This window comes from Actinomyces sp. SKVG-SVH-4(1) (assembly GCF_048514265.1).
GTDB classification, from domain to species: Bacteria; Actinomycetota; Actinomycetes; order Actinomycetales; family Actinomycetaceae; genus Actinomyces; species Actinomyces oris.
This window is the reverse complement of record NZ_JBGEVE010000016.1, coordinates 1-57092: the sequence shown is the minus strand read 5'-3', so window position 1 is coordinate 57092 and position 57092 is coordinate 1. Positions and strand designations below refer to the sequence as shown.

At 69.4% G+C, this 57092-nt stretch carries 49 protein-coding genes and 1 pseudogene (1 of these 50 running past the window's edge); 30 read left to right on the top strand and 20 right to left on the bottom strand.

Going from position 1 to position 57092, the window contains the following annotated elements:
• From truA to AB7V09_RS11420, 7 genes are all read left to right on the top strand, one after another.
• Positions 1 to 755, top strand: partial view of a tRNA pseudouridine(38-40) synthase TruA gene (truA, locus tag AB7V09_RS11450; RefSeq protein ID WP_009747538.1) — the 3' portion only. The gene continues 145 nt to the left of window position 1, outside the view; 755 of the gene's 900 nt are visible here — the last part of the coding sequence; its start codon lies off the left edge, out of view; its stop codon occupies positions 753 to 755.
• A gap of 257 nt (positions 756 to 1012) precedes the next feature.
• Positions 1013 to 1456 (top strand): 50S ribosomal protein L13, encoded by a 444-nt coding sequence (rplM, locus tag AB7V09_RS11445; RefSeq protein WP_003789346.1) that lies wholly within the window; start codon positions 1013 to 1015, stop codon positions 1454 to 1456.
• A 43-nt stretch (positions 1457 to 1499) separates the two neighbouring features.
• Positions 1500 to 1994, top strand: coding sequence for a 30S ribosomal protein S9 (gene rpsI / locus AB7V09_RS11440; RefSeq protein ID WP_003789348.1), 495 nt, complete (start codon positions 1500 to 1502; stop codon positions 1992 to 1994).
• Positions 1995 to 2303: 309 nt separating this feature from the next.
• The gene (gene glmM, locus AB7V09_RS11435; protein ID WP_010614548.1) at positions 2304 to 3665 is read left to right on the top strand and encodes a phosphoglucosamine mutase; all 1362 of its coding nucleotides are present in this window, start codon (positions 2304 to 2306) and stop codon (positions 3663 to 3665) included.
• Between the two features lie 225 nt (positions 3666 to 3890).
• Entirely contained in the window at positions 3891 to 4277 is a 387-nt protein-coding gene (locus AB7V09_RS11430; RefSeq protein WP_043537569.1) for a DUF7718 family protein, read from the top strand.
• The gene (locus AB7V09_RS11425; RefSeq protein ID WP_075375118.1) at positions 4274 to 4735 is read left to right on the top strand and encodes a hypothetical protein; all 462 of its coding nucleotides are present in this window, start codon (positions 4274 to 4276) and stop codon (positions 4733 to 4735) included. Before AB7V09_RS11430 ends, AB7V09_RS11425 begins: the two co-directional genes overlap by 4 nt.
• 98 nt (positions 4736 to 4833) lie before the next feature.
• The gene (locus AB7V09_RS11420) at positions 4834 to 8031 is read left to right on the top strand and encodes a BTAD domain-containing putative transcriptional regulator (protein WP_419143834.1); all 3198 of its coding nucleotides are present in this window, start codon (positions 4834 to 4836) and stop codon (positions 8029 to 8031) included.
• Positions 8032 to 8047: 16 nt separating this feature from the next.
• On the opposite strand, the gene AB7V09_RS11415 is transcribed toward AB7V09_RS11420, so the two are convergent.
• Genes AB7V09_RS11415 through AB7V09_RS11405 form a run of 3 tightly spaced genes read right to left on the bottom strand, consistent with a single transcriptional unit; the run spans position 8048 to position 11038 of the window.
• The gene (locus AB7V09_RS11415) at positions 8048 to 8875 is read right to left on the bottom strand and encodes an ABC transporter permease (protein ID WP_419143833.1); all 828 of its coding nucleotides are present in this window, start codon (positions 8873 to 8875) and stop codon (positions 8048 to 8050) included.
• Entirely contained in the window at positions 8872 to 9942 is a 1071-nt protein-coding gene (locus AB7V09_RS11410) for an ATP-binding cassette domain-containing protein (protein ID WP_419143832.1), read from the bottom strand. Before AB7V09_RS11410 ends, AB7V09_RS11415 begins: the two co-directional genes overlap by 4 nt.
• Positions 9943 to 10000: 58 nt before the next feature.
• Positions 10001 to 11038, bottom strand: coding sequence for a ketopantoate reductase family protein (locus AB7V09_RS11405; protein ID WP_419143831.1), 1038 nt, complete (start codon positions 11036 to 11038; stop codon positions 10001 to 10003).
• 214 nt (positions 11039 to 11252) lie between these two features.
• Between AB7V09_RS11405 and AB7V09_RS11400 the strand changes: the two genes are divergently transcribed.
• Both AB7V09_RS11400 and AB7V09_RS11395 read left to right on the top strand, forming a co-directional pair.
• The gene (locus AB7V09_RS11400; protein WP_419143830.1) at positions 11253 to 11759 is read left to right on the top strand and encodes a helix-turn-helix domain-containing protein; all 507 of its coding nucleotides are present in this window, start codon (positions 11253 to 11255) and stop codon (positions 11757 to 11759) included.
• 28 nt (positions 11760 to 11787) lie between these two features.
• Positions 11788 to 12852, top strand: a complete 1065-nt coding sequence (locus AB7V09_RS11395) for an alpha/beta fold hydrolase (RefSeq protein ID WP_419143839.1) — start codon at positions 11788 to 11790, stop codon at positions 12850 to 12852.
• A 532-nt stretch (positions 12853 to 13384) separates the two neighbouring features.
• On the opposite strand, the gene coaA is transcribed toward AB7V09_RS11395, so the two are convergent.
• Positions 13385 to 14368 (bottom strand): type I pantothenate kinase, encoded by a 984-nt coding sequence (coaA, locus tag AB7V09_RS11390; RefSeq protein ID WP_075414883.1) that lies wholly within the window; start codon positions 14366 to 14368, stop codon positions 13385 to 13387.
• Positions 14369 to 14540: 172 nt separating this feature from the next.
• Between coaA and glmS the strand changes: the two genes are divergently transcribed.
• Positions 14541 to 16445: a glutamine--fructose-6-phosphate transaminase (isomerizing) gene (glmS, locus tag AB7V09_RS11385; RefSeq protein ID WP_075414884.1), complete on the top strand. Its 1905-nt coding sequence runs from the start codon at positions 14541 to 14543 to the stop codon at positions 16443 to 16445.
• Between the two features lie 69 nt (positions 16446 to 16514).
• Here glmS and AB7V09_RS11380 read toward each other — a convergent pair whose 3' ends face one another.
• Positions 16515 to 16994: a holo-ACP synthase gene (locus AB7V09_RS11380; protein ID WP_009747565.1), complete on the bottom strand. Its 480-nt coding sequence runs from the start codon at positions 16992 to 16994 to the stop codon at positions 16515 to 16517.
• A 197-nt stretch (positions 16995 to 17191) separates the two neighbouring features.
• Here AB7V09_RS11380 and AB7V09_RS11375 point away from each other — a divergent pair, with 197 nt between their 5' ends.
• From AB7V09_RS11375 to AB7V09_RS11335, 9 genes are all read left to right on the top strand, one after another.
• Positions 17192 to 19102 carry a bifunctional ADP-dependent NAD(P)H-hydrate dehydratase/NAD(P)H-hydrate epimerase gene (locus AB7V09_RS11375; RefSeq protein WP_419143829.1) on the top strand — a complete coding sequence of 637 codons (1911 nt, stop codon included), beginning with the start codon at positions 17192 to 17194 and terminating at the stop codon, positions 19100 to 19102.
• A 121-nt stretch (positions 19103 to 19223) separates the two neighbouring features.
• On the top strand, positions 19224 to 20540 hold the full coding sequence (gene alr, locus AB7V09_RS11370; protein ID WP_419143838.1) for an alanine racemase: 1317 nt from the start codon (positions 19224 to 19226) through the stop codon (positions 20538 to 20540).
• Positions 20541 to 20620: 80 nt separating this feature from the next.
• The gene (gene tsaE / locus AB7V09_RS11365) at positions 20621 to 21241 is read left to right on the top strand and encodes a tRNA (adenosine(37)-N6)-threonylcarbamoyltransferase complex ATPase subunit type 1 TsaE (RefSeq protein ID WP_314157007.1); all 621 of its coding nucleotides are present in this window, start codon (positions 20621 to 20623) and stop codon (positions 21239 to 21241) included.
• On the top strand, positions 21238 to 22287 hold the full coding sequence (locus tag AB7V09_RS11360) for a hypothetical protein (protein ID WP_419143828.1): 1050 nt from the start codon (positions 21238 to 21240) through the stop codon (positions 22285 to 22287). The genes tsaE and AB7V09_RS11360 overlap by 4 nt, the downstream gene beginning before the upstream one ends.
• 9 nt (positions 22288 to 22296) lie before the next feature.
• The gene (tsaB, locus tag AB7V09_RS11355; protein WP_419143827.1) at positions 22297 to 23055 is read left to right on the top strand and encodes a tRNA (adenosine(37)-N6)-threonylcarbamoyltransferase complex dimerization subunit type 1 TsaB; all 759 of its coding nucleotides are present in this window, start codon (positions 22297 to 22299) and stop codon (positions 23053 to 23055) included.
• Positions 23056 to 23080: 25 nt separating this feature from the next.
• Positions 23081 to 23686, top strand: a complete 606-nt coding sequence (locus AB7V09_RS11350; RefSeq protein WP_419143826.1) for a GNAT family N-acetyltransferase — start codon at positions 23081 to 23083, stop codon at positions 23684 to 23686.
• 388 nt (positions 23687 to 24074) lie between these two features.
• Positions 24075 to 24827: a succinate dehydrogenase cytochrome b subunit gene (locus tag AB7V09_RS11345; protein ID WP_201445058.1), complete on the top strand. Its 753-nt coding sequence runs from the start codon at positions 24075 to 24077 to the stop codon at positions 24825 to 24827.
• Positions 24828 to 24839: 12 nt separating this feature from the next.
• Positions 24840 to 26840 carry a fumarate reductase/succinate dehydrogenase flavoprotein subunit gene (locus tag AB7V09_RS11340; protein ID WP_419143825.1) on the top strand — a complete coding sequence of 667 codons (2001 nt, stop codon included), beginning with the start codon at positions 24840 to 24842 and terminating at the stop codon, positions 26838 to 26840.
• On the top strand, positions 26837 to 27607 hold the full coding sequence (locus AB7V09_RS11335) for a succinate dehydrogenase/fumarate reductase iron-sulfur subunit (RefSeq protein ID WP_003785183.1): 771 nt from the start codon (positions 26837 to 26839) through the stop codon (positions 27605 to 27607). The genes AB7V09_RS11340 and AB7V09_RS11335 overlap by 4 nt, the downstream gene beginning before the upstream one ends.
• Positions 27608 to 27899: 292 nt before the next feature.
• Here AB7V09_RS11335 and AB7V09_RS11330 read toward each other — a convergent pair whose 3' ends face one another.
• Positions 27900 to 28586, bottom strand: a complete 687-nt coding sequence (locus AB7V09_RS11330; protein ID WP_419143824.1) for an HAD-IA family hydrolase — start codon at positions 28584 to 28586, stop codon at positions 27900 to 27902.
• Between the two features lie 150 nt (positions 28587 to 28736).
• Here AB7V09_RS11330 and tsaD point away from each other — a divergent pair, with 150 nt between their 5' ends.
• Positions 28737 to 29783, top strand: a complete 1047-nt coding sequence (gene tsaD / locus AB7V09_RS11325; protein ID WP_314920280.1) for a tRNA (adenosine(37)-N6)-threonylcarbamoyltransferase complex transferase subunit TsaD — start codon at positions 28737 to 28739, stop codon at positions 29781 to 29783.
• Here the strand turns inward: tsaD and AB7V09_RS11320 are convergent.
• A complete protein-coding gene (locus AB7V09_RS11320; RefSeq protein WP_419143823.1) occupies positions 29767 to 30489 on the bottom strand; it encodes a TetR/AcrR family transcriptional regulator in 723 nt (240 codons plus the stop codon). The two genes, tsaD and AB7V09_RS11320, sit on opposite strands and share 17 nt — an antisense overlap.
• A gap of 120 nt (positions 30490 to 30609) precedes the next feature.
• On the opposite strand from AB7V09_RS11320, the gene AB7V09_RS11315 reads away from it, so the two are divergent.
• On the top strand, positions 30610 to 34422 hold the full coding sequence (locus AB7V09_RS11315; protein WP_419143822.1) for an ABC transporter ATP-binding protein: 3813 nt from the start codon (positions 30610 to 30612) through the stop codon (positions 34420 to 34422).
• 383 nt (positions 34423 to 34805) lie between these two features.
• On the top strand, positions 34806 to 35102 hold the full coding sequence (locus AB7V09_RS11310) for a hypothetical protein (protein ID WP_419143821.1): 297 nt from the start codon (positions 34806 to 34808) through the stop codon (positions 35100 to 35102).
• Positions 35103 to 35150: 48 nt separating this feature from the next.
• On the opposite strand, the gene AB7V09_RS11305 is transcribed toward AB7V09_RS11310, so the two are convergent.
• Positions 35151 to 36383, bottom strand: a complete 1233-nt coding sequence (locus AB7V09_RS11305; RefSeq protein WP_178388701.1) for a glutamate--cysteine ligase — start codon at positions 36381 to 36383, stop codon at positions 35151 to 35153.
• Positions 36384 to 36456: 73 nt separating this feature from the next.
• Positions 36457 to 37725, bottom strand: a complete 1269-nt coding sequence (locus tag AB7V09_RS11300) for a class I SAM-dependent methyltransferase (RefSeq protein ID WP_010614577.1) — start codon at positions 37723 to 37725, stop codon at positions 36457 to 36459.
• Between the two features lie 363 nt (positions 37726 to 38088).
• Here AB7V09_RS11300 and AB7V09_RS11295 point away from each other — a divergent pair, with 363 nt between their 5' ends.
• Both AB7V09_RS11295 and groES read left to right on the top strand, forming a co-directional pair.
• Positions 38089 to 38748, top strand: a complete 660-nt coding sequence (locus AB7V09_RS11295; protein WP_419143820.1) for a SanA/YdcF family protein — start codon at positions 38089 to 38091, stop codon at positions 38746 to 38748.
• Between the two features lie 250 nt (positions 38749 to 38998).
• Positions 38999 to 39295, top strand: a complete 297-nt coding sequence (groES, locus tag AB7V09_RS11290; protein ID WP_003789398.1) for a co-chaperone GroES — start codon at positions 38999 to 39001, stop codon at positions 39293 to 39295.
• 177 nt (positions 39296 to 39472) lie between these two features.
• Here groES and AB7V09_RS11285 read toward each other — a convergent pair whose 3' ends face one another.
• Positions 39473 to 39775, bottom strand: coding sequence for a WhiB family transcriptional regulator (locus tag AB7V09_RS11285; protein ID WP_010614579.1), 303 nt, complete (start codon positions 39773 to 39775; stop codon positions 39473 to 39475).
• 378 nt (positions 39776 to 40153) lie between these two features.
• Here AB7V09_RS11285 and guaB point away from each other — a divergent pair, with 378 nt between their 5' ends.
• Positions 40154 to 41716, top strand: a complete 1563-nt coding sequence (gene guaB / locus AB7V09_RS11280) for an IMP dehydrogenase (protein WP_236750203.1) — start codon at positions 40154 to 40156, stop codon at positions 41714 to 41716.
• Between the two features lie 131 nt (positions 41717 to 41847).
• On the opposite strand, the gene AB7V09_RS11275 is transcribed toward guaB, so the two are convergent.
• Positions 41848 to 42630, bottom strand: coding sequence for an exonuclease domain-containing protein (locus AB7V09_RS11275; protein ID WP_060956635.1), 783 nt, complete (start codon positions 42628 to 42630; stop codon positions 41848 to 41850).
• A gap of 138 nt (positions 42631 to 42768) precedes the next feature.
• Here AB7V09_RS11275 and AB7V09_RS11270 point away from each other — a divergent pair, with 138 nt between their 5' ends.
• The 3 genes from AB7V09_RS11270 (at position 42769) to AB7V09_RS11260 (ending at position 45320) form a co-directional block, all read left to right on the top strand.
• Positions 42769 to 43893 carry a GuaB3 family IMP dehydrogenase-related protein gene (locus AB7V09_RS11270; protein ID WP_060956634.1) on the top strand — a complete coding sequence of 375 codons (1125 nt, stop codon included), beginning with the start codon at positions 42769 to 42771 and terminating at the stop codon, positions 43891 to 43893.
• A 166-nt stretch (positions 43894 to 44059) separates the two neighbouring features.
• Positions 44060 to 44326 (top strand): HPr family phosphocarrier protein, encoded by a 267-nt coding sequence (locus AB7V09_RS11265; protein WP_010614584.1) that lies wholly within the window; start codon positions 44060 to 44062, stop codon positions 44324 to 44326.
• A gap of 100 nt (positions 44327 to 44426) precedes the next feature.
• Complete coding sequence (locus tag AB7V09_RS11260) at positions 44427 to 45320, top strand: GRP family sugar transporter (RefSeq protein ID WP_279012241.1); 894 nt, start codon at positions 44427 to 44429, stop codon at positions 45318 to 45320.
• 44 nt (positions 45321 to 45364) lie between these two features.
• On the opposite strand, the pseudogene AB7V09_RS11255 reads toward AB7V09_RS11260, so the two are convergent.
• From AB7V09_RS11255 to AB7V09_RS11245, 3 genes and pseudogenes are all read right to left on the bottom strand, one after another.
• A pseudogene (locus AB7V09_RS11255) lies at positions 45365 to 46932 on the bottom strand (IS1634 family transposase).
• A 241-nt stretch (positions 46933 to 47173) separates the two neighbouring features.
• On the bottom strand, positions 47174 to 47404 hold the full coding sequence (locus AB7V09_RS11250) for a hypothetical protein (protein WP_075254226.1): 231 nt from the start codon (positions 47402 to 47404) through the stop codon (positions 47174 to 47176).
• 30 nt (positions 47405 to 47434) lie between these two features.
• Positions 47435 to 49177 (bottom strand): sodium:solute symporter family protein, encoded by a 1743-nt coding sequence (locus tag AB7V09_RS11245; protein WP_075254225.1) that lies wholly within the window; start codon positions 49175 to 49177, stop codon positions 47435 to 47437.
• Positions 49178 to 49407: 230 nt separating this feature from the next.
• On the opposite strand from AB7V09_RS11245, the gene AB7V09_RS11240 reads away from it, so the two are divergent.
• Entirely contained in the window at positions 49408 to 49974 is a 567-nt protein-coding gene (locus AB7V09_RS11240; protein ID WP_419143819.1) for a ribonuclease H family protein, read from the top strand.
• 121 nt (positions 49975 to 50095) lie between these two features.
• The gene (locus AB7V09_RS11235) at positions 50096 to 50566 is read left to right on the top strand and encodes a GtrA family protein (protein WP_419143818.1); all 471 of its coding nucleotides are present in this window, start codon (positions 50096 to 50098) and stop codon (positions 50564 to 50566) included.
• Positions 50567 to 50584: 18 nt separating this feature from the next.
• Here AB7V09_RS11235 and AB7V09_RS11230 read toward each other — a convergent pair whose 3' ends face one another.
• From AB7V09_RS11230 to AB7V09_RS11205, 6 genes are all read right to left on the bottom strand, one after another.
• A complete protein-coding gene (locus AB7V09_RS11230; protein WP_419143817.1) occupies positions 50585 to 51310 on the bottom strand; it encodes a response regulator transcription factor in 726 nt (241 codons plus the stop codon).
• Positions 51307 to 52629 (bottom strand): sensor histidine kinase, encoded by a 1323-nt coding sequence (locus AB7V09_RS11225; RefSeq protein ID WP_419143816.1) that lies wholly within the window; start codon positions 52627 to 52629, stop codon positions 51307 to 51309. The genes AB7V09_RS11230 and AB7V09_RS11225 overlap by 4 nt, the downstream gene beginning before the upstream one ends.
• Positions 52626 to 53360 carry an ABC transporter permease gene (locus AB7V09_RS11220; RefSeq protein ID WP_311372834.1) on the bottom strand — a complete coding sequence of 245 codons (735 nt, stop codon included), beginning with the start codon at positions 53358 to 53360 and terminating at the stop codon, positions 52626 to 52628. The genes AB7V09_RS11225 and AB7V09_RS11220 overlap by 4 nt, the downstream gene beginning before the upstream one ends.
• Positions 53361 to 53515: 155 nt before the next feature.
• Positions 53516 to 54427 carry an ABC transporter permease gene (locus tag AB7V09_RS11215; protein ID WP_314176499.1) on the bottom strand — a complete coding sequence of 304 codons (912 nt, stop codon included), beginning with the start codon at positions 54425 to 54427 and terminating at the stop codon, positions 53516 to 53518.
• Positions 54424 to 55476: an ABC transporter ATP-binding protein gene (locus AB7V09_RS11210; protein WP_419143837.1), complete on the bottom strand. Its 1053-nt coding sequence runs from the start codon at positions 55474 to 55476 to the stop codon at positions 54424 to 54426. Before AB7V09_RS11210 ends, AB7V09_RS11215 begins: the two co-directional genes overlap by 4 nt.
• 250 nt (positions 55477 to 55726) lie before the next feature.
• Positions 55727 to 56911: an acetate/propionate family kinase gene (locus AB7V09_RS11205; RefSeq protein WP_419143815.1), complete on the bottom strand. Its 1185-nt coding sequence runs from the start codon at positions 56909 to 56911 to the stop codon at positions 55727 to 55729.
• Between the last annotated feature and the right edge of the window lie 181 nt (positions 56912 to 57092).

Here is a 57092-nt window from a genome sequence, read left to right as displayed (position 1 = left end):
GACGCACCGACGCCGGCGTCCACGCCGCCGCCCAGGTGGCCCACCTCGACGTGAGTCCTGAGGCCTGGGCCGCACTGCCCGGACGCTCCGAGCGCCTCCCCGAGGCCGCCCTGCTCACCCGGGTGGCGGGCGTCCTTGCCCGTGAGGCCCAGCAGAGCCTGGCGCGCACGCCGCGCGGGGCCAGCGACGTCGTCGTCACCGGGGCACGCACCGTGCCGGAGGCCTTCGACGCCCGCTTCGGCGCCCTGAGCCGCCGCTACACCTACCGGATCGCCGACGCCGCCGCCCCGCGCGACCCCGCCCGGCGCGCCACCGTCCTATGGCTGCCCGAGGTGCTCGACGTCGAGGCCATGGACGCCTGTGCCCGGCCCCTGCTCGGCGAGCACGACTTCCTGTCCTACTGCAAGCCCCGCGAGGGTGCCACGACCATCCGCACCCTGCGTACCCTGCAGTGGCGCCGGGCCGAGGCCGGGCCGGACGCAGGGCCGGACGCCGGGCTCGTGACCCTGAGCGTCGTCGCCGACGCCTTCTGCCACTCCATGGTCCGCTCCCTGGTGGGGGCGGGCCTGGCCGTCGGGCAGGGACGCAAGCCGGTCACCTGGCCGCGCGAGCTCCTGGACGCCCGCACGCGCCAGAGCGCCGCCCCCGTCGCCCCGCCGCACGGACTGACCCTGGAGGAGGTCACCTACCCGGCCGACGACGAGCTCGCCGCCCAGGCCGAGCGGGCCCGCACCACCCGGCGTCTGAGCTGCTGATCGGCGGTCAGGGGCTCGCCTGGCCGCGTGGTGCGATTCACGGAACTGGGAAGCCGCACCTTTTGACCCTTCCGCGGGGCGCCCGGTACTGTTGGCAATCGTCGTGCAGCACACGTGTGCGTGTCCGCGGTGCCGTCCCACTCGCCCCGGATCGCCTGTGCTCCGACCACTCACCTGACCATGGTGGTCTCGCCGAACGCGAACGCTTCACCGCGCTTCGGCGTGCCCACTCGCCAAGAGAAACGAAGGCAACGCCCGTGCGCACGTACACACCGAAGCCCGGCGACGTCGAGAAGAACTGGTACGTCATTGACGCCACCGACGTCGTCCTGGGTCGACTCGCGGCCCAGGCCGCCACCCTGCTCCGTGGGAAGCACAAGCCCCAGTTCGCCCCCAACGAGGACTGCGGCGACTACGTCGTCATCATCAATGCCGACAAGGTGGCTCTCACCAACGGCAAGGCTGACAAGAAGTTCGCCTACCGCCACTCCGGCCACCCGGGTGGTCTGACCGCCGTCTCCTACCGCGAGCTGCTGGCCACCCGCCCTGAGCGCGCCGTCGAGAAGGCCATCAAGGGCATGGTTCCCCACACCAAGCTCGGTCGCGCCCAGCTCAAGAAGCTCAAGGTCTACGCGGGTGCTGAGCACCCGCACGCCTCCCAGAGCCCGAAGACGTTCGAGATCACCCAGGTCGCCCAGTAAGCGCTCCAGCGCTCGGCACCCCGCGACAAGCAAAGGACATATCGTGGCTGAGACCACTGTCGACATTGACGCGCTGGACGAGGAGAACGCCCCCTCCAGCTACACCACCGAGACCGAGGAGTCCGCTCCGGGTCGCGGCCAGTCCATCACCGCCCCCGGCTCCGGCCTGGGTCGCCGCAAGGAGGCCGTCGCTCGCGTGCGCCTCGTTCCCGGCACCGGCCAGTGGACGCTGAACGGCCGCTCCCTGGAGGACTACTTCCCCAACAAGCTGCACCAGCAGCTCGTGCGCGCCCCCTTCACCATCCTGGACCTCGAGGGCCGCTTCGACGTCGTCGCCCGCATCAACGGCGGTGGCGTCTCCGGCCAGGCCGGCGCCCTGCGCCTGGGCATCGCCCGCGCGCTCAACGAGATCGACCGTGAGGCCAACCGCGCCACCCTGAAGAAGGCCGGTTTCCTCACTCGCGACTCGCGCATCGTGGAGCGCAAGAAGGCCGGTCTGCACAAGGCCCGCCGCGCCCCTCAGTACTCCAAGCGCTGATCGGGTCAGGTCCTGGCCGAGCCGGCCGGGCCTCCCCTCCGCTACGACGGCGGTCGTCCCCTTCCTGGGGCGGCCGCTGTCGTCATGTGTCAGGGGTGGCGGGGAGCCTCCCGGGCGGCACCGCTTCAGTCGATACGCGGCCGGCAGGCAGCCGATGCGCCCAGGTGGGGGGCGCGATCTCGGGCGCGAGCCGCCGGGCCGGGGTCGGCGCAGGACATCAGACCTTGTGCGCTGGCCGAAGGTTGGGCCCCGATGTTCGGCGCCCCGTGGCAGGATGGTGCTGTTTCGTCACCCTTCAGGAGGATTTCCATGGCTCGTCTCTTCGGAACCGACGGCGTACGCGGCCTGGCCAACGACCTGCTCACGCCCACCCTGGCCGTACAGCTCGGTGAGGCCGCAGCCCGCGTCCTGACCAAGGACACGTCCGCCGCACGGAGCTCACGCAGCGGCCGCCCCCGCGCGATCGTGGGCCGCGACACCCGCGCCTCCGGAGAGTTCCTCGACCACGCCATCAGCGCGGGCCTGGCCTCCTCCGGCATCGACGTCACCCGCGTGGGCGTCCTGCCCACCCCGGCGATCGCCCACCTGACGGCCACCCAGGACATCGAGCTGGGCGTCATGATCTCCGCCTCCCACAACCCCTTCCCGGACAACGGCATCAAGTTCATCGCCCGCGGCGGCTACAAGCTCGCCGACGCCGTCGAGGACGAGATCGAGGCCCTCCTGGGCAAGGTCAACGACCGCCCCACCGGCGCCGACGTCGGCCGCGTCATCAAGGGGGAGACCGTCGCGGATCAGAACTACATCAACCACCTCGTCGACTCCGTCGCCACTGACCTGTCCGGCCTGCGCATCGTCGTCGACGCCTCCAACGGCGCCGCCTCCGTCGTCGGCCCGGCCGCGCTGCGGGCCGCCGGCGCCGAGGTCATCGTCATCAACGCCTCTCCGGATGGTCTCAACATCAACGACAACTGCGGCTCCACCCACCCCGAGCAGCTGCAGAACTACGTCACGGCGGTCGGGGCGGACATGGGTGTGGCCTACGACGGCGACGCCGACCGCTGCCTGGCCGTGGACGCCGACGGCAAGCTCGTCGACGGTGACCAGATCATGGGCATGCTCGCCATCGGCATGAAGGCCGACGGCACTCTCGGCTCCGACACGCTCGTCGTGACCGTCATGAGCAACCTCGGCCTCATCCTGGCCATGCGTGAGCACGGCATCCGCACCGTCCAGACCGGCGTGGGCGACCGCTACGTGCTCGAGCGGATGCTCCAGGGCGGCTACACCCTGGGCGGCGAGCAGTCCGGGCACGTCATCGACACCGTCCACGCCACCACCGGTGACGGCGTGCTCACCTCCCTGCACGTGGCTGCGCGCGTCAAGCGCACCGGCAAGACGCTGGCCGAGCTCGCCAGCGTCGTCACCCGCCTGCCCCAGACCCTCATCAACGTCAAGAATGTCGACAAGGGCGCCGCCAGCACCAACAAGGCCGTGCAGGACGCCGTGGCCTCCGCGGAGAAGGACCTGGGCGAGACCGGCCGGGTCCTGCTGCGCCCCTCGGGCACCGAGCCGCTCGTGCGCGTCATGGTCGAGGCCGCCACCCAGGAGGAGGCCGACCGCGTGGCCCGTTCCCTGGCCGACACCGTCAAGAACAACCTCAGCCTGTGAGCTGACGGCGGTTTCCTCCCCTGCCTTCAAAAGGCATCATGCCCGATCTATGTGCCCCGCCCAGAACCTATGGGCGGGGCACAGGCCATTGAAGGTTCTGGAACTGCAGGTGCACGGCGTGGCCGTGTAGTGGGTGACGTCTATGCCTCAGCCCCAATGTTATTGCCGATCTACTTCTGATATAACCGTTGGGATACAGCGTCTAACAAATCGAGCGGAGCGAGCATGGACCTGCCCGACGGCGGATACCGTCCTCCGCCGATCCACGTATGTGAGGACGAGACCTACCCAATCGATGTCGGCCCGATCGCCGGGCCAGGGCGCCACCGGATAGTCATACGGTTGAGGACCTACAGGGGGCGCGTGGTCGACTATGCGCTCCAGCATGAGTGGCGATCTAGCCCTGATGACGGCTGGCAGCCCGTGTTTCGGATCGACACGCGTCATGGTTGCATCCACTCTCACCAGTACCATCGGGACCGCGACCGTGAGACCCGTCCCATCCAAGTACTGGGGAGGAACGACCATGCCATACTGGGGGCGTCTTACGACGAGTCATACAAGCAGGTAATCGACTGGATGGAACAGCACTTCAGGAGCTGGCAGAGATGAGTGACACCAAGACGACGCGGCGTGATGCGGCGCGCGCTGTGGGGCTTTTCCTCGGTACGACTCAGGGGCGGGAGCTGTTCAGGCGCAACCACTACCTCAATGACACCAGGATCCTTGCGGTCCCTGAGTCCGAGCCCATCGACTCCGTGATCGCCGATCACCTCGACCACGGTGCCGACACGATCGTCGCCGTGTTCTTCCCCGATCGCCGGGGCAGCAAGCGCTTCGGCTTTTTCAGGTGGGAGATGCCTTCAAAGCAGGCCCCCGAAGGTTGGTGTGCTGCCGAAGGGGTGACGCTTGGGGCCGGACCTCAGGGCCGCACATCGTCCATCGGCGCTGTCATGGATACGATGAAGGCTCAACGTTTTACTCTTTCTGACGATGGTCCCCACGATGACGTCCCGGACGTGTCTGCCCTGCTCAAGCGCATGTCGTCTCAAGCCTTCGCTGCTTCCTAACGCCTGAGTCTCATCTGAGGATCTCGGAACCGGCGTACCGTCATGACGGTGGCCGGCGTCGCGACCGGCCCCGGCGTGTGGAGCACTTCCTCACGGTGATGGGTGAGAATGGCCTCGTGACCTCTCCGTACCGCCTGGCTCTCCTGACGGAGCCGCCGACCTGGCAAGGCCGGTCCCTGAGCGGGAGGAGCCTTGACCTGCTCGCCGTGCTCGCCGGCAGCCAGGACGCCAGGGTGAGCGACGGCGCCCTCATTGAGGCCCTGTGGCCCGACGACGCCCCGGCCCGGCCGCTGCGGGCGCTTCACGTCGTCGTCTCCCGGCTGCGTGCCGTCGTGGGGGAGGGCGTCGTCGAGCGCAACGGCGATGGCTACCGACTGGAGCTGGCGGAGGCGGAGGCTGATGTCCGGGACCTGTCGTATCGGGCGGAGCGCGCCCGAGCCTGCGCCGCCGCCGGCCAGTGGGAGCAGGTCCTCGATCTCACCGACCGACTGCCCCAGGTGCCCGTTCCCGACGAGGTCGATGACAACGGTGGAGCAGGAGCCGCCCCTATGGCCCTCTTGCGAGAGCGGGCTGCAGCCCTGACCGAGGGGGCCCGCCGCGACCGGGGGCTCGCCCTGGAGGCCACCGGTGAGCACGAGCGGGCCGTGGACCTGCTGCGTGAGGCCTCCCAGCGCGACGGCGGCGACGAGACCGTCCTGGCCGCCCTCATGCGCGCCGAGTCCTGGGTGCGCTCACCGGCTGCGGCCCTGGAGATCTACGAGCAGTACCGCCGTCGGCTGCGCGAGCTGGGAGCCGTGCCCGGACCGGCCGCGCGCGCCGCCCACGAGGCCGTCCTGGCCGCCGAGAGCCCTGTGCGCCACGGCCTGCAGCCCGAGCCCGAGCACTTCCTGGGGCGCGAGGCGGACGTGACCGGTGTTCTCAAGGCCCTGAGCACCCACCGTCTGGTGACGCTCACCGGCCCCGGTGGGGTCGGCAAGACCACCCTGGCCCAGGTGGTGGCGGCCCGCAGCCGCCGCCCCGCCGTCTACGTCGTCGCCCTCGCCGAGGTGTCACCCGGAGCCGATCTGGCCAGGGTCGTGCTCGACGCGATCGGAGGCTCCGCGGTCGTCAACGGTGACCCGCACCGCGATCTGGCCGCCGCCCTCTCCCAGCCCGGAACCGTCCTGTTGCTGGACAACTGCGAGCACCTGGCCGGCGAGGCGGCCGACCTCATCGGGCCGCTCCTGGTCGCCTGCCCCGACCTGCGCGTGCTGGCGACCTCGCGCCGCCCCGTCGACCTGGCCGCGGAGCACGTCCACCGCCTTGAGGCCCTCGATGCCACCTCCTCCGCCGAGCTGTTCCGCGCCCGTGCTCTGGCCGCTCGCCCCGGCCAGGTCATCGACGATGACGACTTAGGCGAGCTCCTGAGCCGGTTGGAGGGCATCCCCTTGGCCATCGAGTTGGCCGCCGCACGCACCCGCAGCCTGTCGGTCGGCCAGATCGCCGAGCGACTGCCCGGCAGACCCGATCTGCTCACCGCCGCCCGTGACGTCCCGGCCCGTCAGCGCACCCTGACAGCGGTCATCGACTGGTCCTGGAACCTGCTCGACGCCGCCGAACGCCGCGCCCTGGCCCGGCTGGCCCTGCTCGCCGACGGCTTCACCCTCCTGCCCGCGGAGGCGCTCATCGGCGCGCAGGCCGCCGACCTCCTCGACGCCCTGGTCTCCCACTCCCTGCTCGTGGTGCGCGACCACGGCCTGCCCCGCTTCCACATGCTCGTTACCGTCCGCGACTTCGCTCTGGCGCAGCTGTCCGCCTCCGGTGACGAGGCCGAGGCCCGCGCGGCCCTGCGCCAGTGGGCGGTGGACCTGTGCTCCCAGATCCGTTTTCCCGTGGACGCCGGCGACTTCGGCGACGCCCGTCACCCTGAGGCGCGCCGCCACGACCGCCTCTTCCGGCAGGTCGCCCACGATGAGGCCGTCATCCTTCAACAGCTCGACCGGCTCCTGGCACAGGCCGACGGCCACGGCACGGATCACCTGCCGGCGGAGCTGCGCGACGCCATCTGCCTCATCGGTGCCGCCCTCATGCGCCTGTGGAGCGTCACCTGGAGCTATGAGCGCATCGCCGACTATGGTGCGCGCCTCATCGCTGCCGCTGTCCAACCCGCCCAGGACTCACGCGGCAACGAGGCAGGCCTGAGCGTCCTGGCCCTGTGCGTCACCCTCTTCGGGCTCCTGAGCCACGTGCCCGAACAGGTCCGCTCCCTGCTGCCGGCCTCCTTCGACGGAGAGGGACCGTTCAGCCGGGTCAGGCGCTTCCTGCGTGCGAGCGACGAGCAGTGGCCCGAGCTGACCGGCGACGCCGACCCCTGGGTCGCCTGGGCGGCGACCCGCTGCCTGGCCGCCCAGCAGGAGGACGACGGTGATCCTCAGGCCTCCCTGGAGACCATCGAGGCCCTCCTGGGGCGGCTCCATGGCCACGACCTGGCCGGCATTCACCTGCTCGAGCTGCACCTCCACCGGCTGCAGGTGCTCATGTCCCTGGGGCGTTACAGCCAGGTCGTCGACGCCTGCTCGCGCGCCCAGGTGCTCCTGGAACGGGTCCTGCCCAGCTGGGGCGAGTTCTTCCGCACGACACTGCACATGGAGGGGGCCTACTGCGCGGTCTACCTCGATCCGCGCCCCGAGACGGCGGGCAGGCTGCTGGAGAGCCTGGAGCCGGTCGACCTGCCGGGAACCATGCGCTTCATCGCCCGCTCCGTGCGCGGCGAGCTCGAGCTCACCCGCGGGAACGTGCGCACCGCCGCCCTCATCCAGCGCGTGAGCCTGCGCTACGCCGGGAACTGGCGCTCCATCCTGGGATCGGGCTCCCAGTGGGAGCTCTACATCCTGAGCATGTGCCTGGTCACCGACGTCGAGCTCAGCCCCGACGACGCCGTCGAGCTCGATGCCCGAGCCGTCCGTGCCCGAGCCACCTCCCTGCTGCGCGAGATCCTCTCCGATCCGGCTCCACGGCAGCGTGACATTCCCACGCTCATGGCTTTCGCGGCGGCCGTCGGCCTGTCCGCCGTGGCTGCTGAGGACGCGGGCTCCGACTGGCGGGCAGTAGGGGGCGAGCTGGTCGCCACCGCCCTGGCGGTGGGCACCAACCAGACCTGCCGCCTGCTCTCCCACGACTACCTGCGCAGCCGCACCGAGAAGCTGGACACCCGGGCGCTGGCGCAGGCCGAGGCGAGGATCCGGTCCCTGGACCGCGGCGGGCTCGTGGCTCACGCTGCCGACCTCGCCGGCCGTCTGGCGGGCGAGGTCGGCTGAGTCCCTGAGGTGCGGCTCAGGCGTTGCGCCGCTGGTAGCGCACGACCGTCAGGGGAGCCATGACGGCCAGGATCAGGAGTGAACCGATGATCGCGGCCCGTACGTCCCCGGCCGAGCCCGCTGTTCCGTCCAGCAGGTACCGGCCGCCGTCGACGATGTGCGAGACCGGGTTGTGGCGCACGAAGGCCTTGAGCCAGCCCGGTAGCGTCGAGGTGGGCACCATGGCGTTGGACAGGAAGGTCAGCGGGAACAGGACGATCACCGTGAAGGAGGTGACCGCCTGGGCCGAGGAGAAGACCGTCCCCAGGAAGAGGAAGATCCAGGCGATGGCCCAGGCGCAGCCCGCCGCCAGGGCGATGGCGCCAATCGTCCCCGACCAGCCGTTGGCAGGCCGGTAGCCCAGGATGTAGCCGGTGAGTACGGTCAGTGAGGTGCAGATGAGGTAGCGCAGCACGTCGGAGACCATCGGCCCCAGGACCGGCGCGATACGGGACATCGGCATGGTGCGGAAGCGGTCGAAGACGCCCTTGTCCATGTCCTCGCGCAGGTCCACGCCCACGCTCTGGCTCGTGGTCAGGGCATTCATGATGATGAGACCCGGGACGATCGTGGGCAGGTAGGCTTTGACGTCGCCGGCGATGGCGCCGCCGAAGAGCTCGCCGAACAGGACAGTGAACATGACCGGCTGGATGAGGATGTCGTAGAACTCCCCGGGGTTGCGCACCATGGTGATGAGTGAGCGCCAGGCCATGGCCAGGGTGTCCGGGACGAGCCGGGCCTCGCTGAAACGCCAGACGCCGGGGGAGAGGGAGCTACTGGTCGGTGCGGTGGCGGGGATGGTCATGACTGCTCCTGAGAGTCTGCGGGACGGGAGGACGAGGAAGCGGGTGATGGTGCCGACGGCGCGGCGGCATCGGGCGAGGCCGCGTCATCGTGCTTGGTGGGCTGCCCGGTCAGGGCCATGAAGACCGAGTCCATGCTGGGGCGGTCCACCGAGACGGTTCTGGGGGACAGGCCGGCGTCGCGCAGGGCCACGAGCACCTCGGTGGCCACCGAGGCCTCGCTCAGCGGCGCCTGCAGGTGGGTGCCCTGGTCGACGGTCGCCGGGGCGTGACCGGTCACCCGCTCGATGATGGAGGCGGTAGCGGCCTGGTCCTCGGGGGTCGCCGGCGTCAGCACCAGAGAGCTGCTGCCCACCCGGTCCTTGAGCTCATCGGGGGTGCCCTCGGCGATGAGCCGTCCGGCATCGATGATGCCGACTCGGTGAGCCAGACGGTCGGCCTCCTCCAGGTACTGAGTGGTCAGCAGGATCGTCGAGCCGCCCTCCACCAGGGAGCGGATAACGTCCCACATCTGCTCACGCGTACGCGGGTCCAGGCCAGTGGTGGGCTCGTCGAGGAAGATGAGCGGGGGACGGGAGATGAGCGAGACCGCCAGGTCCAGTCGCCGCCGCATCCCACCGGAGTAACCGCTCACCCGCTTGCCGCCTGCCTCGGTCAGGCTGAAGGCGGCCAGCAGCTCCTCGGCCCGCTCCCGCGCCCGACGCCGGCCAAGGCCCAGCAGGCGCCCGAAGAGGCGCAGGTTCTCCGAGCCGGTGAGCGTCTCATCGACGCTGGCGTACTGTCCCGTCACCCCGATGAGGCCGCGCACCGCGTGGCGCTCGCGGACGACGTCGTGCCCCAGGACCATCGCCCGGCCCCGGGTGGGGGCCAACAGGGTGGTCATCATGCGCAGCGCCGTCGACTTGCCGGCGCCGTTGGGGCCGAGCAGGCCGTAGACGATGCCGGTGGGGATCTCCAGGTCCAGGCGGTCGACGGCGGTGAAGGAGCCGAAGGTGCGGGTCAGGCCATCGGTCCTGATGGCCGGTGTCTCGCCCGGTGAGAGCGATTCGCTTGCTGTTCGTGTTGCCATGCTGCCAAGGCTGGACCCCGGCGGTTTCACCGCGGCTTCAGCGCGACGCCACTCGGTTTCACGCCGTTTCGTTCCGTCCACGGACCATGTCAGGTAGGTGCTGATTACGGCAGGCAGCCTTGTCACGGGCCGCTTCGTAGCTCTTGTAGAAGAAGGGCGCAGAGATCCCGCTGGTCCGGCCCTGCTCGTAGACGGTCCGGCACACGAACAACAGGTCAGCGGTGTTGCCATGCAGTGTCATGATCCGTCGGGTGAGAAGATTCCTGGCGAACATCCGCTTCATGAGGGGTGCGGACACGGCGGTCGGCAGCCGGTAGGCGAGCATCTCGCCGCGGTAGCGCCTCAGATCAACGCCGCGCGAGGCCACGATCCTCGATGTTTCCCGGATCGCCTTGACCACCCGGGCGAGCATCCTGGTAGAGCCCATGAGCTGCTCGGCGGCGTGCGTCGTGTCCTCGACGTCGCCGTGCATTGCTGCCACGGCACCGACGCCGACGTTGATCGCCATATGCAGCCAGATCCACTCGAGCATGTCATGGGGGTGCTCGAGGCTGATGCCGCAGGAGCTGAACAGCGCCTCCACCCTCTCGTAGCCCGGGAAACGGGCTCTGTCTTGCCGCTCCAGCATGATGTGGTCGAAGACGCAGCAGGTGAGCCGTTCTCCCGTGATGCTCCCGCCCGCCACCGGGTACCCCAGAAGGACATCGCGGCCGGCCATTAAACGGTCGAGCTCCTCGCGTTCTCCCCAGAATCCGCAGAACAGAAGCACAGGTCCCTCGATCCTACCCGTACGGAGGCCGGCCATTGCCTCGGCGATCCTGCCCTGCGGCACTGAGACCACGATGAGGTCGTAGCTCGTGTGTCCCCGGTGGTGAACGGTGTACTGGTTCTGGGACAGTGAGCCTTTCGGGTCAGTCCTGCCATCGAGGATCTCGACCTCGAGCGAGCTGACTGAGGCCCTCGTGCTGCTTTGTCGCACCAGGTGCTCGACGTGGTGACCGGCCTTCTGAAAGAGATATCCGTAGGTTGTCCCGATGACTCCGAGGCCGACGACGAAGATGCTCATCGGAGCCGTGCGTGTTTCCTGTGCTGTCATGACCTTGAGTCTGCTGCCCTCCGGTTTCAGACCGCCTTCACGGTGGCTTCAGGGACGGGCGCTCAGGACTTGCGCAGCAGGACCCGGCTCATGCGGTGCTCGGCGTCCTTGGTCAGGACCAGGGTGGCCCGTCCCAGGAAGGTCGTCAGATCAGGACTGGTGAAGAGTGGGTTCTGGTGGGATTCAAACAGGGGTGGATGCCACTATTTTTAACATGCAAACCTCATTGTGTCTGTATTGTTTGATTGACGACCGTGGTGTGCTGTTTTATTATTCGTTTATGATTAGTAGCAACATCGCCACCTTGCGTAAAAAGCATCGCTGGACTCAGGAAACGTTGGCGAGGAAGGTTGGTGTCTCTCGGCAGACCATTGCCAAGTGGGAGGCTCCGGGTGGTAATCCCGACATTTCCTCATGCGTTCGGTTGGCGCAGGTGTTCGATGTTGCGATCGACGATCTTGTCAACGGTGACACTTCATTGGTTGCCATGCTTGATCGCCCCGGTAAATACATATTTGGCACCGTTGTGATCGATCAGGATGGGAGGCTTACGCTTCCGGTCCGTGCCAGAAAGGTTTTCAACATTAAGGCTGGTGATGAGCTCCTACTGATTGGCGACATCGACCGGGGGCTCGCCTTGATGGATACGCAGTTCTTTGTGCAGGCTGCTCGTCATGTGGAGGGGGATCATCGTGCGGCACATGACAATACTGAAAACTAAGCGAAAGAGGGTGCGTGTGCTGATAATAATGTGCGCCGTGCTTGGCCTGCTCGGAGGAGGTGTGACTTATTATGCTCATCGAAATATGACGTATGATCGGGCTGCGGAGGCAGTTGTTCGTCGTGCTGGTTATATCGAAAAGCAGGTAATGCTGCCGAGTGGTGCGATCATTCACTATGGTGAGGGGCCGGCCAATGGTTCGCCGCTCATGTTGGTCCACGGCCAGCAAACAACGTGGAAGGACTATAGTGCAGTGCTTGGAGAACTATCTCAACGCTATCACGTGTTTGCGGTCGACTGTTATGGCCATGGTGGATCGAGTAAAAATCCGGCAGATTATACGGCGATCAAGAATGCGATTGATTTCGTGTGGTTTATCCAGCATGTTGTCAAGTCTCCAGTCTTGATCTCCGGTCACTCTTCGGGAGGTCTGTTGGCGACCATTGTTGCCGCCAGGGCTCCGCAGCTTGTCACTGGTTTGTTGATTGAGGATGCGCCATTCTTTGCGACTGAACCTGGAAGGGCTGAGAAGACATTTGCTTGGCTCGGGTTTCGCGATATGCATCGTTTTTTGCGAAGCGGTGATCGAAATTTCACCCGCTACTCGCTTGAGCACACCTATCTTGCGCAAGTTCTTGGGCAAAAGAACTTTGATGTGTTTGTTAAGCGTCCTGCCCTCGATTACATGAGGCGCCATCCCGGCGAAATACCGCGCCTTTGGTATTATCCTCCTGAGCTGCATGTCAATGAGTTCTTCGACTTGACGGCTAACTTGCAGGACGGTACGGGCTCCTATGATTTGCGATTCGGTGAGACCTTCTATGATTTCTCGTGGTTTGCTGGTTTTAATCAGGCGGAAACACTGAAGGCTGTTCGCTGTCCGTCAATTATTTTACATGCTGCTCATCCATCAAATATGCAGGGCTACTACGATGGTCGTGGGGTGCTGCTCGGTGCTATGGATGATCGTGATGCGTCGCGTGTCCACTCGCTTCTCTCTCGTGGCACTCTAGTCGACAACGTTAAAAGCGGTCATGATATTCATTCTGAACAACCTGAGGTTTTTATCAAGGCCGTCGATGATCTTCGTTAATCTTGTGGAAGGAGTGGGGTGGGAGTGTTTTCTGAGAATTTAGCTCGGTGCCGCCATTGCGGTGTTAACGCTGGGTGCTGCACTGGACTCTTCGGGGAATCGGCCTGTTGGTGTCCATATCGGTGACAAAGGGATGTTCGAACTCCAGGTCGCGTGAACGAGAACCTTGAAATCATGCGGTTTTGCTTCGTCGCCACGAGAACGGTCTGGGCCTTTTGTCACCGATGTGGACATCCTTGGCCCCTCTTCGGGTTGCTGACGGTGCATGTCTGATGCCGGTTCGGGCATGTCCCTCTTCTGGTGCGGTCTACTCCACGAGGGTGGGGATCTACTGGCCAGGGGTTGTGCGCACTGCACGAAGGTCCTACCTACCTGGAGTACACCCAACCCTCCCGCAGTAGCACCCGACCCTCGTGCCGTGCACGCCCAAGGCCTGCACGGCGACAGCGGGCGGCCCGCCCCTCCAAGGAGCCGGCGGACGACTCCCACCCCCAGGCAGCTCACCCCACTGGAGTCTCAGCGCGAGGAGGAATCAGGACTTGCGCAGCAGGACCCGGCTCATGCGGTGCTCGGCGTCCTTGGTCAGGACCAGGGTGGCCCGCCCCCGGGTGGGGGCGATGTTCTCGCGCAGGTTGACCAGGTTGACGCTCTCCCAGATCTCGTTCGCTCCAGCCAGGGCCACGTCGTCGGGGATCTCGGCGAAGCGCCGGAAGTACGAGCCCGGCTGGGTGAAGGCCGTGTGCTTGAGGGTGAGGAACCGGTCCAGGTACCAGCGGCGGATGTCGTCGGGGTCGGCGTCGACGTAGATCGAGAAGTCGATGAAGTCGCTCACCGCCAGCGCCGAGGTTCCCGGCCGTGACCCCCGCGGGGCGGGCTGGAGCACGTTGAGTCCCTCCAGCACGAGAATGTCGGGGCGCTCCACCGTCACGTGCCGGTCCGGGACGATGTCGTAGACCGTGTGGGAGTAGACGGGCGCCTGGACGCGCTCGCTGCCGGACTTCACCGCCGCGACGAACTCCAGCAGGGCGCGACGGTCGTAGGACTCGGGAAATCCCTTGCGGGCCATGAGTCCGCGCTCCTCAAGGACCCGGTTGGGCAGCAGGAAGCCGTCGGTGGTCACCAGGTCCACCCTGGGCGTGTCCGGGAAGCGGGCGAGCAGGTGGGCGATGAGGCGCGCCGTCGTCGACTTGCCCACGGCGACCGACCCGGCCACCGCGACGATGAAAGGCGTGGGCGGCTCCGCCACCCCCAGGAAAGCGCCGGTGCGGTGTGCCCGCTCACGCGAGGTGGCGATGTAGTCCTCCAGCAGCGCCGTCAAAGGTCGGTAGACGGCGTCGACCTCGGCCAGGTCGATGGGGTCGCCCAGTCCCCGCAGCTTCTCGACATCGGCCTGGGTCAGCGGCAGCGGCGCCGAGGACGCCAGGGCGGACCACTGGTCCCGGTCCAGCTCGATGTAGGGCGAGGCGCCCGGAATACCCAGGTCACTCGGGTCGCTCAGCTCGGATGTCACCGACACAGTGTCGCAAATGAAGACGCCCGGCGGACAATCCCCGAGGAACGAATGGGGCCCGTCGGGGTGTCGGTGGGGTGCCGGCGGGGAATGGGATCACGCAGAGATCACGCCGAGATCACATCGACGTGTGCCTGCGCTCGTTGTCAACGCCGCGCCGGCATGATTCGATCGGAGCATGTGTGGAATTGTCGGCCACGTCGGCCCTCTGAGTGAAACTGGTTCCTCCCGTTCCCTGACCGTTCTCATGGATGGCCTCGGCCGTCTGGAGTACCGCGGCTACGACTCTGCGGGCGTCGCGCTGGTGGGGCCCTCCGGCCTGGATGTCGTCAAGGAGGCGGGCAAGCTCTCCGGGCTGCGCGCCATCCTTGAGGCCACCCCGCCGGCTCCCGCCACCGCGGGCATCGGGCACACCCGCTGGGCCACCCACGGCGGCCCGACGACGGCCAACGCCCACCCCCACCGCGCCGGCCACCTCGCCGTGGTCCACAACGGCATCATTGAGAACTTCCGTCCGCTGCGCGAGGAGGTTGAGGCCGCTGGGCGCGAGCTCCTCTCCGACACCGACACCGAGGTCGTCGCCCACGTCCTGGACATCGACTTCACCTCCCGTCTGCGCCAGGACCCGTCCGCCGCCTCCGACCCGACCCGGGTCGCCGACCTCCTGGTCGCCTCGATGCAGGCCGTCACCGCCCGCCTCGAGGGCGCCTTCGCGCTGCTGGCCGTCACCGACCTGGCCCCCGCGGCGATCGTCGCCGCCCGCCGCTCCAGCCCCCTGGTCATCGGCCTGGGCGAGGGCGAGAACTTCCTGGGCAGCGACGTCGCCGCCTTTGTCGCCTTCACCAAGAAGGCCGCCGAGGTCGACGACGACCAGGTCCTCCTGCTGACCGCCGACGCCGTCCACATCTGGGACAAGGACGGTAACGCCGTCGAGCCCAAGACCTGGGAGGTCTCCTGGGACGCCTCCGCAGCCGTCAAGGGCGGCTACGACACCTTCATGGACAAGGAGATCCACGAGCAGCCCACCGCCGTGGCCGACACCCTGCGCGGCCGCGTCGACGAGCGCGGTGAGCTCCAGCTCGACGAGATGCGCATTGACCCCGCCGTCCTGCGCAGCGTCGACAAGATCATCGTCATCGCCTGCGGCACCGCCGCCTACGCCGGGCATGTCGCCAAGTACGCCATCGAGCACTGGTGCCGCATCCCCGTGGAGGTCGAGCTCGCCCACGAGTTCCGCTACCGCGACCCGGTCGTCAGCGAGAAGACCCTGACCGTGGCCATCTCCCAGTCCGGCGAGACCATGGACACCATCCAGGCCGTGCGTCACGCCCGCGAGCAGGGCAGCAAGGTCCTGGCCATCGTCAACACCTACGGCTCGACCATCGCCCGCGAGGCCGACGCCGTCCTCTACACCCACGCCGGCCCGGAGGTCGCCGTGGCCTCCACCAAGGCCTTCCTCGCCCAGATCACCGCCTGCTACCTGCTGGGGCTCTACCTGGCCCAGCTGCGCGGCAACAAGTGGCCCGACGAGGTCGCCGAGTACCTGGACAACCTCGCCGCCATGCCGGACCGCATCCAGCACGTCCTGGACCACGAGGAGGCCCGCGTGCGTGAGCTGGGCTCCGAGCTGGCGGACAAGTCCTCCTTCCTGTTCCTGGGCCGCCACGTCGGCTTCCCGGTGGCGCTGGAAGGGGCGCTCAAGCTCAAGGAGCTCGCCTACGTCCACGCGGAGGGCTTCGCCGCCGGTGAGCTCAAGCACGGCCCGATCGCGCTCATCGAGGAGGGCCTTCCGGTCTTCGTCATCGTGCCCACCCCGCGCCGCCCTGTCCTGCACGACAAGGTCATCTCCAACATCCAGGAGATCCGGGCCCGCGGCGCGCGCACCATTGTCATCGCGGAGGAGGGGGATACCGACGTCGAGCCCTTCGCCGACCACATCATCCGGATGCCCGTCACCCCCACGATCCTGTGGCCGCTGCTGACCGTGGTGCCGCTGCAGATCTTCGCCGCTGCGCTGGCCGGGGCCAAGGGGCTGGACATCGACCAGCCGCGCAACCTGGCCAAGTCCGTCACCGTCGAGTAGGACCGACGCCGAGACGTCGACTCGCCCCGCAACGGCGCCGAGCCCGCAGTCCGGGCTCGGCGCCGTCGTCTACAGGGCCGGGCGCAGGGACCGGATCTGCTGCTTCGTGCGGGCCTGTGAGCGCTGAGAGGACAGAGTCAGGTCGTCGTCGTTGTCGACGTGATCGGCCTGGGCGACGACGAAGGCCTGGGCCATACCACCGTCGTGGGCCAGGGAGATGTGCCAGTGGCCGATGCCGGCCTGGCGGGCGGCCATCGCGGCCGCCCCGGTCAGGCGCAGGCGCGGTGGGGTGCCGGGCGTGGAGGTCACCTCGATGTCCTGGTACTCCCACCCCTGGGGCGCGTCCAGCCCGAGCTCGGCGTAGGCCGAACCCAGGGCCTTGAGAACCGCCTCCTTGGCCGCCAGGCGCGCCCCGAGTGAGGCGGCCCGTTTCTGGCAGGCGGCCAGTTCGGCGGGGGTGAAGAGCCGCTCGCGCAGGCCGGGTACCCGGTCCATGTAGCCTTCGAGGCGGGGGATATCAACCAGGTCGGTCCCTACAGCGCGGATCACTCAGCCATTGTGCCGGGTGAGCGGGCAGCGCGAGGGGTGAACGCGCCACCAATTCTGGAAGAGACAACTTCTTGGCGCGTGGCCGCGGACGGGCAATGCGGGCCGGCGGCCACCCGCGAGGTCTTGCTCTGTGAAACTGCCCGTCTCAAAGCCGTGTTGGAGGGGCGAGGAGAGCGGAGCGGAGGACAATGGGTCGGATGAGTGACCTCAACGACCTCCCGCGTTCCCACGACGTCACCGACCCCACCACCTGCGCCTGGCCCGCCCAGGAGATAGCGGCCGCGGAGGCCCCTGTCACCGCAGGCACCGACCGCTACATGAGAGCCGCCGCCCACGCGGTGGCCCGGGCGGCGCTGCGCGAGCTGCGCCAAGGAGCCGGCACCGCGGGCGCCGCGGTGGCCCCCGCCCGGCCGGTTCCGGCGCCGTTGACCGCGATGAGCCCCATGGGGGCGGCCGCCACCCCAGCCTCACCGCTGTCCCCGGCGACGCCGCTGGGAGGAGCAGGTGAGGCGGCGGGGACGCAGACCGGCCCCGGATGGATCTCCGGGGCCCCGGTACTCCTCTTAGTCGGCGGCGGCCACAACGGGGCCGACACCCTCCTGGCCGGAGGTCTGCTCGCCCACAGCGGCTGCGCGGTCAGCGCCGTGCTCGTCACCGAGCACCCCCATCCCGTCGCCCTGGAGGAGGCCCGCAGCCACGGCGTCACCATTCACGGCGCCGGCTACCGCAGCGACGACGGAACCGGCCAGGACTCCGCCGAGGCCATGGCCGCTATCGAGGCCTTCCTCGTCCACGGCGGACTCGTCCTGGACGGGCTCACCGGCATCGGCGCCACCGGGGCGCTGCGACCTGACGCCGCCGCCCTCATCGCCCCGCTCATCGCCGCCGGGGAGCCGGGGCGTCGCCCGCTGCGTGTCATCGCCGTCGACCTGCCCAGCGGAACCGGCGTCGACGACGGCACAGTGAGTGGCCCGGTCCTGGCCGCCGACCGCACCGTCACCTTCACCTGCCTCAAGGGATGCCAGTGCCTGCCCCCGGCCCGGCACCTGTGTGGCGTCGTCGAAGTCGTCCCCCTCGGACTGCCCGCGCCCACGAGCCGGCCCCTGGCCCGCCGCCCCGTCGACGGCGCCCTGGGCGACTACCTGAACCGCGCTGTTGGCGATCCCGGGCCCGATGACCACAAGTACACCCGCGGCGTGGTCGGCCTGTGGGCCGGCAGCGAGTCCTACCCCGGCGCCGCCGTCCTGGCCGCCAGCGGTGCGGTACGCGCCGGCGCCGGCATGGTGCGCCTGTCCGCCCCCAGACGCGTGGAGGACCTCGTCCTGGCCGCCCGCCCCGAGGTCGTTCCTGCCGCCGGACGCGTTCAGGCGCTCGTCCTGGGGCCGGGCATCGACCCCGCTGACACCACCAGGGCCGATGAGGTCCGAGCCGTCCTCGCCTCCACCCTGGGTCCCTGCGGCAAAGACCGGCAGTGCCCCACCCGGGTCCCTACCGTCGTCGACGCCGGCGCCCTGAGCATCCTGCCCAAGCTCCTCACCGAGGACCTGGGATGCACGCCACTGCATGTGCTGACCCCGCACGCCGGAGAGGCTGCCGCGCTGCTGATCGCGCTGGAGGATCAGGGGACGCCGGCCCAGGAGACCCGTCGCTGGAGCCGCGAGCGTGTCGAGGCCCACCCGGGGCTCGCCGCCCGCGAGATCTGCCGCCGCACCGGCGCCACCGTCCTGCTCAAGGGGGCCACCACCCTCATCGCCGCGCCGCAGCGCCCCCTGGTCAGTGTGGACGGAGGACCCGGTTGGATGGCGAGCGCCGGAAGCGGGGACGTGCTGGCCGGGATCCTCGGAGCCGTCCTGGCCGGCGCGGCCGCCCGCTGGGAGACGGGCGCGCCGGACGCCTCGGGGCCGGCCCCGGTCCTGGACACGCTGGTCGACTCGGTGGCCGCCGGCGTCAGACTGCACGCGCTCGCGGGGGCCTATGCCGCAGCAAGCCCGCAGGGCGCCGGGGGAGCGGGGACCGGCGGGCACCCGATCGCCGCCCTGGACATCGCCGCTGCCCTCGGCCCGGCCCGCCTCGAGCTCAACTGGCTCCAGGCGGTGCCCCACGTCTGAGACGCGTCAGCCACGCGGTATCCGTCAGGCCTTCTGACCGGAGGCGTGCGCCAGGAAACAGCGGCGCCACCGGCCCCAGTGCGACAATCGCGCCGTGACCACCTCCTTGGACTCAGCCGCAATGCCCCCGTCCGCCGCTCCGCGCCCGGCAGTCGCCCAGTGCGCGCCACCGCCGGCGGCCACTACCTCGCGGGCCGTTGTCGACCTGGCGGCCGTGGCTCATAACGGGCGGCGCCTGGCGCAGGTGGCGGGTGTGCCGTGGATGGCCGTGGTCAAGGCCGACGCCTACGGTCACGGGCTGGGGCCGGTCGCTCTGACGGCCCTGTCGGCGGGAGCCTCCTGGCTGGGGGTGGCCCAGCTCGCCGAGGCCCTGACTCTGCGCGCCCTTCTGGACGAGGCCGGTGTGAGCCGCCCGGCGGGGGAGCCCACCTCGCAGGCCCCCCGGCTCCTCACCTGGCTCCTGCCCGTCATGGAGCCTGACCGAGCGGCCGCCGAGGACTCGCCCCTGCGTGCCGCCCTGGCGGCAGACCTGGACCTGTCGGTCTCCACCCTGCCCCAGCTCGAGGCCCTGTCGGCGGCGGCCCGGGCGCAGGGGAGGGCGGCACGTCTCCATCTCAAGGTCGACACCGGCATGTCGCGCGGCGGCGCCACCGCAGAGGAGCTGCCCGCCCTGGCCGCCGCGCTGAGGCGGGCCGAGGATGAGGGAACGGTCGACGTCGTCGGCCTGTGGTCGCACCTGTCGCGCGCCGACGAGCCGGCCAGCGGCTCCACCGAGGAACACCTGGAGCGCTACCGGCAGGCCGAGCAGGTCGTCCGCGCCGCCGGCCTCAACCCGCCCACTCACCACCTCGCCGCCACCGGAGGACTCCTATGGCACCCGCAGGCCCGCATGGACCTGGTGCGCGCAGGCATCGGCCTGTACGGGCTGAGTCCCGACCCCTCCGTGGCCACCGGCGCCGAGCTCGGGCTGCGGCCCGCCATGCGCCTGGAGTCCCCGCTGGTGCAGGTCAAGCGCATCGAGGCCGGGCAGGCCGTCTCCTACGGTGGGACCTGGAGCGCCCCCACTGATCGCTGGGTGGGGCTCGTGCCCCTGGGCTACTCCGACGGCATCCCCCGCGCCGCCAGCTCCGCCGGTCCCGTGGGAGTCGGCAGCCTCATGACCTCCATCGTGGGGCGGGTGTGCATGGACCAGGTGGTCATCGACCTCGGCCCGGCCGTGGACGAGACTGGCGCGCCCCTGCCGGCACCGGCCCGGGTCGGGGAAACCGCCGTGCTCTGGGGCGCCCCCGAGGTATCAGACCAGGAGGCCGTCCCCACCGCGGACGACTGGGCGCAGGCCTGCGGCACCATCAACTACGAGATCGTGACCCGGTTGGGAGCTCGTGTCCCGCGCTGCTACGTCGGGGAACCCGGCACCGGCGACTACTCTCGACCCTAGACGGCAGACGTCGGATATCGCCGGTCCCCACCGGGCCGGCCGGTTCCACCATCGGATCCATGCACGGAAGAGGAGGGAATATGAGCCCAGCGCCGCACACACCGCAGACCGCCCCCGGGATCACCGTCGCCACCGGCGACGCCGACGAGACCCGGGCACTGGGGGCCCGCCTTGCCCGCCTGCTGCGCGCCGGCGACCTCGTGATGCTCTCCGGCGGGCTGGGGGCCGGCAAGACCACGCTCGCCCAGGGCATCGGCGCAGCCCTTGAGGTGCGCGGCCGGGTCTCCTCACCCACCTTCATCATCGCCCGCGTGCACCCCGCCCTGTCCGACGGCCCCGACCTCATCCACGTGGACGCCTACCGGATCACCTCCCTGGAGGAGATCGACGCCCTCGACCTGGACTCCTCCCTGGAGCGCGCCGTCACCCTGGTGGAGTGGGGCGAGGAGAAGGTCGAGGCCCTGAGCCCCGACCGCCTGGAGATCCAGGTGATGCGCCCCCACGGTGCCGTGCGCGCCGAGCTCCCGCAGCCCGAGGACGCCCCCGCCGGCTCGGTGGCCGGGGAGCCGGTCGTGGACCTTGGCGAGGTCGACGACGGCAACCGGACGATCATCGTGCGCGCCGTCGGTCCGCGCTGGGCCGACGTCGACCTGAGCCCACTGGGCGCAGACGCCTCCTGCCAGCCGGGAGCGCCGCTGTGAACACTCCCGCCACCGTGGCGCCGGTCCGCAACGCCATCCCCATCCGGTCCGCTCAGTGCTCCCGGCGTCCTCGGCGCCTGCTCCTGCCGGCTGCGGCGGTGACGCTCCTGGGTGTCTGCCTCCTGGCCCCGGGGCCGGCCCGCGCCGTTGCCGACACCGGCCCCCGCCCCGTGCCGATCACGTCGGCCGGCGGCGTGACAGGAGTCGCAGCCGACGCCGACTCGCGCGACGAGGCCAAGGCGCTTATGGAGAGCGAGTGCGTGGCGCAGGTGCGTCAGAGCACCGGTGAGCAGGGCGAGATCACGGTGGGTGATCCGCGCAGCGTCTACACCTGGGCCTCCGGCTTCCTCGACGGCTCCCAGCCCTCCGCCCAACCCGTCGACACCGGAGACTGGGCCGCGACCGTCTCCTCGGGCGGCAAGCCTGTCGGTCTTCTCGAGGTGGTCCACGACAAGGGGCACGCCACCTGCACCCCCGTCTTCGACGACGACCTGGCCACCGACGTCGACCAGATGGGCGAGGCCCACCTCGTCCACGACCGCAACGCCAACGCCTGGTACTCGCTGAGTGGCACCACGGTGACGGCGATGGGGGAGGCCGCCACGCGGCGCCTGGCCGGCCCCATCGAGCTGCGCGATTACGGAGAGATCCTGCGTGAACGCGCCGGATCCAAGCCCAAGACCTCCGCAGGGCAGAGCGAGGAGCGCTCCACCACGGGGGGCTGGGCGATCTGGGGGCCGGTCCTGGCGGTCGTCGTCGTCGGGATCATTACCGTCATCATCACGGTGCGTCACGAGCGCAAGGTGACCGCCCCGCTGCGCCAGGCCCGCAACCGCGCCGATATGGCCGAGCGCGCCGACCGGCTCAGCCGGGACGAGTCCGACACCCAGGGGGCGGCAGTACGCCGGGGCATCCCCCGCGCCGCCATCGACCTGTCCCTGCTGGGGGACGGGGCCGAGGACGACGCCGATGCGACCGCTGGTGAGACCCTGGGGGACACGATCCCCGAGAGCCGCGTCAACCTGCCACGAGACCCGAGGGCATAGGCTGGTCCGGTGCGAATCCTCTCCATCGACTCCTCCCTGGGGACTCAGCTCGCGGTCGTCGACGCCGCCCCCTCCGCCGCCGGCGCACGCGCCCTGCGGGTATTGAGCCAGGACGAACAGGCCGATACCCGCCGTCACGCCGAGTCCCTCGGACAGATGCTCTCCCGGGCCCTGTCGGCTCCCGAGGCGGCCGAGCGCCCGCTGGACGCCGTGGTCGCCGCCACCGGGCCGGCCCCCTTCACCGGACTGCGTGCCGGGCTGGTGACGGCCGGGGTCGTCGGGCGCACCCGGGGCGTCCCCGTCCACGGGGTCTCCAGCCTCGACGCCGTCGCCCGCCGCGCCCTGGACGAGCTCGGGTCCCACGAGGGGCAGACGGGGCCGGTCGTCCTGGTCGCCACCGACGCCCGCAGGCGCGAGGTCTATACGGCACTCTTCCGCGCCAACGGTCCCGACGACGTCACCCGCCTGACCGAGATCATCGTCTGCTCTCCGGCCCAGGTCGCCCAGCGCCTCGCCGAGCAGGCACCGGGACCGGGCGGGGGGAGTGGAGGCATCGACGTCGTGGCCGGCTCCGGTGCCTCCCTCTACCCCGAGCTGGCGGAGATGGCCTCCTACCAGAAGGCCCTGGCCCCCGTCTCCGGCGATGCCCTGACCCAGGTGCGCATCGCCCTGGCCCGCCTCGAGCGCGGCGAGGAGCTGAGCACGCAGCCGCTCTACCTGCGCCACGCCGACGTGCAGATGCCTGCCGCTCGCAAGCGCGTGCGCTGACCCCGGGGCGAAGAAGGACACTGAGGTGCCCGAGGCGACCGGAGCGGGCCGGGCCCGCGGTCTGCGGGAGATGGCGGCGGGGGACCTGGAGGCCGTCGCCCGACTCGAGGGCGAGCTCTTCGGAGCCGAGGCGTGGAGCCGTGACCTGCTGGCCGCCGAGCTGGCGGCCTCCCACGGGCCGATGGCGGACCGCCGCTACGTCGTCGTCGAGTCCGAAGAGAGCGATGGCGACGGTGACGCCGATGACGCCGCGGATCGCGCCGCCGGGGTCAGGCCGCACGGGCCACGGCTCCTGGGCTACGCCGGGCTCTACCACGCCGGCGGCCTGACCAGTGCGGACCTGCTGACCATCGCCACCGTCCCGGCCGCGCGTGGACGAGGGATCGCCTCCCTCATGCTCACCGAGCTCGTCTTCACCGCCCGAGAGATGAGCTGCCCCGATGTCCTGCTGGAGGTGCGCCAGTCCAACGAGGCCGCCCAGCGGCTCTACGCCAGGCACGGGTTCGTTCCCATTGGCCGGCGCCGCCGCTACTACCAGGCGCCGCCGGAGGACGCCGTGGTCATGCGGCTGAGTCTGCGCCCGCGCCCGGGGCCGGTGGGGGCCGAGGCCGGTGATCCCAGCGGGGCCTGAGTCCGTGGGGCGACTCACCGGGAGCAAGCCCCGGAGTCCGACGGGAGGGATTGCGCTGGGCCTGAAGAAGCAGATGGATGCTGCAGCGACCGGAGATAAACATGGGCCGCGGGAGGACAAGCGGCGAGTGTCGGCCACTTCACAGATTTGTCTGACGCCCCTGTGACGAAAAGGAGGCCTCAGACGGTGGCGTCAGCATATTCCGCGGCGTTGAATGACGAATCGAGACCCGGTGAGATCCCCAGGATTCCGCGGATCGTCACACGAACGTCGCTGGTGGGGCCGCAGATGGCACCTACGGGACCTGGTGCCCGGCTAGCCTTCTGCCGTGGCCAAAACATCTGCTCCTTCCCTGAAGAGGCGGACCGCCTTCTCCACGACCGTCTTCATGAAGCGCATGATGGCGATCTCGGGACTGGTGTTCCTGTTCTTCGTCCTCTTCCACGCCTACGGCAACCTGCACTACTTCGAGGGTGAGGTCGCCTACGATCACTACGCCGTGTTCCTGCGAGCACTGCTGGTGCCGATCATGCCCTACGGCGGTGTCCTGTGGATCCTCCGCCTGGCTCTCATCGCCTGCCTCCTGGCTCACGCCGGCAGCGCCTTCCACCTGTGGGCCCGCAACAAGCGGGCCCGCGGCAACGACAAGTACGCCGTCAAGAAGCCCGGCGCCGAGTACTTCGCCTCCCGCTACGCCATGCGCACCATGCGCTGGGGCGGCGTCATCCTCCTGCTGTTCATCATCTGGCACATCCTGCAGTACACCACCCTGTCACTGACGCCGGGGGGACACTACGTGCACGGACGGGCCTACCTCAACATGTACTACGGCTTCCAGCTGTGGTGGGTGTGGCTCATCTACGCGGTCGCTCTGGCCGCCCTGTGCCTGCACGTGTGGCACGGCGTGTGGTCCGCCCTGCAGACGCTGGGCGCGGTGCGGGGGAACACCGTCCCCTTCATCCGGCTGATCGCCTTCGTGCTGGCCTTCGCGCTGTTCGCCGCCTTCATGGCTGTTCCGACGGCGATCCTCTTCGGCTATGTCGATGCCCCCATGGCCACTGGTGACTACTACCCGCAGTTCTGTGACGCGATCGGCTCCTCCGCCGAGCACTTCGCCGAGTGTGTTGCGGCGACCCACTGAGAGTGAACGACTATGACTGAACTCATCGACGGCCTGTACTACGAGGGCGAGAAGATCGCCGACACCAAGGCCCCCCACTCCGTCCCGATCGACCGGCGCTGGGAGCAGCGCAAGTTCGAGGCCAAGCTGGTCAACCCCGCCAACCGCCGCAAGCTGGACATCATCGTCGTCGGCTCCGGCCTGGCCGGCGGCGCCGCGGCCGCCTCCCTGGGCGAGCAGGGCTACAACGTCAAGGTCTTCTTCTACCAGGACTCGGCTCGCCGGGCGCACTCCATCGCCGCCCAGGGCGGTATCAATGCCGCGAAGAACTACCGCAATGACGGGGACTCCGTCTACCGGCTCTTCTACGACACGGTCAAGGGTGGTGACTACCGCGCCCGCGAGGACAACGTCTACCGCCTGGCGGAGGTCAGCGCCAACATCATCGACCAGTGCGTGGCCCAGGGTGTCCCCTTCGCCCGCGAGTACGGCGGTCTGCTGGACAACCGCTCCTTCGGTGGTGTGCAGGTCTCCCGTACCTTCTACGCCCGCGGCCAGACCGGCCAGCAGCTCCTCATCGGTGCCTACCAGGCCCTCGAGCGTCAGGTGCACGCAGGCACGGTCAAGGAGTTCCGTCGCCACGAGATGGTCGAGCTCATCATCGTCGACGGTCGCGCCCGTGGCATCGTCACCCGCGACATGGTCTCCGGGAAGATCGAGACCCACCTGGCCGACGCCGTCGTGCTGGCCAGTGGCGGCTACGGCAACGTGTTCTTCCTGTCGACCAACGCGATGGGCTGCAACGCCACCGCCGTGTGGCGCGCGCACCGCAAGGGCGCCTACTTCGCCAACCCCTGCTACACGCAGATCCACCCCACCTGCATCCCGCAGTCCGGGGACTTCCAGTCCAAGCTCACCCTCATGAGTGAGTCCCTGCGCAACGACGGACGCATCTGGGTGCCCAAGAAGGCCGAGGACTGCGACAAGGACCCGCGCGACATCCCCGAGGAGGCGCGCGACTACTACCTCGAGCGCATCTACCCGGCCTTCGGCAACCTCGTGCCGCGTGACATCGCCTCCCGCCAGGCCAAGAACATGTGCGACGAGGGTCGCGGCGTGGGACCGGCCATCAAGGAGCGCGACGCCAACGGCAACGAGCGGATGATGCGTCGCGGCGTCTACCTGGACTTCTCCGAGGCCATCAGCCGCCTGGGCAAGGACGCCGTCTCGGCCCGTTACGGCAACCTGTTCGAGATGTACCAGCGCATCACCGGGGATGACCCTTACGAGGTCCCCATGCGCATCTACCCCGCCGTGCACTACACGATGGGTGGCCTGTGGGTGGACTACGACCTGGAGTCCAACGTTCCGGGCCTCTACATCGCCGGAGAGGCCAACTTCTCCGACCACGGCGCCAACCGCCTGGGTGCCTCCGCCCTCATGCAGGGGCTGGCCGACGGCTACTTCGTCCTGCCCGACACCATGAACGACTACCTGGCGGACATGCTGCGCCTGGGCAAGGTCGACCCCAACGCCCCGGAGATCGCCGCGGCCAAGCGCTCCGTCGAGGAGCGCGTCGCCCGCCTCATGGCTCTTCGCGGCACCCGCAGCGTGGACGACTTCCACATGGCCCTGGGCCGCATCATGTGGGAGTACTGCGGCATGGAACGGCGCGATGCCGGACTGCGCGACGCCATCAAGCAGATCCGGGCCCTCAAGGAGGAGTTCTGGCGCGACGCCCGCATCACGGGCCAGGCCGACGAGCTCAACCAGGCCCTGGAGAAGGCCGGCCGACTGCTGGACTTCTTCGAGCTGGCCGAGCTCATGTGCATCGACGCCCTGCACCGGCGGGAGTCCTGCGGTGGCCACTTCCGGGCGGAGTCCCAGACTCCCGAGGGTGAGGCCCTGCGGCACGATGACGAGTTCCTCTACGTCGCCGCCTGGGAGTGGGGCGGGGAGAACCAGCCGCCGATCCTCCACAAGGAGGACCTCGTCTACAAGGACATCGAGCTCAAGCAGCGGAGTTACAAGTGAACATCAAGCTCAAGATCTGGCGCCAGAAGAACAAGGACTCGAAGGGCCACTTCGAGGAGTACGCCATGAGCGGGATCGAGGAGCACATGAGCTTCCTCGAGGTCCTCGACCTGCTCAACGAGCAGCTCTTCGCCGAGGGCAAGGAGCCGGTGGCCTTCGACTCCGACTGCCGTGAGGGCATCTGCGGTCAGTGCGGTGTGGTCATCAACGGGCAGGCCCACGGGCCCATCCGCTCGACCACCTGCCAGCTGCACATGCGCCACCTGGCGGAGGACCCCTCCTTCAAGGACGGCTCCACCATCACGATCGAACCGTGGCGCTCCACCGGCTTCCCGGTGCTGCGCGACCTCATCGTGGACCGCTCCGCCCTGGACCGCATCGTCCAGGCCGGTGGCTACATCTCGGTCAACACCGGTGGGGCCCCGGAGGCCCACTCGGTGCCCGTGCAGAAGGAGAAGGCCGACGCCGCCTTCGAGGCGGCCGCCTGCATCGGCTGCGGTGCCTGCGTGGCGGCGTGTCCCAACGCCTCGGCCATGCTGTTCACCGGTGCGAAGATCTCGCACCTGGGTCTGCTGCCGCAGGGTCAGCCCGAGCGCCTGGCTCGCGTGGTGAGCATGCTCAACCAGCACGACGCCGAGGGCTTCGGCGGCTGCACGAACATCGGCGAGTGCGCGGCCGTGTGCCCCAAGTCGGTTCCGCTCGAGGTCATCTCGCGCCTCAACCGGGATCTCGGCCACGCCCTGTGGAAGGGCCAGCACGCCCACTGATCCACCTGCCTCACTCCATACCGAGCCGGGCACTTCTCGCGTCGTCCTCCAGACATTCTGTCGGGGGTCGCGAAAAGTGCCCGGCTCGGTGGTGTTCTACGTGCATACCTTTGACCAGCGCACGCCGGTGGGGACTTTCTGAGCGTGCGGGGGCATTCTCTGCCGGACGGGGGCATGTTGCGTGTACGGTGACAGGATTACTGTCGCCGACGGCGTCGAATGGCCACGCCCGGAACGACACGCGCCCGGCCGCGTGGAATGTCCCCGCCCTCGAGACAGGCCCGGCTCGACGCTAGCCGGTGGTGAAGGTGATCCCGGTGAAGTCCGCGATGCGGGGGACGTGCGAGCCGGCCTCGGGGACGCCGTCGCCCACGAGGAGGACCTGTGTGCCGGCGCGCCGGGCGGAGGTGTAGCCGGAGGGGGCGTCCTCCAGCACCAGGCAGGAGGAGATCGGCACGCCCAGGAGCTCGGCGGCTTTGAGGTAGGGGTCGGGATCGGGCTTACCGCGCTCGACGTCGCCGGCGGAGACGACCACTGGGGGAATGGGGACGCAGGCTTCCTCCATGCGCACTCGCATGAGCGCGATCGGCGCGGAGGTCACCAGGGCCAGCGGAACGCCGGCATCGATCAAAGCCGCCACGAAGGATGCGGCGCCGGGAATCTCCGCCATCCGCCCTGCGGTCTGCGTGATCTCCTCACGGGCGAGGCACTGGTAGACGGCGTCCCGCTCTTCATCCGTCAGCTCCGGCAGGAACCGCCGGATCGTGTCGAGCCCGGTGCGGCCGGGGGAGTAGGCCATGATCTCGTCGAAGCGTTCACTCATGCCGTGGTCCCGGGCGAAGGAGGCCCACATCGACTCCACGACTGCCGAGGAGTCCACCAGCGTGCCATCCATATCGCACAGAAGCGCCTCGGCACTGCTCAGGGGCGCCTGCCCCTCGGTGGCCCTTCCCGATGACGACCACAGCTGAACGGACATGACGCCTCCTGGGGCGGAATCGACGTGAGCAACACTGTCAGCCTATCGAAGGAGGCGTGAACCTGCGCCGCGACGCGGTGCTCAGCGAGTACCCGAGGCCTCGATGGGCGCCTGTTCGGCGTCCGTCTCTCCAGGCGATAGTCTGGCCCCGTGAGCGACCCCCTCATTCTCGGCATCGAGTCCACCTGCGACGAGACCGGCGTGGCCCTCGTGCGCGGCCGCGAGCTCCTCGCCGATGTCACCGCCACCTCCATGGACCAGTACGCGCGCTTCGGCGGCATCATCCCCGAGATCGCCTCACGCGCCCACCTGGAGTCCTTCCTTCCGACCCTCGACGCCGCGCTGGAGAAGGCCGGGGTCGACCTCAGTGAGGTCGACGCCGTCGCCGTGTGCGCCGGCCCCGGACTCATCGGCTCCCTGACCGTCGGCATCTCGGCCGCCAAGGCCCTGGCCGCGAGCCTGAGCCGGCCGATCTACGGCGTCAACCACGTCATCGGCCACCTGGCGGTCGATGAGCTGGTCGATGGCCCCCTGCCGGAGCGTTTCGTCGGACTCATCGTCTCCGGCGGCCACTCGAACCTCCTGAGTATCCGCAACGTCGCCACCGACGTCGTCGAGCTCGGCGGCACTCTCGACGACGCCGCCGGCGAGGCCTTCGACAAGGTCGGCCGCCTCCTGGGCCTGCCCTACCCCGGCGGCCCGCACGTGGACCGGCTCTCCCAGGAGGGCGACCGCGGCGCCATCCGCTTCCCCCGAGGGCTGGCCGCGGGCAAGGACAAGGAGCGCCACCGCTACGACTTCTCCTTCTCCGGTCTCAAGACCGCCGTGGCCCGCTACGTGGAGTCTCTGGAGGACTCCGACCAGAAGGTGCCCAGTGCTGACGTCTGCGCCGCCTTCTCCGAGGCTGTCAATGACTCCCTGACGGCCAAGGCGGTCCAGGCCTGCCTGGACACCGGCTGCGACACGCTCGTCGTCGGGGGAGGGTACTCGGCCAACTCCCGCCTGCGCTCCCTGGCGGCCGAGCGCTGTGAGGAGGCCGGCATCACCCTGCGCCTGCCACCACTGCGCTTCTGCACCGACAACGGCGCCCAGATCGCAGCCCTGGGGTCAGCGGCCGTGCGGGCCGGTGTTGCCCCCAGCCCTATGGACTTCGCCCCGGACTCGGGGATGCCGTTGGACGTCAGCGTTGCCCACTGACGTCGCCCCCTGAGACCGACTGCCCTCCGGTATCCGTTGCGCTCGGGGGCAGGCCGGCGGCCACTCCCCGGATGATGATCTCGATCTTGCGGTCCAGGCCGCCGCGCTCCAGCCAGCTCTCGTTGGGCGTCAGCGCCTCGGGCAGGGGAGGGTTCCCGGCGGCGGCCGCGAACCGGCTGGTCTCCTCCAGTCCTGTGGGCCCGCCCAGCCCCGAGGGGGCCGCGGGGGAGCGCATGACCTCGATCTGCGCGTGCGTGGAGATGACGGTGTCGCCGACGAAGTCCAGGACCACCCCGGCCTCCTCGACCCCGAGGCCGCCGTCGACCAGGACCTGGCACGCCTGGGCCACGGGGGCGGCGAAGAGCTGGTGGGCCCACGACACCCCCATGATGACTCCGGCCAGGCCGGGGTAGCGCTCCAGCATCGCCCAGATGGCCTCGGCGTGGGCCCGCACCGCATCGGGCCAGCGCCTCCCGGTGGCCGGGGCGTCCACCTCGGCGGCGATCCTCTCCAGGCAGGCGGCCAGCAGATCCTCGCGCGAGGAGATCGTGCGGTACAGCCCGGAGACCGCCACTCCCAGGTGCTTGGCCACCGCCGTGAGCGTGAACTCCGCGATGCCGATCTCGAGGGCGGCATCGACGACGTCGTCGCGCGAGAAGCCCGGTCTCGGTCCGGTCGGTCGGCCCAGTCGCGCAGATCGTGTCATGGCAGCACCGTAATGGTCCGTGCGAGCTGTTGCCCGAGGTTCAGCGGCGAGAGTAAGGTGGACCTCACTAAGTTCTGAAAGCCATTCAGAATTAGGGTCGACGGAAGGTTGGGATACCTGATGAGCACGCGGACACAGTCGTCAGCTCCGGGAGCCTCGCCGTATCCATCGCCCGCGCCGTCGTCGCCGCCCTCAGCCGGTGCAGCAGCGCCTGACGACGCAGCTGAGCCGACCCCTCAGGGCAACGCCCAGCGCTCGCGCGAGGGGCAGGCAGCCATCGCCCGTCTCGGCGCCCCCGTGCGCACCCGCCTGCGGATCGGTCAGGTCCTCGTCCTGCTCTCCGCGGTCCTGGCGGTGGCCCCCTACATCGCACTGGTCCAGCTCGGCGACATCCTGCTGCGCGCCCACCGGGCGGGCCTGAGCCCGGATTCTCAGCAGGTGTCAGGCGTGGTCATGGTGCTCGTCAGCGCCTACTCCACCCGCCTGCTGCTGTACTTCCTGGCGCTGCTCATCACCCACCTGGCTGACCTGTCCCTGCGCGACCGCCTGCGCCGTGACATCGTTGCGCGCATCTCCCACGCCCCGCTGTCCTGGTTCACCGCCTCCACCTCCGGGCGCCTGCGCAAGGCCGTTCAGGACGACACGACCCTCGTCCACACCGTCATCGCCCACGGTCCCGTCGAGCGCCTCAACGCCATCGTCACCCCACTGGCCCTGCTGGGGTGCACCTTCTGGATCGACTGGCGGCTGGCCCTGCTGGCCGTCTCCGCACTCGTCCTCTACGCGCTCACCTACTCGGTGTCCATGCGTGGCATGAACGAGAAGACCGTGGAGATGGACCGCAAGCTGGCCGCCATCTCCTCGGCCATGGTCGAGTTCGTCTCCGGGATCGGCGTGGTCAAGGCCTTCGGACGCGTGGGACGCGCCCACTCGGCCTACCTCACCGCTGCGGACGAGTTCTCTGCCTTCTACCGCGCCTGGGCGATGCCCTTGGTGACCGTCACCTGCCTGTCCTTCACCTGGGTCTCCATCCCCGTGCTGCTCCTGGTCAACCTCGGCGGTGGGGCGCTGCTCATCCACGCCGGGGCCGTCACCCTGCCCCAGGTCCTGGCCACCACCCTCGTCGCCCTGGTCCTGCCCGCCGCCCTCATCACCATCGCCTCGATCTCCTGGTCCTACCAGCTCGCCGGCGCGGCAGCCCTGCGCCTGTGCGAGGTCCTCGACACCCCCGTCCTGCCCGCCGCCGACCGGCCCGCACAGCCCCGCGCGGAGCGAGTCGAGATCGACCACGTCTCCTTCTCCTACGGGGAGGTCCTCGCCGTCGACGACGCCTGCCTGACCCTGGAACCGGGAACCGTGACCGCGTTGCTGGGCCCCTCCGGCTCGGGCAAGTCGACACTGGCCACCCTCATCGCCCGCTTCGCCGACCCCGACGCCGGAGCCGTCCGCATTGGCGGGGTGGACCTGCGGGACATGGACGAGTCCACCCTGTACTCCACCGTCTCCTTCGTCCTCCAGGACGCCCAGCTGCTTGCCACCACCGTGCGCGAGAACATCGCCCTCGGGCGCCCCGAGGCCGATCTGGCGCAGGTGCGCGCCGCCGCCCGCGTGGCCCGCATCCACGAGGAGATCATGGCGCTGCCACAGGGTTACGACACCGTCCTGGGGCAGGACACGGCACTGTCGGGTGGTCAGGAGCAGCGCATCGCCATCGCCCGCGCCATCCTGCTGAACACCCCCGTCATCGTGCTCGACGAGGCCACCGCCATGGCCGACCCCGAGTCCGAGGCCGAGATCCAGCAGGCACTGAGCGCCCTGGTCAAGGACCGCACCGTCCTGGTCATCGCCCACCGGCCGGCCGCCGTGCGCGGCGCCGACCGCCTCGCCGTCATGGACGGCGGACGCATCGTCGCCGCCGGCGCCCACGATGACCTGGCCGATGAGCCCCACTACCGGGCCCTGCTGCGCCAGGCCGGTGAGATCGAAGGTGCTACGGAGGTGGACGGTGACGAGACTGAGACCAGGACGGTTGGCCCCGCACTCGCCGACGGCGCGGCCGACAGTGTGGCTGACGGCGGCGCCTCGGCAGTGGCGCCCTCCCGCATTGATGACCGGGATAGGCGGGTGGGGGCCTCGCTCCCGGTCCCCTCCACCCTCGGTGGGTCCTCCCAGCCGGTGGACTCCCTGCTGTCCCGCTTCCGTCGGCTCATGACCGACTCCTCCTGGAGGCAGACCCGAGGGTGCATCGCCCTGGCGGGAGTCAATGGGGTCCTGGTGGGACTGGCGCTGCTGGTGCTGCTGCCCGCCTCAGTGGCTCTGGCAACCGGAGCGCCCCGGTGGGGGCTGTCCTTCGGCGGCTGGCTCGTCGTGCTGGTCGTTCTCGGTCTCGGTGCGGCCGTCTGTGACTTCCAGGGGCGGCGCCTGGGCATGTCGGGGGCGCTGGGCTTCATGCACGACGTCCACCACGCAGTGGGCGACCGGATCGCGCGCCTGCCCCTGCGCTGGTTCACCGCCGACTCCGCCGGTACCCTGTCCCGGGCGGTGAGCCAGGAGATGGTGGCCCTGGGGGAGTCCGCCGCCCACTTCATGTACCTGCTCACCTCCACTGCTGCTGCATGCGTGGTCGTCGGGGTCGGCTCCTGGGCCTGGGACTGGCGCCTGGGGCTCCTGCTGACGCTGGCCGCACCCCTGTTCGCCGGACTCGTGCGCCTCTCGCGCCGTCTGCTGGACCGCGGCAAGTCCATCTCCGAGCCCGCCGAGCGCGAGCTCGCCACCCGCATCGTCGAGATCGCCCGCTGCCAGGGCGCCCTGCGATCCTGCAAGGCCGCCTCCGGCTACAGCCGCCTGACCGCCGCCTTCGACGACGGGGCCCGAGCCTCCAGGCACGCCCTGTGGTGGGAGTCCGCCGGCAACCTCGTCAACGGCGCGCTGAGCCAGATCGTCGTCGTCGCCATGATCGTCCTGACCTCCTCGCTGGCCGCCTCCGGCGCCATGGAGCCGCTGGTGGCCATCGCCGTTATCGGCATGTGCCTGCGTTTCACCACCATGCTCGACGACATCGGAGCAGCCGTCATGGGCGTGGAGGAGCGGCGCCAGATGATGAACCACCTCGACGCCGTCATGGATGCCGAGCTCATGGCCGAGCCGCAGGAGCCCAGCTCGCTGCCCGAGCCGGGCGTCGTCGAGCTCGACGATGTCGTCTTCGGCTACCGCCCCGACGCGCCCGTCCTGACCGGGGTCTCGATGAAGGTGCCGGCACGCACCATGTGCGCGATCGTGGGTCCCTCCGGCAGCGGAAAGACGACTATTGCCCGCCTCGTCGCCCGCTTCTGGGATGTGGACTCGGGAACCGTGCGTGTCGGCGGCACCGACGTGCGCGACATGCCGACCTCCCAGCTCATGGAGCAGCTCTCCATGGTCTTCCAGGACGTCTACCTCTTCGATGACACCCTGGCCGCCAATATCCGCATCGGCAACCCCGCGGCCGACGACGCCCAGGTGCGCTGGGCCGCGGACCTCGCCGGCGTCACGGAGATCGTCGACCGCCTGCCCCATGGCTGGGACACGCGCGTGGGAGAGGGCGGGCGGGCCCTGTCCGGTGGGGAGCGCCAGCGCGTCTCCATCGCCCGCGCCCTGCTTAAACGAGCCCCGATCGTCCTGCTCGATGAGGCCACCAGCGCACTGGACGCCGAGAACGAGGCCAATATCGTCGCCGCGATGCAGGAGCTGCGCCGCACCTCGACCCTCATCGTCATCGCCCACAAGCTTGAGACGATCGCCGCCGCCGACCAGGTCGTCGTTCTCGACGACGCCGGGCGCATCGCTCAGCGGGGACACCACGATGAGCTTGTCTCCGTCGAGGGGCCCTACCGCAGCTTCTGGGAGCAGCGCACCCGGGCACGTGGTTGGGCTCTCGTATCGAGGCAGGGATGATCCCCCAGGAATCACCGAACGCCGGTCGAGACTCGGGCCCGTGCCGGCTCCCAATAGCAGTGGGGCACGAGCCCGGATGCCAGGCCGACTTCTCAGTGAGCAGATGATTCAGCGCCTCAGGGGATCCGTGAGACTGTCAGAGGAGGACCGAGAGGGAAATGAGTTCATGGGCTTGGATGCGAGGTGAGCTTTATTGCAATACAATGTTTCGAAGAATTGTGGCAGCAATGAAGTGATGGCTTGGAAGGTGTGCGCTACAGGCGGGGAGGAAAATGCTCTGATGTACCCCGGACGTTTGGTTCCGTGTTCTGTCGGTACGTCAGTGCATGTTGTTCTCTCTTGCGTTTTCCATTGTTCGTCCTGCGGGAGGATAAGGAGAATTCGTGCCCACCTCTTCCACTGCAGCGCAAGCCGATCCCTCCGCCCGGGTCCTCGCCGGCTCCTCAGCGGTCTTTCGAGCAAAGCTCGGAGCGCTGGTCGGGTTCGTGGCCGTCGGGATGGTGAGCGTGTGCCTGCGGGCGGGGTATCCGGTGGAGCGCATATCGCAGCACCGCAGGCTGGAGAGGAGTTTCTCCCACGGTGACACAACGATCCCGCTTCCCGCCCTGCTGGGGATCCCCGTCACCAGCATGACCAGCCTTCTGCGTGAGGAGATGAAGCGGCGGACGGGGTGCTCCTGAGCCGGAGCCCCGACGCCACCGGCCACAGGTGGGTCGCCGGCGCTCGGCTCAGGACTTGGCCGCCAGCGAGAGCACCTCGGTGGGACGCAGGGGCCTGCCCGCGCGGGCCTCGGCCAGCAGCAGCCTGACGGCCGCCTCCCGCTGCCCTCCATAGGCCCCGACGGCGGCGATCTGACGCTGATAGGAGGCCCCCGTCTCCAGCGTGGTGCGCACGGACTCCAGCTCCGCGGCGCACCCGAGATCCTCGGCGACGGGAGCGAGCTCGGTGAGCATCCGCTCAACCGTGTCTCCCACCAGCTCCTCCTCACCGGCGGAGTTGACGATGAGGATCGCGTCCATGCCGTAGCGGGCGGAGCGCCACTTGTTCTCGGCGACGTACCAGTCCGGCAGCGCATCGAGCTCCTCACCCCGGTCCAGGGTGCGGGAGAAGGACTCCACGAGGCACTGGGTCAGCGCCGCCATGCCGGCCAGCTCGGTCAGGTTCGTGGCGGCGTCGCAGGCCCGCACCTCGATGGTTCCCAGGCGCGGCGAGGGGCGCACGTCCCAACGGATCTCGGTGAAGTCCTCGATGACGCCGGTGTGGACCAGGTCCCCGGTGTAGCTCTCCAGCTGCTCCCAGGTGCTGAACTGCTCGGGGGCGCCGGCGGTGGGCAGCTGCTGGAACATCATGGCGCGGTTGTCCGCGTAGCCAGTGTCCGCCCCCGCCCAGAATGGCGAGGAGGCGCTCAGGCACTGCAGGTGGGCGGTGCGCGTGAGCAGGGCCTTGAGGATCGGAAGGACCTTGCTCCGGTCCTCGACGCCGACATGGACGTGGGTGCCGAAGATGAGCATCTGGTGACCCCACAGCCGGGTGCGGTCCACCAGGCGCGCGTAGCGCTCGGCATTGGTCACCTTCTGCACCAGCGGGTCGGCGAAGGGGTGGGTCCCGGCCGAGGCCAGGTCCACGCGCAGGGGATCGGTGACGGAAAGAACGCGGTCGAAGGCGAAGGCGATGTCCTCCATGCACTCGGGCACGGTCCTGCGGGCCCCGGAGACCAGCTCGATGGTGTTGAGCATCATCTCGCCGTGCACGTGCGGGTCCGGGCCCACCTTCTGGAGGATCTCCTCGGCGCACTGGCGCAGGTCGAGGCTGTCGCGGTCGATGAGGGCCAGCTCCCACTCCACCCCCAACGTGGAGCGGGCCGAGCCGGCAAAGGGGAGGGACTGGGGGCGGTGAGCCGGCGACGGCTGAGCGTCGGCAGGAGCGGCGATAGGGCTCGTCGTGTCAGTCGTGTCCTGCATGTCCTGGTCTCCTCGGGTTCCTCGGGGCTTTCGCGGGTGGTGACAGGGGTCTGTTGTCGCGGGAAGGGTTCTGTTACGTCGGTGAGTGAGCCGACGAGACGCCGGTGATCGGTTCGACGACGAGGACGGCGCCCTTCGCCTTGTCTCCCACCCGGGTCAGGATCCAGGTCTCCGACTCCTGACCGCTGAGCCTCAGCGAGGCGCGCAGGGCGTCGGGGGAGACGTCGACTCCGCGCTTGAGGATCTCCAGACGCCCGATACCGAGCTCGCGGCCACGGGAGCGCAGGGCCTTGAGCCGTAGCGGCAGGACCTCGGTGAGACGGAAGGAGCGCACGAAGGGGGCAGTCGCCTCATCGGGCAGGCGCTCTCCGGTGAGGTAGCCGATCCGGGGCCCCACCGGCCTGGCGTCCAGGGTCTCGCACAGGTGGGCGATGAGTCCGGCGCGTACGGCGGCGCCGTCGGGAACGTGGATGATGCTGCCCAGTTCCTCGGGCGAGCCGATCGGGTCGACCTGGACCGGCGGCTGTGAGGGGTCGGTGGTGCTGGGATCGACCAGTGTGCAGGCGGCTGGGCCCTGCGCCCCCGAGCGCAGGATCAGTGCGGAGCGCCCGGGCCCCTCCGGTGCCAGCGGACCGCACCAGATGGCCGCCTCGACGACGTCGCCGTCCACGCTCACCCACTGGGTGTGGGCGTCGGCCGGCAGAGCGGCGTGGTCGATGCCGGGAGCGACCTTGACTCCCAGGGCGGGCACGGTCTCGCGCAGCGCGAGCACCTGCGACAGAGCCGGAGACCACTGCTCCGGGTCGGTGATGCGCCGCCCGTCGGCGCGGCGGGCGGGGTCGGCGAAGACGGCGTCCACCCCCCGCTCGACTAGGTCGATCTCCAAGGCGTCGGCGCACTCGACGCTCGCGTGGGGGAAGGGCATGAGATTGATGGTGGCCAGGGCGGCCGCGGCCTCATCTCGGTCAACGGCGAGCACCGGCAGATCGAGCCCTGCCAGGGCGACGGCGTCGCCCCCGATCCCACAACCCAGGTCCGCGACCTTCGTCACGCCCGCGGCCGCGTAACGGGCCGCATGGTGGGCCGAGACCGTCAGCCGGGTGGCCTGCTCCAGGCCGTCGGCGGTGAAGAGCATCTGCTGGGCGAAGGGTCCGAACTTCGCTGCGGCCCGCTCGCGCAGGCGCTGCTGCGTCAGCGCAGCCGCCACCAGGGCAGGGGAGTGGCCCTCCTCGCGCAGGGAGCGCCCCAGGGACAGGGCCTCGGAGGGGTCGTAGGGGGGCAGGGAGGACAGAAGCTCCCAGCCCTCGGGGGTCAGGAGGAGCGCAACGTGGTTCTCAGCCATCACCCCCGATCATTTCATGCAGAACCTGCCAGTGGGCGTGATGTTCACTGGGCGGGGCGGAAAGGCGGGTCCAGGCGGGGAGGCCGGGCGGGGGCTCGGGGACCCTCAGACCCCTGAGTGCTGCGCCTGGCAGGTGGTGAGTAGGCTTGTGGCCAAGGCCCCGCGCGCCGGCAGGGCCGAAAGGTGCTGGACGGGAAGGCGGGTGGGTGGCTGATGGCTGAGGAGGAGTCCCGGCTCGGTGCCGGTCAGGGGACTGGCGCCGCTTTAGGGCGCGAGGACGACGGCGTGAGCACAGCCCCAGTCCAGGGGCCTGACGCTGTGGGACACCTCCGGTCGCTTCTGCGTCCACTGGTACGAATCTGTGTGGCAGTCATGGGGGTCGCGGCCCTTTTGGCGGCCGGGGCCAGTGTCTGGGCGTGGACCGTCAGTGCCGGGCACATCGAGATCGCCGGTGAAGGATCCGGCGACGGCGCGGCGGCCAGGGCACCGGTGGCGATCGTCCTGGGGGCGGCGGTTCACGCCGACGGGCAGCCCTCACCCTGGCTGGCCCACCGCCTCGACGCCGCCGCCGAGCTCTACACCAGCGGCCGCGTCGAGGCGATCCTGGTCTCCGGGGACAACCGGCGCGCCGGCTACGACGAGCCCACTGTCATGCGCAGCTATCTCCTCTCCCGGGGGATCCCCGAGCAGGCGATCGCCGTGGACTACGCGGGCTTCGACACCTACGACACCTGCGTGCGGGCACGCAGGATCTTCGGGATCGAGCGGGCTCTGCTCGTGACCCAAGACTTCCATGAGCCGCGCGCGGTGGCCATCTGCCGCTCAGTCGGACTCGACGTTGACGGTGTCGGAGACTCCCGGGCCCGCAGCGACCGCATCGGGTGGGCGGTCAGCTGGACGCGCGAGCGAGCGGCGGCGATCAAGGCCGTCGCCGATGTCGTCTCCCGACGAGACCCGACCCTGGGGCGCCAGGAGACGAGCGTCAAGGAGGCTGTCGCCTGGACCCGGGAGCACCGGCGCTGACGAGGACTGACGCCCACGGCGAAACCGCCGCCACGCTTTGGCACTCGCGTTGACTGAGTGCTAACGCCGACGTAGATTCTCCGTCAGGCGCAGCGGAGTGCTTGCCCGGTCCTGGGACGCGGGGCGGGCACCTTCTGCGACTCGCACTCCTGCATCGTGCCGGACCGACCCCCGCGACGGCGGTCGGGTACGTCTGGGGAGGGCGAACAAGCCGTTCTACTGCACGTTGAAGAGAAGGAGGAGGTCTCCAATGTCGATCTCCATCAAGCCGCTCGAGGACCGTATCGTCGTCCAGACCGCTGAGGCCGAGCAGACCACCGCATCCGGCCTGGTCATCCCCGACACCGCCAAGGAGAAGCCCCAGGAGGGCAAGGTCGTGGCCGTGGGCCCGGGTCGCATTGACGACTCCGGCAACCGCGTGCCCGTCGACGTCGCCGAGGGCGACGTCGTCATCTACTCCAAGTACGGGGGCACCGAGGTCAGCTACGCCGGTGAGGACTACCTCATCCTGTCGGCGCGCGACGTCCTGGCGGTCGTCACCAAGTGACCCGTTGAGGTCGTGCGCGCCGACTGGCGCCACGGCACGTTGAAGGGGGAGGCACCTTGGGGTGCCTCCCCCTTCAACGCGTGCGCACAGTGCCTGCTGTATGGAGGCGCCATGTCTTGACGATTGTTGTGAGTTGGAAACGTCCGTGCTGTCGATTCCCTGAAACAGGGCGGAGCGTTAGGCCGGTTCGTCGGCGAAACGGCGTGCCTGCCGCTCGTAGTAAGCGCGCCGCTCCTCCTCGCTCATGCCTCCCCAGACGCCATAGGGCTCGCGAGTGCTCAGGGCGTGGTCCCGGCACTCTTCCAGGACGGGGCAGTCCTGACAAATGGCCTTTGCTCGTTCGTTCCGCCGTCGACGGGAACCGCCTCTCTCTCCTTCGGGATGGAAGAAAACCGAGGAGTCCATGCCGAGGCAGGACCCCCGGTACTGCCACTCCCAGAGGGTGGAGATCGGACCGGGCAGACGCGATGAGTCGTGCATTGCCTCCCTCCCCTCCTTTGGATATGGCGGTCGGGCACACCGAACGTGGTGCGCTATATCTAACGATAAGATCGCGCGGTGCGTTTATCAAGAAGAATCATTCTATCTCACAATGAAATTTTCTCCAGATTTGCTGGATGTCTGCGTTCTGACTGTCTGAAAACGTGCGCCAGAATATGGCGCTCGAATAGCAGAAACGTTTTGTGAATGATGTATGTCTGAGGAGCATCTTTTTTCTGAAACGTTCCGCATTCATTGTTGCTTTATTTCTGGGACGCTCGTCACCTCGGCGAGGGGGCGGCTCTGCTCCGCCGGGCGCTTCGGTGTCGGGGGTCGGTGCCGGTGGCTGGTGGGGTGGACAGGCCGGTGCTGGCGGATATGCACAGGGTGGTCAGGACGTCCTACGATGGTCCCGTGAGCGACTCGATCACCAGCCCTGACGTCTTTGCCCCCACCGGACTCACTTACGACGACGTTCTCCTGCTGCCCAGGCTGACCGACGTCATCCCCTCCGAGGTCGATACGACCTCCAGACTGACCCCGAGGATCAGCCTGGCCACCCCGCTGCTCTCGGCCGCGATGGACACGGTCACCGAGTCGGACATGGCCATTGCCATGGCTCGCCAAGGTGGTATCGGCATCCTCCACCGCAACCTGTCCATCGAGGACCAGGCCCAGCAGGTGCGACGCGTCAAGCGCTCGGAGTCCGGGATGGTCACCGACCCCGTGACCGTCGGACCGGATGCCACCATCGCCCAGCTCGACGAGCTCTGCGGCCACTACAAGGTTTCCGGCCTGCCCGTCGTCGATGCGGGAGGCAACCTTCAGGGGATCATCACCAACCGCGACCTGCGCTTCGTCCCCCCGGAGCGCTGGGCGAGCCTGACCGTGCGCGAGTGCATGACGCCGCGTGATCGCCTCATCACCGGCGAGACCGGCATCTCTCGGGAGGACGCCAAGGCGCTCCTGGCTGAGCACCGCATCGAGAAGCTGCCCCTGGTCGATGCCGAGGGGCGCCTCACCGGTCTCATCACCGTCAAGGACTTCGTCAAGACCGAGCAGTACCCCCACGCCACCAAGGACGCCGAGGGGCGCCTCGTGGTGGGCGCCGCCGTCGGCTACTGGGGAGACACGTGGGAGCGTGCCAGTGCCCTGGCTGAGGCCGGCGTGGATGTCCTCATCGTCGACACCGCTAACGGCGGTGCCAAGCTGGCCCTGGAGATGATCTCCCGCCTCAAGTCCGATTCCGCCTTCGGCGGCATCGAGGTCATCGGCGGAAACGTCGCTACCCGTGAGGGGGCTCAGGCGCTCATCGACGCCGGGGCCGACGCCGTCAAGGTCGGGGTGGGGCCGGGCTCGATCTGCACCACGCGCGTCGTCGCCGGCGTGGGTGTGCCCCAGGTGACGGCCATCTACGAGGCGGCTCGCGCCTGCAAGCCCGCCGGGGTCCCCCTCATCGCCGACGGCGGCCTGCAGTACTCCGGTGACATCGCCAAGGCCCTGGTGGCCGGGGCGGAGACGGTCATGCTCGGCTCTCTGCTGGCGGGCTGCACGGAGTCTCCCGGCGACCTCGTCTTCGTCAACGGCAAGCAGTGGAAGCGCTACCGCGGCATGGGCTCACTGGGCGCCATGAGCTCGCGCGGGCGCACCTCCTACTCCAAGGACCGCTACTTCCAGGCCGACGTCTCCTCGGACTCCAAGATCGTCCCCGAGGGCATTGAGGGGCAGGTCCCCTACTCCGGAGCGCTGGGCGACGTCGTCTACCAGCTCATGGGCGGGCTGCACCAGTCCATGTTCTACGTGGGCGCGCGCACGATCCCCGAGCTCAAGGAGCGCGGCCAGTTCGTGCGGATCACGAGCGCCGGTCTCAAGGAGTCCCACCCCCACGACGTCAAGATGACCGTCGAGGCCCCCAACTACACCGGCCGCGACGGGGTCTGAAACGTCGGAGTCCAGCTGACCAGACAGGCTCAGCAGAACGTTGCCGCGCAGGGAGCCGGCCGGAGTGATCCGGCCGGCTCCCTGTGTATGGGCGTGCCTGCCGTTTGTGCGGCAGGGGTGCTTGGAGGGGCTCAGTGCGTGGGGGAGTCCGGCAGCGGCCAGGCGGTCTGGGCCGGGGTCCGCGAGGGGTTCTTGCGCGCCAGCCACTCGTTGAAGGACTCCGCCCAGGTGCGGTGGGCGCGGGCCTGGTAGGCCACGAGCTCATCGGGGCTGAGCTCTGAGAGCTGCGGGTGGGCCGCGGCCAGGGCCTCGAGCACATCGAGTGTGGCGGCCACGTCCACCTCCGCGGTGTGCAGGGCCTCATCGACGTGCACGCCGTAGACCTCGCAGAGGTCGCCCAGGCGGCGTTTGCCGCGGCGGTAGCGGTCCACGGCCCGGTCCAGGACCAGCGGGTCGGCGATGGGCCCCAGCTCTCGGCCAAGGCGAGAGCGCATCGTGGGCAGCCCGTGGCGAGCGAGCTCGGCCTCCATGAGTGTGAGGTCGTAGGAGGCGTTGAAGGCGACGACCGGGGTGCCGGCCGCCATCGCCTCCACCAGGTGCTCACTGACCTCTGCCAGCACCTCGGTCACCGGCCGCCCCTCGGCGCGGGCCCGCTCGGTGGTCACGCCGTGGACCGCGGCGGCGGCCTCGGGGATCTCCACGCCGGGGTCTGCGAGCCACGTGGTCACCGACTGCGGCCGGACGCCGTCGGCCCGAGGAGCCGCCCGCCAGACGAGCGCCGCCGTGACCAGACGGTCGCCGGAAGGGTCCACTCCGGTGGTCTCAGTGTCGAAGCCGAGCAGGGGGCCGAAGGGCCAGGCGGAGGGAACGGGGGTGGCGGCGTCGGACATGGAGAAGGAGTGCGGGGTGCTCATGGGGCCAGCATGCCACCGGGCTGCGACATCAATGCGCCGGTGCCAGTGCGCCTCGGCCTGTGTCCGGTGCCCCCGTGCGCGTGGCCGCCCCGCCGGTCGCTCCGGTGGATACCGGACCGGCCCCACTAGGATCGGGCCATGAGCACAGAGGTCGAGATCGGACGCTCCAAGCGTGCCCTGCGCGCCTACTCCTTCGACGACATCGCCCTGGTGCCGGCGCGTCGCACCCGGGACACCTCCGAGGTGCGCGTGGGCTGGCAGATCGACGCCTACCACGTGGACCTGCCGGTCATGGCCTCCCCCATGGACTCGGTGATGAGCCCCGAGACCGCCATCCTGGTGGGACGTCTGGGCGGGATCGGCGTGCTGGACCTGGAGGGGTTGTGGACCCGCTACGAGGACCCCACCGAGGCGCTCGAGCGCATCCGCCGGGCGGATCCGTCCCGGGCCACCAGCGTCCTGCAGGAGGTCTACCGCGCCCCGGTCAGGCCCGAGCTCATCACTGAGCGGCTCACCCAGATCCGTGCCTCCGGCGTCGTCGTGGCAGGGCGACTCAGCCCCGCCCAGACGCAGCGTCACTGGCGCACCGTGGTCGAGGCGGGTGTGGACCTCATGGTCATCCGCGGCTCCTTCGTGTCGGCCGAGCACGTCTCCGGATCCGTCGAGCCCCTCAACCTCAAGCGCTTCATCTACGAGCTCGACGTGCCCGTGGTGGTCGGCGGGGTGACCACCTACACCGCCGCCCTCCACCTCATGCGCACCGGCGCGGCCGGGGTCCTCGTGGGGCAGGGTGGCGGCGCCTCCTCCTCCGTGCGCCAGGTCCTGGGGCTGCACATGCCCATGGCCACCGCCGTGGCCGACGTCGCCGGGGCCCGGCGCGACTACCTCGACGAGTCCGGGGGCCGCTACGTCCATGTCATTGCCGACGGCTCGGTGGGCAACTCCGGCGACGTCGTCAAGGCCATCGCCTGCGGCGCGGACGCCGTCATGCTCGGGGCCGCCCTGGCCCGGGCCGAGGAGGCTCCCGGCGGCGGTTACCACTGGGGCGCCGAGGCCCGCCATGAGCGCCTGCCGCGGGGCTTCCGCAGCCACGTGGGCACAGTGGGCACCATGGCCGAGATCCTCAACGGCCCCTCCGACCGCGCTGACGGCACGCTCAACCTCATGGGCGCCCTGCGCCGCACCCTGGCCACCACCGGCTACGCGGACGTCAAGGAGCTCCAGCGGGTCGAGGTCGTCCTGGCTCCCTACACCGGTTCTTGAGGACGCCTCCACGGCAAACCGTGATTTTGACGGGAGGAACAGTGCAACAGAGCCGTGATCTCGGGTAGTCTCGGCCGGGACGGCAGCCGCTGCGCTGCTCAGACCGGTGCGGGGGCACGATCCGGTTCCCGCACCGTTAGCCCCCACATGTCACAAGGAGCTTCACATGGCCCAGGTCACCGCCACCATCGCTTCCAAGGTCGGTCTGCACGCCCGTCCCGCTGCCACCTTCGTCAAGGCCGTCGCCGAGAAGGGCGTCCCGGTCACCATTGCCAAGGAGGGCGGCGCTGCGGTTGACGCCTCCTCCATCCTCGGTGTGATGACCTTGGGCGCCGGCTTCGGCGACGTCGTCACCCTGGCCTCCGATGCCGACGGCGCCGAGGCGGCCCTCGAGGACCTCAAGGCCCTCCTGGAGACCGACCTGGACGCCTGAGAACAGACCCAGTCGACGGGGCGCGCTCCACTGCGGGGCGCGCCCCGTCCGCGTTGAGACGCCGGCACGCACCTACCACGAAGAGCGCCGCGGACCCGCCATGAGCATCGCCATCGCCCTCATGCCCTCCCTGCTGTTCGGGGCACTTTCCCTTCTTCTCGGAGCCTTCCCCACCGACATCCGCCGCCAGAACACCGCGGTCATGGTGGGAGCGGGAGCCGTCTCGCTCGGATGCGCCGCCATGCTCGGCTCGCCCTGGTCCCTGAGCGCCACCGTGTGGGGCGTGGCCTGCGGACTCATGTGGACCGGCGGGCAGGTCTTCGTCCTGTGGGCCTTCCGCGCCTGGGGCGTCAGTCGCACCATGCCTCTGACCACCGCCCTCCAGCTCCTGCTCAACGCCACCCTGGGCGTGAGCCTCTTCGGTGAGTGGCGCGCTCCCGGGGCCCTGATCCTGGGGATGGTGGCGCTCGCGCTCATCATGCTCGGCGCCGCCGCCTGCTCCTGGCAGGAGCGCACCGGCCCCGGTCCCACGGCCGCGCAGCGACGTGACGGTCTGCTGGCCACCGCCGCCTCAGCCGTCCTCTACGGCTCCTACCCCTCGCTGCTGCGCGCCGTCGAGGTACCCCCGGCCCACGCCGTCGGCCCCATGGGGCTGGGACTGCTGGCTGGTGCCGGACTGTGCGCCCTTATCCAGCCGCGGCGCGCGCCCCTACGAGGCCCGAGGATCGTTCCGGCCGCGCTCGCCGGGGGCCTGTGGGCGGTCGGTAACGCCCTCATGCTGCGCTCGACGGCGGCCGTTGGGGTGGCCTCCGGCTTCACCCTCTCCCAGCTCGGCTTCGTCCTGGCCACCCTCGGTGGACTGACCATCCTGGGGGAGGAGCGCACCGGGCGGGAACGCACGGCGGTGGCCGCCGGCGTCGCGGCAGCCGTCGTCGGCCTGGTCCTCATGGGGCTGGCGACCGGCATGGACACCGGCGCGTCCCCCTCACAGTAGCCGGTGCTCTGGAGGCGGATCTTCTGACCTGAGTTGCACAGTTTTTAGTGCCCTGTTGGGATGCTCAGGGCGGTGAGGATTTCTTCGGCTTCGGGGGTCAGGGGGTCGGCGGCGGTGAGGTGGTGGCCGTTGAGGTTGATGCTGATCCCGGTGGTGTCCTGGAGGTGTCGGGCGATGGCCAGGGCGGCCATGACCACGGTCAGGTGCGCCTCGATGGCATCGCGGGTGTGGTGGAAGACCGGGCGGGCTCTCAGGTCGTGCTTGCTCATCGGCGAAGGACTGCCCGGGCGTGCCACAGCTCGTGATACGAGGAGACCACCTCACCGGCGCCCATCAGGCGGGACGGAACGAAAGGTGGCGTAGCCCTTGAGTTCCACCAGGGAACGGGCCCTGGCCAGGGAGGCCTCGTCCAGGGTGGTGTCACCGGCGTGGGTGGTGACAAAACGCGTGCCCTTGGGACGTCTCTCGCCGGCGACGGATGGCCCGGGCGCGGTTGGCCTGGGCGGTCAGGGTCTGGTTGTCCCTGGCGGCGCGCTTCTTGGAGTAGGCCCAGATGGCCCTCCATGAGCCCGGGTGGGTGTGCGGGTCCCAGACGGGCTCACGACGCTTGCTGACGTCGCGCTGGCTCCTGGAGCCTTTCTTGGGGGTGATGGTGTCAATGAGCTGCCCATCGGTGAAGGCGTCACCTTCCCAGTGGAAGTGGGCCTCCAGGTCGCCTGGGGCCCGGACCTGGCGGGCCCCGACAATGAAACGTAGGTGCGCCTTGTCCAGGGCCGCGAGGTTGGTCGCTGAGAGCATGCCGGCGCCCGTTGACGATGACGAGGTCGGTGATGCCGTGGGCGGCCTGGAAGGCCTCCACGATGGGGATGATCGTGGTGGTCTCGGCCCTACTTCCTTCCCAGCAGCCGACCTGGAGGGGGAAACCACGGCGGTCGACCAGCAGGCCGACGATGATCTGGGGGTCGACCCTCCGCTCTTTGGAGTAGCCGACCCGCCGCAGGTCGTCCTCACGCTCGGCCTCGAAGTAGAGCGTGGTCACGCCTGCAGGCACAGGGCCAGCCCCCCCACTGGCGGTGACGTGCTCGAACAAGGCCCCAGAGATCGCCTGGCGGTAGCCCCGCTCGATGCAGCGGCCCAGGGACGCGTACAGGGTGTTGCGGTGAGCCGGGGCCGGCCAGCCGATCTCGGACAGGACCCGGGGAGTGTCGGCCTTGGAGGTCGGCTCGATCAGACGAGCGGCGACCATCTGCTCAAAGGCCTGGTCACCCCCGACCGCCTCACCCAGCCCCAGACGCCTGTAGGCCGAACGGATGGCCTCGATCGGCCAGCCCGACCTGCGCGAGATGATCTGCGGCCTTCGCACCGCACCACCGTTACCGGGTGCCTGACCACCCACCTCGTCAGCGTCGTCGTTGAGTGCCGGCCCCAGGTCCAGGACCTGCTGGCCGGCCAGGAGCCGCTGGCGCCCCAGACGCATCAGCGCAGCCAGCTCAGCCTCGTCATGGGCCGACCCCAGGTGCTCCACGATCCGGCGCACACCATGGTCCTTGGCCACGACCTGCACGGCCGTGGCCCCCGAGGCTGTCTTGACCTGACGCAGGTACGGACTCACCCACCAGATCCTACCGCCGCCTTAGTGCCCCGAAACGACCACCACACCCCCACAATCCCAACGAAAAACCCCACTCTGAAACACAAACCACCCCAACCTGTGCAACTCAGGTCTGAAGCCCGTGCGCGGTCACGACGACGGCGTCGTCGCAGCGCGGGGCTGCGGCGGCGCCGTCGATCGAATGGGAGGTGATGGGCGGGAGGCCTTCACCGGTGTGGGCCCAGTGCGGGCCCGACCAGTATCAGTCCTGCTCGCCCCCGGAGGGATTCGGCTTGATCCACCACCACAGGCCCATGCCCGCGGCGATGGCCAGCAGGCCCAGGCCCGACCACAGGTTGGCGTTGATGCCGCCGGTCTTGCTCATCTCCTCGGCGCTGTTGAACAGGACCGAGCACACCACCAGGTAGAGGCCGATGAGCCCCAGAGCCCCGGTGATGACCGCCCGGATGTCCGTGAGTGAACGATTGCTCATGAGTGTTCTCCTTCGTGTGTCCGGGCCGGACTAGTGGAAGATGCTGTTGAGTACGATGACCAGGACCCCGGCGATGATCCCCAGCGGGATCGGACGGCGGTACCAGGGCAGCTCGTGCAGGTGCGGGTCGGTGCGCTCGCTCTTGGGGGTCAGGGCGTAGACGAAGCCCTTGAGCTCGGAGTCGGGCTTGGGTGCAGTGGCCATGGAGACCAGCACCGTGATGACGACGTCGACCGTGAAGGCCACTCCCGCCGCCAGAAAGGCGCCGCCCTGCCCCGGCATGACCAGGTGCTTGGTCCAGATGAGGATGTTGACCCCTAGGGCGCCCAGGGTTCCGCTGATGAGGCCGATCCAACCGGCGTGCGGGGTGGCCCGCTTCCAGAACATCCCGATGATGAAGGTCGCGAACAGGGGAGCGTTGAACATCGAGAACAGCGTCTGGAGGTAGTCCATGAGGTTGGAGTAGCTCGACGCGATGATCGCGGTGAGGATCGCGACCACGGAGGCCGTCAGGGTCGAGAGCTTGCCGACCATGAGGTAGTGGGCGTCGTCGGCGTTCTTCTTGATGTAGTGCTGGTAGATGTCCACGCCCCACACGGTGTTGAAGGCGGAGATGTTCGCCGCCATGCCCGCCATGAAGGAGGCCAGTAGACCCGTGATCGCCAGCCCCAGCAGACCGTTGGGCAGCAGGTCGCGCATGAGGTAGAGGACCGCGTCGTTGAACTGGTATCCAGCTTTGGAATCTGCCTTGAGCTGTTGGATCTCCGAGACCATGACGCCGGCGACCATGCCCGGGACGATGACGAGGAAGGGCACGAACATCTTGACGAAGGTGCCGATGATCGGGGTCGACTGGGCCGAGGAGATCGAGTCCGAGGCCATGGCCCGCTGCACCTCGACGAAGTTCGTCGTCCAGTAGCCGAAGGACAGCACGAAGCCCAGACCGAAGACCAGGCCGATGACGGACAGCAGGTTGGAGTCGAAGCCGGAGATCGAGTTGCCGGGCCAGGAGTGCAGCTGCTGAGCCGCGACCTTGGCTGCCTCGCCGGCGTCGTCGGGGTGGGCGGCCGTGGCAGCGGCAGTGATCTTGCTGGTCAGGCCGTGCCAGCCGCCCACGCGGTGCAGGCCGATGAGGGTCAGGGGCAGCAGGGCCGCCACGATGACGAAGAACTGGAGGACTTCGTTGTAGATCGCCGCGGAGAGCCCACCCATGGTGATGTAGGAGAAGACGATGACGGCGGCCACGATGAGCCCCACCCACAGGGGCCAGCCCAGCAGCCAGTTCATGATCTTGCCCAGCAGGTACAGGTTGATACCGGCGATGAGCAGCTGGGCCAGGGCGAAGCTGAGCGCGTTGACCAGGTGTGCGGCGGTGCCGTAGCGCTTGAGCATGAACTCGGGCACCGAGCGCACCTTGGAGCCGTAGTAGAAGGGCATCATGACCAGACCCAGGAAGATCATGGCCGGGACCGCGCCGATCCAGAAGTAGTGGAAGGTCGGCATGCCGTACTCGGCGCCGTTGGCCGACATACCCATGATCTCGACGGCGCCGAGGTTCGCCGAGACGAAGGCGATACCCGTCACCCAGGCCGGCAGGGAGCGGCCCGAGGTGAGGAAGCCATCGGCCGTGGCCGCCTTGGCGCGGGCGATGAGCCCGACGCCGATGACGAAGGCGAAGTAGATCGCGATGGGGATGTAGTCGTACCAGCGTGCGGCGATGAGTGTGCCGGGTGACGCTGACGAGGCTGATAAAGCGTTCAGCGTGGAGGACATCGGTGTACCTCTCAAGGGATAAGTGTTCACATGGGCAGGGTCGTTCATGCCCGCCCGGCAGGCTAACACAGTCCGTCCTGAGCAGGGCTTTTGCGGCTGGCTGCACGCCAGGGAAGATCGTGCGAGTTCGCTGAGTGGGGTGCGTGTCCAGCCAGGCGCACCGGTACGTGAGCACGGCGGACGAGGACGGGTGACCGGCCGGTGGGCCCGCGGTGGGTAGAGTGCCCTCCATGACGCTGACTGCTGCTGCCGACGGCTCCTCCCTGGGCAACCCGGGACCGGCCGGCTGGGCCTGGTACGTGGACGATGACTGCTGGGCCGCCGGGGGCTGGGAGAGCTCGACCAACAACCGCGGCGAGCTCACCGCCGTCCTGGAGCTCCTGCGGGCCACCGAGGCCGCCGGGCTCGCCGGCGAGGAGCTCCTCATCCAGTGCGACTCCCAGTACGTCATCAACTCCCTGACCAAGTGGCGCCACGGCTGGAAGAAGCGCGGCTGGCGCAAGGCCGACGGCAAGCCCGTCCTCAACGCCGACCTCGTCAAGGACCTCGACGCTGCGCTCGCGGGCCGCACCGTGCGCTTCGAGTGGGTGCGCGGGCATGTCGGTCACCCCATGAACGAGGCCGCCGACTCCCGGGCCCGCGGCGCCGCCACCGCCTTCCAGCAGGGCCGCCCGGTGCCCGCGGGGCCGGGCTGGACCCGCGGCGGCCGGGCCCCGGGGAACCGGGAGGCGCAGCAGGCGCCTGGTGCGACGTCGTCGAGCACCCCCGCTGCGCCGCAGGCCGACGCCCTGTTCTGAGAGCTGAGGAAAGGCTGAGGATCGGGGTGCAGCATCTGCAGGACCCCGGTGAGCGTCTCTCACAGAAACGGCACAGGTCCGTCAAACACGTGGCATAAGGCCTCCCGCGAGGCTTACTGCCATGACGACGACGAGCCCCGCCCTCCCCGCCTCCCGCCCGACGATCCTGAGCCGCCTGGCCGGCCTGCGCCGCCGCATCCCCACGGTCGTCCTCTTCGCCGCCGTGTCCTTCACCGGCTGGAGCGTCGACTACGCGCTGGTCCTCATCCTCAACTCGCTGACCGACTCGGTCCTCTACGCCGTCCTCGGAGCCCGGATCGTCTCCTGCACCCTGGGCTTCCTGCTCAATCGGCGCCTGTTCGGGGCCGGCCCGGAGACCTTCTGGCGCTCGGCCGGCGGCTATGCGGCGGTCCAGGGCGGGGTCGCGGCGACCTCCTACGCCGGCATCTCGGTCCTCACCGGCGCCGGCGCGCCCCTGTGGCTGGCCAAGGTGCTTGTGGACTCCACGCTCTTCATCGTCAACTACCTGGCCCAGTCCCGCCTCGTCTACCGCTCCCCGGCGCAGCAGCCGGCTCTGGCCACTGCGGCCTGAGGGGACGGGGATGGAGGCTCAGGACTGGGCGTCGCGCATGAGGATGACGAGCTGGACCCGGTCGCGCAGGTCCAGCTTGGTCAGGATCCGGGTGACGTTCTTCTTGACCGAGTCCGGGGCCAGGACGAGGCGCTGAGCGATCTCCGCGTTCGTCAGCCCCTGGGCCACCAGGTCCGCCACCTCGCGCTCGCGGGGGCTGAGATCGTCGAGGCGCTGGCGTGCCGCGCGCTGACGGGGTGAGGCCACGGGGCTGAGCATGTGCCGGTTGAGCAGCTCGCGGGTGATGCGCGGAGTGAGGATCGCGTCCCCGGAGCTGACCGCCCGCAGCGCCTGGTGGAGGTCGGCCGTGCGGGTGTCTTTGAGCAGGAACCCTGAGGCGCCGGCCGACAGCGCCCCGAAGGCGAACTCGTCCTGGTCGTAAGTGGTCAGCACCAGGACCCGGATCGAGGGGTAGAGCTGGCAGATGCGGGCCGTGGCATCGATCCCGTTGAGCACCGGCATGCGCACGTCCATGAGGACGACGTCGGGAAGCGGCCGGCGCTCCTCAAGCAGGGCGGCGAGCTGGTCGAGGGCGTCCTGACCGTGGACGGCCTCGGCCGTGACCCGCAGGTCGTCGGCCCGGTTGATGATGAGGGACAGACCCATGCGGGTGGCTCGCTGGTCATCGACGATCATCACCGTGATCGGCCTGAGGTCGCTCGCTGAGCTAGCAGTGCCTGACCCGGAGGGGACGGATGGACTCACCGTGATACACCTTCCGGGAAGGGGACGAGGGCGCGCAGTACCCACCCGGATGCGCCCTCATCGGCTGTGGGGCCGGCGGACAACGTGCCGCCGTGCTCACCGACCGCGGCAGCCAAGTTGGCCAGCCCGTGGCCGGCCGCCGCCGGTGCCTGAGACGAGCCCGGGGAGCCGTCTGCGGTGCCTGGCTGAGCGGCGCGACCGTCGTCGGACACGGTGATCCGCGTGGAGGCCTGGTCATGGTCCAGGGAGACGACGACGCGCGTGGCGCCCTCTGCGTGGCGCATGACATTGGTCAGGGCCTCCCGGACGACGACATAGACGACCTCCCCGAGGGCCTGACTGCAAGATGCGTCGAGGGGGCGCTTGCCGGTCTCGGTGAGGGCCGCACTGATGCCGGTGGCTCTCACCGTGGTCAGCAGGTCGTCGAGCCGGTCCCAGCCGGCTGCGCCCGAGGGGGACTGCGGGCCCTCCAAGACCCGGCCGGTGAGGGGATCGGTGGTCTCGGCGTCGTCGGGGGAGGGGCCCGGTGCCGTCTGGAGTGAGGCGACGGCGCGTCGGGTGTCGGCCAGACCCTCGCGGGCCAGGGCGTTCATCATGCCAATGGCCTCATCTGTCTGTGGGCTGCCGCCGGCCCCCTGCATCCCCTCGGACAGGGCGATGATCGCGGTCAGGGCGTGGCCCACGGAGTCGTGGAGCTCGGCCGCCACCCGGGCCTGGTGGCGGGCGGCGTCGCGCTGGGCGACCAGCCGATGTTCGGCGGACTGTGCTGCCAGCTGGGCGTCCCCGTGTTCCAGGGCCTCCCGGCGTGAGCGGGAGATCGAGGCCACCGCGAGCACGAGGACCAGGATGAGGATTCCCGGGCTCAACGTGCTCACCTGCGGCCACTTGGCCAGTGCCGTGGGGACGAGGGTGCACAGTGTGCTGATGCTGAAGCCGATGAGTCGGTCACGGGTGGAGGCGGTGACGAGCAGGGCGTAGAGGGCCAGCATGGACAGCAGGTTGAGTCCGCCGCGCGGCCCCCACAGGTCGACGGCGCCCGAGGCCAGGCTCGTGACAATGACGACGGCGAGGGGCCAGAGGCGTCGGGCCACCAGTGAAGCGGCGAGCAGCAGGGCGACGATCACCCAGCCTCGCAGGGGCAGGTGCGGGTAGGTGTACGAGGCCACGTTCAGCACCATCAGCTGGAAGAGGCCCGCGGCCCCGGCCACCGCCCACAGGGTCAGGGCGCTGGTGCGCCACCACTGAGCCACCCGGTCCAGGAGGGTCCGTGGGACCCGGGAGACGTGTGCCGGCTCGGGCACTGCGGGAACGTGGCTCATGACTGTCGCCTCACTGCGCGGCGCAGAGCCAGGGCCAGCAGGGCCACCCACACCAGGCAGATGACGCCCTCGAATGCTGCGGCGCCCGGTGAGGCCACGTTGCCCGGGCTCATAGCGGACGTGGTTCGGGTCAGTGAGGCTGCGGGGTTGAGGACACTCAGCGGTCGGGCCGCGAGAAGCATCGCCATCCCCGCAATGGTGCTCAGCAGCACCGTGGACATCGTGGTGGCGAAGGACGTCATGACCGCGCCCAGCCACGTGACGAAGGTGAGGATGACCCACATTCCCAGCGCGACGACGGCGAAGCGCGGCAGGTAGGCGACCAGACCCACCAGGTTGAAGCCCAGGGCGAGGCCCGTCACCGCGGTGGTCAGGGCCAGGACCGCGGTGGTGAGAGCCGCGACCTGGAGCCCGTGCAGCAGCTTGCCCGCAACCATGGCGGTCTCCAGCCCGTTGGCGCTCATTCTCTGCCAGTTTCTTCCCTGGTGCTCACTGCTGGCGATCTGCGCGGCGAAGGCACCCAGCGCCAGCGGCAGGAACAGCATCGAGAGCAGGAGCGTGGACTGGGACCACGTGATCTCCCAGGTGGCGCCCTGAGCCTCGAACTGGCTGCGGTAGCTGCGGTACTGCAGGTAGCCGGACAGGGAGCCCAGGGAGCACAGGATGGTGACGGCGACCCAGTACCACCGGTTGGGGGCCTTGCGGTTCTCCCAGTACCAGGCGGCTCGCACCGACGGGCGGGACTGGGGAGCGGGTGGAGCAGACCGGCTCAGGATAGTCGGTTGCGGCGTCGTGGATGGGCCGGAGGGACCGGGGAGCGTTGACGGGTGCTGAGCGGGCCGGAGGGGCCGGCCTGCCGTGGAACGTGTGACTGGTGCGGTGGTGCTCATCGGTGATTCTCCTGGTGGACGATAACGAGGTGGGCGGCGACGGTCCACCCGACCGCGACCAGCGCGGCGAGCGCCGCCAGGGTCCACGGCTGGGACGCGAGTGTCATGTCGCCGATTTCCCGCATGGACTTGTAGGAGGCGACCGTGTCAATGGGGGTGGCGGCCGGAACGATGCCCCAGGGCAGCAGCCATGAGAACTTCCCGAGGTAGGCGTAGGGCAGGCTCTCGGCGATGAGACCGCCGACGGCCGCCACCCCCAGGCCGATGCCCTGCTTGTCGAAGCAGGTGGACAGCGTCAGCTGGACCGCGGAGATGGCCAGCGTTGAGCATGCCACCACCACTAGGGCAGGGGGCAGCGTGCGCCAGTAGGAGTCGGTGACGGTTAGCCCGATCGGGCCGGCCAGCACGGTGACAAGTGTGAAGAGGGCCGTCTCCATGCACAGGACCGTGAGAATCACGATGACCAGCTTGCCCCGGTAGCGGGTCAGGGCGCTCTGCCCCAGCGCCGTCATCAGCTGCCCCATGCGCTCCTCGGTGTCCACGGTGACGATGCGCGAGGCCAGGACCGCGGTGATGAGGGGCATGAGGAAGGCGATGATCTGGATGAACTCATCCAGGGCGAGCGTGGCGTGGCGTGCGGCAACCGGGCCGCTCGCCCGATGGGTAATGAGCATGCTGCACCATGCCAGGCACACGGCGGTGGCGCTGGCGGCGATGAGCCAGTAGCGCTTGCGGCGCAGCTTGCCCAGCTCGAGGGCCAGGGTGGTCCACGCCCTGCTCAGCGGAGAGATGGGGAGTGCGCGCGGCGCCGCCGGTCGCGTCGGGGGCTGTGTCAGGTGCTGTGTCGGTGGTGTTGGCTGCGCGGCCGTGGTGGCCGCCGGGCCCGCTGTACTCACTGGGGTGCTCATCGGTTCATCTCCTGAGAGGCGAGGGGCGGCTGGGCGGCCAGGACCGGCTCGGTCAGCTCCAGGAAGGCCTGCTCGAGGGTCTTGCGCACGGTCTGGACCCGGTAGACGGTCGTCCCGGAGGAGACGATGCGGGTGATGAGCTCGCCGACGACGTCGTCGGGCATCATGGGGGTGCGCACGGCGCCGTCCCGCACCTCGTGGGTCACCCCGAGGGAGGTCAGGAGCGCGGCGACGGCCGCGGGCTCGGAGACGAGCAGCTCGATGACCCCCTCGTCGCGCAGCCCGGCCAGGGTGCCCTGATAGCGCAGGCGTCCGGCGCAGATGATGCCGACGGTGTCGGCCATCTGCTCGATCTCCGACAGGATGTGGGAGGAGACGATGATCGTCACGCCCTCCTGACGGGCCAGGGTGACGATGAGCTGGCGGATCTCGGCCACCCCGGCGGGGTCGAGCCCGTTGGTCGGCTCGTCCAGGAGCATGAGGGCCGGGTTCGACAGCAGCGCCATGGCCAGTCCCAAGCGCTGCTTCATGCCCATGGAGTAGTGCTTGACCTGCTTGTTCTCCTGCCCGACGAGGTTGACGGTGGCCAGGGCGTGCTGGACGCGGTTGGAGGCCAGCCCCAGGTAGGAGGCCACCATGGCCAGGTTCTCCTTGCCGGTCAGGCTCGGGTAGTAGGAGGGGCCCTCGATGAGGGAGCCGATGGTTCCCGGCGGCAGGGGGTGGCGCTGGCTGACCGGCCGTCCCAGGACGCTCATGCTGCCCGACGTCGGGCGGGTCAGTCCCAGCAGGAGCTTCATCGTGGTGGACTTGCCGGCGCCGTTAGGGCCCAGGAAGCCGTAGATGCCGCCGGCGGGCACGGACAGGTTCAAGCCGTCGACAGCGTTGACACCGTTGTAGGTGCGGGTCAGTCCCTCAGTGACCACGACGAGCCCCTCGGAGGGTGCTGCTGGGGCGGGCACGGCGCCGAGTGCTGCTGGGGAGGCCGTGGCCGGAACGAAGGGCGCGGCCGGTTGCCGAGCCGGTGCGGGGACAGGTGTGCCCCCGTTCATGGCTGCGGTCTGGTGCAGGGGCGTTGTTGGAGGGGCGGGGGGTCTTGGTGTGCTGGTGACAGGTGCGTTGCTCATGACTCCATGGAAGCCCCCGGGGCCTCGCGCGCGCACCGCCGTCGGCCGGTTTGTCCCCCTTGGGGGACGACGACGGTGCCGCAGCCTCCCCTGGTGGGGCGGCTGCGGCACCGCGTGATCGTCCTGGCCCGGCAGTGCTGGGCGTCAGATTCCTGTGCGCACTTCCGGGAGCGGCTCAGATGAGGGTGAGCGCCTGGCGTGCGATGGCGAGCTCCTCGTTGGTGGGCACCACGAGCACGGTGACCTTCGAGTCCGGGGTGGAGATGACGCGCGGCTCGTCGGAGCGGGTCTCGTTGACCCCCTGGTTGATCGTGACACCCATGAAGCCCAGGCGCTCGCCGAGCTCACGGCGCAGGTTCGCGTCGTTCTCGCCGATGCCGGCGGTGAAGGTCAGGGCGTCCAGACCACCCATGACGGCGGTGTAGGCGCCCACGTACTTCACGAGCCGGTGCAGGTAGATGTCCATGGCCTCGCGGGCCTCCTGCTCACCGGCGCCGATGCGCTTCCACACCTCGCGCATGTCGTTGTCCCCGGCCAGGCCCTTCATGCCCGAGCCGCGGTTGAACAGGTGGTCGATCTCGTCGATGGACATGCCGGCCACGCGTGCCAGGTGGAAGACGGCGGCCGGGTCGATGTCGCCGGTGCGCCCGCCCATGACCAGGCCCTCCAGCGGGGTCAGGCCCATGGAGGTGTCCACGGCGTGCCCGGCCACGACCGCCGAGGCCGAGGCCCCGTTGCCCAGGTGCAGGACGACCTGCTTGAGGTCGTCGCGCCCCAGGAACTCGGAGACCGCCCCGGAGACGAACTGGTGGCTGGTGCCGTGAGCCCCGTAGCGGCGGATGGAGTAGGTGTCGGCGACCTCGCGGTCCAGGGCGTAGCGGGCGGCCTCCTCGGGCAGGTCCTGGAAGAAGGCGGTGTCGAAGACGGCCACGTGCGGCACGTCGGACAGGAGGCGGCGCCCCACCTCGATGCCCTTGAGGTGGGCGGGGTTGTGCAGCGGGCCCAGCGGCACGAGCTGCTCGATCCGGGCCACGACGTCGTCGTCGATGAGAGCCGGGCCGGAGAAGTAGCGCCCGCCCTGGACGACCCGGTGGCCCACGGCCACGATGTGGGCGTCGGCCAGCGAGGGGCCCTGCTCCTCGAACAGGCGCAGCACCTCGGACAGGCCGTAGCCGTGGTCGGGGACCGGCTCCGTGATCTCGGTGCGCTCCTCGCCGTGCTTGTGGGTGATGGCGCCGGTCTCCTCACCGATGCGCTCCACCAGGCCCGAGGCGAGCGAGGCGCCCGAGTCGGGGTCGACCAGCTGGTACTTGATGGAGGAGGAGCCGGAGTTGATAACGAGGACGGTGCGCTGAGTCACGGGGTGCCTTTCAAGAACGGTCGGGGATGAACGCGGGGATGACTGGATGACTGATGCGGGATCCCGGGTGGGCTTCAGCGGGGGGGGGGGGGGGGGGGGGGGGAGGAGGGGGGGGGGGGGGGGGGGGGGGGGGGGGGGGGGGGGGGGGGGGGGGGGGGGGGGGGGGGGGGGGGGGGGGGGG

Bases quoted from the DNA above. Each gene is read 5' to 3' on its own strand.
- glmM (WP_010614548.1), top strand. From the start codon at position 2,304: ATGGCTCGTCTCTTCGGAACCGACGGCGTACGCGGCCTGGCCAACGAC.
- AB7V09_RS11430 (WP_043537569.1), top strand. From the start codon at position 3,891: ATGGACCTGCCCGACGGCGGATACCGTCCTCCGCCGATCCACGTATGT.
- AB7V09_RS11425 (WP_075375118.1), top strand. From the start codon at position 4,274: ATGAGTGACACCAAGACGACGCGGCGTGATGCGGCGCGCGCTGTGGGG.
- AB7V09_RS11420 (WP_419143834.1), top strand. From the start codon at position 4,834: ATGGGTGAGAATGGCCTCGTGACCTCTCCGTACCGCCTGGCTCTCCTG.
- AB7V09_RS11415 (WP_419143833.1), bottom strand. From the start codon at position 8,875: ATGACCATCCCCGCCACCGCACCGACCAGTAGCTCCCTCTCCCCCGGC.
- AB7V09_RS11410 (WP_419143832.1), bottom strand. From the start codon at position 9,942: ATGGCAACACGAACAGCAAGCGAATCGCTCTCACCGGGCGAGACACCG.
- AB7V09_RS11405 (WP_419143831.1), bottom strand. From the start codon at position 11,038: ATGACAGCACAGGAAACACGCACGGCTCCGATGAGCATCTTCGTCGTC.
- AB7V09_RS11400 (WP_419143830.1), top strand. From the start codon at position 11,253: ATGCAAACCTCATTGTGTCTGTATTGTTTGATTGACGACCGTGGTGTG.
- AB7V09_RS11395 (WP_419143839.1), top strand. From the start codon at position 11,788: ATGTGCGCCGTGCTTGGCCTGCTCGGAGGAGGTGTGACTTATTATGCT.
- glmS (WP_075414884.1), top strand. From the start codon at position 14,541: ATGTGTGGAATTGTCGGCCACGTCGGCCCTCTGAGTGAAACTGGTTCC.
- AB7V09_RS11375 (WP_419143829.1), top strand. From the start codon at position 17,192: ATGAGTGACCTCAACGACCTCCCGCGTTCCCACGACGTCACCGACCCC.
- alr (WP_419143838.1), top strand. From the start codon at position 19,224: ATGCCCCCGTCCGCCGCTCCGCGCCCGGCAGTCGCCCAGTGCGCGCCA.
- tsaE (WP_314157007.1), top strand. From the start codon at position 20,621: ATGAGCCCAGCGCCGCACACACCGCAGACCGCCCCCGGGATCACCGTC.
- AB7V09_RS11345 (WP_201445058.1), top strand. From the start codon at position 24,075: ATGAAGCGCATGATGGCGATCTCGGGACTGGTGTTCCTGTTCTTCGTC.
- AB7V09_RS11340 (WP_419143825.1), top strand. From the start codon at position 24,840: ATGACTGAACTCATCGACGGCCTGTACTACGAGGGCGAGAAGATCGCC.
- AB7V09_RS11330 (WP_419143824.1), bottom strand. From the start codon at position 28,586: ATGTCCGTTCAGCTGTGGTCGTCATCGGGAAGGGCCACCGAGGGGCAG.
- AB7V09_RS11320 (WP_419143823.1), bottom strand. From the start codon at position 30,489: ATGACACGATCTGCGCGACTGGGCCGACCGACCGGACCGAGACCGGGC.
- AB7V09_RS11315 (WP_419143822.1), top strand. From the start codon at position 30,610: ATGAGCACGCGGACACAGTCGTCAGCTCCGGGAGCCTCGCCGTATCCA.
- AB7V09_RS11305 (WP_178388701.1), bottom strand. From the start codon at position 36,383: ATGCAGGACACGACTGACACGACGAGCCCTATCGCCGCTCCTGCCGAC.
- AB7V09_RS11300 (WP_010614577.1), bottom strand. From the start codon at position 37,725: ATGGCTGAGAACCACGTTGCGCTCCTCCTGACCCCCGAGGGCTGGGAG.
- groES (WP_003789398.1), top strand. From the start codon at position 38,999: ATGTCGATCTCCATCAAGCCGCTCGAGGACCGTATCGTCGTCCAGACC.
- AB7V09_RS11285 (WP_010614579.1), bottom strand. From the start codon at position 39,775: ATGCACGACTCATCGCGTCTGCCCGGTCCGATCTCCACCCTCTGGGAG.
- guaB (WP_236750203.1), top strand. From the start codon at position 40,154: ATGCACAGGGTGGTCAGGACGTCCTACGATGGTCCCGTGAGCGACTCG.
- AB7V09_RS11275 (WP_060956635.1), bottom strand. From the start codon at position 42,630: ATGAGCACCCCGCACTCCTTCTCCATGTCCGACGCCGCCACCCCCGTT.
- AB7V09_RS11270 (WP_060956634.1), top strand. From the start codon at position 42,769: ATGAGCACAGAGGTCGAGATCGGACGCTCCAAGCGTGCCCTGCGCGCC.
- AB7V09_RS11265 (WP_010614584.1), top strand. From the start codon at position 44,060: ATGGCCCAGGTCACCGCCACCATCGCTTCCAAGGTCGGTCTGCACGCC.
- AB7V09_RS11260 (WP_279012241.1), top strand. From the start codon at position 44,427: ATGAGCATCGCCATCGCCCTCATGCCCTCCCTGCTGTTCGGGGCACTT.
- AB7V09_RS11250 (WP_075254226.1), bottom strand. From the start codon at position 47,404: ATGAGCAATCGTTCACTCACGGACATCCGGGCGGTCATCACCGGGGCT.
- AB7V09_RS11245 (WP_075254225.1), bottom strand. From the start codon at position 49,177: ATGTCCTCCACGCTGAACGCTTTATCAGCCTCGTCAGCGTCACCCGGC.
- AB7V09_RS11240 (WP_419143819.1), top strand. From the start codon at position 49,408: ATGACGCTGACTGCTGCTGCCGACGGCTCCTCCCTGGGCAACCCGGGA.
- AB7V09_RS11235 (WP_419143818.1), top strand. From the start codon at position 50,096: ATGACGACGACGAGCCCCGCCCTCCCCGCCTCCCGCCCGACGATCCTG.
- AB7V09_RS11225 (WP_419143816.1), bottom strand. From the start codon at position 52,629: ATGAGCCACGTTCCCGCAGTGCCCGAGCCGGCACACGTCTCCCGGGTC.
- AB7V09_RS11215 (WP_314176499.1), bottom strand. From the start codon at position 54,427: ATGAGCACCCCAGTGAGTACAGCGGGCCCGGCGGCCACCACGGCCGCG.
- AB7V09_RS11210 (WP_419143837.1), bottom strand. From the start codon at position 55,476: ATGAACGGGGGCACACCTGTCCCCGCACCGGCTCGGCAACCGGCCGCG.